The organism is Hymenobacter tibetensis (assembly GCF_022827545.1).
In the GTDB taxonomy this organism is placed as follows: Bacteria; Bacteroidota; Bacteroidia; order Cytophagales; family Hymenobacteraceae; genus Hymenobacter; species Hymenobacter tibetensis.
In genome coordinates, this window is sequence record NZ_CP094669.1 from 710,001 (window position 1) to 767,671 (window position 57,671).

Annotated in this window: 47 protein-coding genes and 2 rRNA genes (2 of these 49 cut by a window edge); 34 read left to right on the plus strand and 15 right to left on the minus strand. The window is 55.9% G+C overall.

What is annotated here, in order from left to right; genetic code table 11:
* Positions 1-1,693 (plus strand): 23S ribosomal RNA (locus MTX78_RS02885); it begins 1,216 nt to the left of the window's first position.
* A gap of 100 nt (positions 1,694-1,793) precedes the next feature.
* Positions 1,794-1,905, plus strand: a 5S ribosomal RNA gene (gene rrf / locus MTX78_RS02890).
* Between the two features lie 264 nt (positions 1,906-2,169).
* Here rrf and MTX78_RS02895 read toward each other — a convergent pair.
* The 5 genes from MTX78_RS02895 to MTX78_RS02915 form a co-directional block, all read right to left on the minus strand.
* On the minus strand, positions 2,170-3,441 hold the full coding sequence (locus MTX78_RS02895) for a M16 family metallopeptidase (protein ID WP_243799742.1): 1,272 nt from the start codon (positions 3,439-3,441) through the stop codon (positions 2,170-2,172).
* A 9-nt stretch (positions 3,442-3,450) separates the two neighbouring features.
* Positions 3,451-4,665, minus strand: a complete 1,215-nt coding sequence (gene porV / locus MTX78_RS02900) for a type IX secretion system outer membrane channel protein PorV (protein WP_243799744.1) — start codon at positions 4,663-4,665, stop codon at positions 3,451-3,453.
* Positions 4,666-4,711: 46 nt separating this feature from the next.
* The gene (porU, locus tag MTX78_RS02905; RefSeq protein ID WP_449555801.1) at positions 4,712-8,626 is read right to left on the minus strand and encodes a type IX secretion system sortase PorU; all 3,915 of its coding nucleotides are present in this window, start codon (positions 8,624-8,626) and stop codon (positions 4,712-4,714) included.
* Positions 8,627-8,763: 137 nt separating this feature from the next.
* The gene (locus tag MTX78_RS02910) at positions 8,764-9,453 is read right to left on the minus strand and encodes a CDP-alcohol phosphatidyltransferase family protein (protein ID WP_243799748.1); all 690 of its coding nucleotides are present in this window, start codon (positions 9,451-9,453) and stop codon (positions 8,764-8,766) included.
* A gap of 104 nt (positions 9,454-9,557) precedes the next feature.
* Positions 9,558-10,193, minus strand: a complete 636-nt coding sequence (locus MTX78_RS02915; RefSeq protein ID WP_243799750.1) for an MBL fold metallo-hydrolase — start codon at positions 10,191-10,193, stop codon at positions 9,558-9,560.
* A 173-nt stretch (positions 10,194-10,366) separates the two neighbouring features.
* Here MTX78_RS02915 and MTX78_RS02920 point away from each other — a divergent pair, with 173 nt between their 5' ends.
* The 9 genes from MTX78_RS02920 to ccsA all read left to right on the plus strand — a co-directional run bounded on the left by MTX78_RS02920 (position 10,367) and on the right by ccsA (position 22,653).
* The gene (locus MTX78_RS02920) at positions 10,367-11,464 is read left to right on the plus strand and encodes an NAD(P)/FAD-dependent oxidoreductase (RefSeq protein ID WP_243799751.1); all 1,098 of its coding nucleotides are present in this window, start codon (positions 10,367-10,369) and stop codon (positions 11,462-11,464) included.
* 59 nt (positions 11,465-11,523) lie between these two features.
* Complete coding sequence (locus MTX78_RS02925) at positions 11,524-14,835, plus strand: hypothetical protein (RefSeq protein WP_243799753.1); 3,312 nt, start codon at positions 11,524-11,526, stop codon at positions 14,833-14,835.
* A gap of 162 nt (positions 14,836-14,997) precedes the next feature.
* On the plus strand, positions 14,998-16,521 hold the full coding sequence (locus tag MTX78_RS02930) for a T9SS type A sorting domain-containing protein (protein WP_243799755.1): 1,524 nt from the start codon (positions 14,998-15,000) through the stop codon (positions 16,519-16,521).
* A gap of 136 nt (positions 16,522-16,657) precedes the next feature.
* Positions 16,658-17,299 (plus strand): heme exporter protein CcmB, encoded by a 642-nt coding sequence (locus MTX78_RS02935; protein ID WP_243799757.1) that lies wholly within the window; start codon positions 16,658-16,660, stop codon positions 17,297-17,299.
* A gap of 159 nt (positions 17,300-17,458) precedes the next feature.
* A complete protein-coding gene (locus tag MTX78_RS02940; RefSeq protein WP_243799759.1) occupies positions 17,459-18,130 on the plus strand; it encodes a cytochrome c biogenesis protein in 672 nt (223 codons plus the stop codon).
* Complete coding sequence (locus MTX78_RS02945; protein WP_243799761.1) at positions 18,111-18,392, plus strand: CcmD family protein; 282 nt, start codon at positions 18,111-18,113, stop codon at positions 18,390-18,392. Before MTX78_RS02940 ends, MTX78_RS02945 begins: the two co-directional genes overlap by 20 nt.
* Before the next feature lie 153 nt (positions 18,393-18,545).
* Complete coding sequence (locus tag MTX78_RS02950) at positions 18,546-18,974, plus strand: cytochrome c maturation protein CcmE domain-containing protein (protein WP_243799763.1); 429 nt, start codon at positions 18,546-18,548, stop codon at positions 18,972-18,974.
* 9 nt (positions 18,975-18,983) lie between these two features.
* A complete protein-coding gene (locus tag MTX78_RS02955) occupies positions 18,984-19,985 on the plus strand; it encodes a hypothetical protein (protein WP_243799765.1) in 1,002 nt (333 codons plus the stop codon).
* A gap of 64 nt (positions 19,986-20,049) precedes the next feature.
* Positions 20,050-22,653, plus strand: coding sequence for a cytochrome c biogenesis protein CcsA (gene ccsA, locus MTX78_RS02960; protein ID WP_243799766.1), 2,604 nt, complete (start codon positions 20,050-20,052; stop codon positions 22,651-22,653).
* Between the two features lie 75 nt (positions 22,654-22,728).
* Here ccsA and MTX78_RS25410 read toward each other — a convergent pair whose 3' ends face one another.
* Positions 22,729-22,806, minus strand: coding sequence for a hypothetical protein (locus MTX78_RS25410; RefSeq protein ID WP_394805612.1), 78 nt, complete (start codon positions 22,804-22,806; stop codon positions 22,729-22,731).
* 249 nt (positions 22,807-23,055) lie between these two features.
* On the opposite strand from MTX78_RS25410, the gene MTX78_RS02965 reads away from it, so the two are divergent.
* The 10 genes from MTX78_RS02965 (at position 23,056) to MTX78_RS03010 (ending at position 32,114) form a co-directional block, all read left to right on the plus strand.
* Positions 23,056-23,880, plus strand: a complete 825-nt coding sequence (locus MTX78_RS02965; RefSeq protein ID WP_243799767.1) for a Rossmann-like and DUF2520 domain-containing protein — start codon at positions 23,056-23,058, stop codon at positions 23,878-23,880.
* A 69-nt stretch (positions 23,881-23,949) separates the two neighbouring features.
* Positions 23,950-24,282 carry a 2Fe-2S iron-sulfur cluster-binding protein gene (locus MTX78_RS02970; RefSeq protein WP_243799769.1) on the plus strand — a complete coding sequence of 111 codons (333 nt, stop codon included), beginning with the start codon at positions 23,950-23,952 and terminating at the stop codon, positions 24,280-24,282.
* A gap of 99 nt (positions 24,283-24,381) precedes the next feature.
* The gene (gene iscX / locus MTX78_RS02975; protein WP_243799771.1) at positions 24,382-24,621 is read left to right on the plus strand and encodes a Fe-S cluster assembly protein IscX; all 240 of its coding nucleotides are present in this window, start codon (positions 24,382-24,384) and stop codon (positions 24,619-24,621) included.
* Between the two features lie 92 nt (positions 24,622-24,713).
* A complete protein-coding gene (locus tag MTX78_RS02980) occupies positions 24,714-25,202 on the plus strand; it encodes a KdsC family phosphatase (protein WP_243799772.1) in 489 nt (162 codons plus the stop codon).
* Between the two features lie 126 nt (positions 25,203-25,328).
* Positions 25,329-25,523: a cold-shock protein gene (locus MTX78_RS02985; RefSeq protein WP_022824432.1), complete on the plus strand. Its 195-nt coding sequence runs from the start codon at positions 25,329-25,331 to the stop codon at positions 25,521-25,523.
* Between the two features lie 144 nt (positions 25,524-25,667).
* The gene (locus tag MTX78_RS02990; protein ID WP_243799774.1) at positions 25,668-26,612 is read left to right on the plus strand and encodes a geranylgeranylglycerol-phosphate geranylgeranyltransferase; all 945 of its coding nucleotides are present in this window, start codon (positions 25,668-25,670) and stop codon (positions 26,610-26,612) included.
* 133 nt (positions 26,613-26,745) lie between these two features.
* The gene (locus MTX78_RS02995) at positions 26,746-27,978 is read left to right on the plus strand and encodes a BamA/TamA family outer membrane protein (protein WP_243799776.1); all 1,233 of its coding nucleotides are present in this window, start codon (positions 26,746-26,748) and stop codon (positions 27,976-27,978) included.
* 157 nt (positions 27,979-28,135) lie between these two features.
* The gene (locus tag MTX78_RS03000; RefSeq protein ID WP_243799777.1) at positions 28,136-29,344 is read left to right on the plus strand and encodes a BamA/TamA family outer membrane protein; all 1,209 of its coding nucleotides are present in this window, start codon (positions 28,136-28,138) and stop codon (positions 29,342-29,344) included.
* A 154-nt stretch (positions 29,345-29,498) separates the two neighbouring features.
* Positions 29,499-30,647 (plus strand): BamA/TamA family outer membrane protein, encoded by a 1,149-nt coding sequence (locus tag MTX78_RS03005; RefSeq protein ID WP_243799779.1) that lies wholly within the window; start codon positions 29,499-29,501, stop codon positions 30,645-30,647.
* Positions 30,648-30,815: 168 nt separating this feature from the next.
* Positions 30,816-32,114, plus strand: a complete 1,299-nt coding sequence (locus MTX78_RS03010) for a glycosyltransferase (protein ID WP_243799780.1) — start codon at positions 30,816-30,818, stop codon at positions 32,112-32,114.
* Here MTX78_RS03010 and MTX78_RS03015 read toward each other — a convergent pair.
* The 4 genes from MTX78_RS03015 to MTX78_RS03030 all read right to left on the minus strand — a co-directional run bounded on the left by MTX78_RS03015 (position 32,061) and on the right by MTX78_RS03030 (position 35,733).
* The gene (locus MTX78_RS03015; RefSeq protein WP_243799782.1) at positions 32,061-32,660 is read right to left on the minus strand and encodes a class I SAM-dependent DNA methyltransferase; all 600 of its coding nucleotides are present in this window, start codon (positions 32,658-32,660) and stop codon (positions 32,061-32,063) included. The genes MTX78_RS03010 and MTX78_RS03015 overlap by 54 nt on opposite strands.
* A 114-nt stretch (positions 32,661-32,774) precedes the next feature.
* Positions 32,775-33,767 carry an L-glyceraldehyde 3-phosphate reductase gene (gene mgrA, locus MTX78_RS03020; RefSeq protein ID WP_243799784.1) on the minus strand — a complete coding sequence of 331 codons (993 nt, stop codon included), beginning with the start codon at positions 33,765-33,767 and terminating at the stop codon, positions 32,775-32,777.
* A gap of 48 nt (positions 33,768-33,815) precedes the next feature.
* Positions 33,816-34,562 carry a PIG-L deacetylase family protein gene (locus MTX78_RS03025; protein WP_243799786.1) on the minus strand — a complete coding sequence of 249 codons (747 nt, stop codon included), beginning with the start codon at positions 34,560-34,562 and terminating at the stop codon, positions 33,816-33,818.
* Positions 34,540-35,733, minus strand: a complete 1,194-nt coding sequence (locus MTX78_RS03030; RefSeq protein WP_243799788.1) for an acyl-CoA dehydrogenase family protein — start codon at positions 35,731-35,733, stop codon at positions 34,540-34,542. Before MTX78_RS03030 ends, MTX78_RS03025 begins: the two co-directional genes overlap by 23 nt.
* 257 nt (positions 35,734-35,990) lie before the next feature.
* Here MTX78_RS03030 and purH point away from each other — a divergent pair, with 257 nt between their 5' ends.
* The 8 genes from purH to MTX78_RS03070 all read left to right on the plus strand — a co-directional run bounded on the left by purH (position 35,991) and on the right by MTX78_RS03070 (position 46,976).
* Positions 35,991-37,550 carry a bifunctional phosphoribosylaminoimidazolecarboxamide formyltransferase/IMP cyclohydrolase gene (gene purH / locus MTX78_RS03035; protein WP_243799790.1) on the plus strand — a complete coding sequence of 520 codons (1,560 nt, stop codon included), beginning with the start codon at positions 35,991-35,993 and terminating at the stop codon, positions 37,548-37,550.
* 205 nt (positions 37,551-37,755) lie between these two features.
* A complete protein-coding gene (locus MTX78_RS03040; RefSeq protein ID WP_243799792.1) occupies positions 37,756-38,781 on the plus strand; it encodes a rod shape-determining protein in 1,026 nt (341 codons plus the stop codon).
* Positions 38,782-38,900: 119 nt separating this feature from the next.
* Positions 38,901-39,830, plus strand: a complete 930-nt coding sequence (gene mreC, locus MTX78_RS03045; RefSeq protein ID WP_243799794.1) for a rod shape-determining protein MreC — start codon at positions 38,901-38,903, stop codon at positions 39,828-39,830.
* Positions 39,827-40,357 (plus strand): hypothetical protein, encoded by a 531-nt coding sequence (locus MTX78_RS03050; RefSeq protein WP_243799796.1) that lies wholly within the window; start codon positions 39,827-39,829, stop codon positions 40,355-40,357. The genes mreC and MTX78_RS03050 overlap by 4 nt, the downstream gene beginning before the upstream one ends.
* A gap of 298 nt (positions 40,358-40,655) precedes the next feature.
* A complete protein-coding gene (locus MTX78_RS03055; protein WP_243799798.1) occupies positions 40,656-41,585 on the plus strand; it encodes a T9SS type A sorting domain-containing protein in 930 nt (309 codons plus the stop codon).
* A 384-nt stretch (positions 41,586-41,969) separates the two neighbouring features.
* On the plus strand, positions 41,970-43,808 hold the full coding sequence (gene mrdA / locus MTX78_RS03060; protein WP_243799800.1) for a penicillin-binding protein 2: 1,839 nt from the start codon (positions 41,970-41,972) through the stop codon (positions 43,806-43,808).
* Between the two features lie 114 nt (positions 43,809-43,922).
* Entirely contained in the window at positions 43,923-45,218 is a 1,296-nt protein-coding gene (gene rodA / locus MTX78_RS03065; protein ID WP_243799802.1) for a rod shape-determining protein RodA, read from the plus strand.
* 222 nt (positions 45,219-45,440) lie between these two features.
* Positions 45,441-46,976 carry a hypothetical protein gene (locus tag MTX78_RS03070; protein ID WP_243799804.1) on the plus strand — a complete coding sequence of 512 codons (1,536 nt, stop codon included), beginning with the start codon at positions 45,441-45,443 and terminating at the stop codon, positions 46,974-46,976.
* Between the two features lie 19 nt (positions 46,977-46,995).
* Here the strand turns inward: MTX78_RS03070 and MTX78_RS03075 are convergent, their stop codons facing one another.
* Entirely contained in the window at positions 46,996-48,075 is a 1,080-nt protein-coding gene (locus MTX78_RS03075) for a hypothetical protein (protein ID WP_243799806.1), read from the minus strand.
* Between the two features lie 56 nt (positions 48,076-48,131).
* On the minus strand, positions 48,132-49,283 hold the full coding sequence (locus MTX78_RS03080) for a hypothetical protein (protein ID WP_243799807.1): 1,152 nt from the start codon (positions 49,281-49,283) through the stop codon (positions 48,132-48,134).
* A gap of 35 nt (positions 49,284-49,318) precedes the next feature.
* On the opposite strand from MTX78_RS03080, the gene MTX78_RS03085 reads away from it, so the two are divergent.
* The 5 genes from MTX78_RS03085 to recO all read left to right on the plus strand — a co-directional run bounded on the left by MTX78_RS03085 (position 49,319) and on the right by recO (position 54,720).
* Complete coding sequence (locus MTX78_RS03085; RefSeq protein WP_243799809.1) at positions 49,319-49,642, plus strand: 2Fe-2S iron-sulfur cluster-binding protein; 324 nt, start codon at positions 49,319-49,321, stop codon at positions 49,640-49,642.
* 176 nt (positions 49,643-49,818) lie between these two features.
* A complete protein-coding gene (locus MTX78_RS03090; RefSeq protein WP_243799810.1) occupies positions 49,819-50,442 on the plus strand; it encodes a thymidine kinase in 624 nt (207 codons plus the stop codon).
* A 137-nt stretch (positions 50,443-50,579) separates the two neighbouring features.
* Positions 50,580-52,922, plus strand: coding sequence for a type IX secretion system anionic LPS delivery protein PorZ (porZ, locus tag MTX78_RS03095; protein ID WP_243799812.1), 2,343 nt, complete (start codon positions 50,580-50,582; stop codon positions 52,920-52,922).
* An 83-nt stretch (positions 52,923-53,005) separates the two neighbouring features.
* Entirely contained in the window at positions 53,006-53,827 is an 822-nt protein-coding gene (locus MTX78_RS03100; RefSeq protein WP_243799814.1) for a class I SAM-dependent methyltransferase, read from the plus strand.
* Positions 53,828-54,003: 176 nt separating this feature from the next.
* Positions 54,004-54,720 (plus strand): DNA repair protein RecO, encoded by a 717-nt coding sequence (gene recO / locus MTX78_RS03105; protein WP_243799816.1) that lies wholly within the window; start codon positions 54,004-54,006, stop codon positions 54,718-54,720.
* A gap of 74 nt (positions 54,721-54,794) precedes the next feature.
* On the opposite strand, the gene MTX78_RS03110 is transcribed toward recO, so the two are convergent.
* The 3 genes from MTX78_RS03110 to MTX78_RS03120 all read right to left on the minus strand — a co-directional run.
* The gene (locus MTX78_RS03110; protein WP_243799818.1) at positions 54,795-55,838 is read right to left on the minus strand and encodes an FKBP-type peptidyl-prolyl cis-trans isomerase; all 1,044 of its coding nucleotides are present in this window, start codon (positions 55,836-55,838) and stop codon (positions 54,795-54,797) included.
* 254 nt (positions 55,839-56,092) lie between these two features.
* Entirely contained in the window at positions 56,093-56,719 is a 627-nt protein-coding gene (locus MTX78_RS03115) for an FKBP-type peptidyl-prolyl cis-trans isomerase (RefSeq protein ID WP_243799820.1), read from the minus strand.
* Positions 56,720-56,777: 58 nt separating this feature from the next.
* Positions 56,778-57,671, minus strand: the 3' portion of a protein-coding gene (locus tag MTX78_RS03120; RefSeq protein WP_243799822.1) for an FKBP-type peptidyl-prolyl cis-trans isomerase. 66 nt of this gene lie beyond the right edge of the window; 894 of the gene's 960 nt are visible here — the last part of the coding sequence; its start codon lies beyond the right edge, outside the window; its stop codon occupies positions 56,778-56,780.

Genomic DNA, 57,671 nt, shown 5'->3' on the forward strand with positions numbered 1-57,671 from the left:
GTGCAAGTGGTAGGGGAGCATTCTCGTCAGCGGTGAAGGTGCCTTGTAAGGGGTGCTGGAGCGGCGAGAAAAGCAAATGTAGGCATGAGTAACGATAAGGCGGGTGAGAAACCCGCCCCCCGATAGACTAAGGTTTCCTGCTCAACGCTAATCGGAGCAGGGTTAGTCGGGACCTAAGGCTACGCCGAGAGGCTACGTCGATGGACAGCTGGTTGATATTCCAGCACCTAGGATTTGGAGTGATGCAGTGACACAGTAGTGAAAGTACCGCGAGCGGACGGAAGTGCTCGTTAAAGGGTGTAGGTATAGAGACGGTAGTTAAGTACGCCGACTTTGCTGAAACCCGATAGTACCCTACGGCCTCGGCCACGGGGATAGTGTACCTAATCAGACTGTCAAGAAAACCTGCTAAGCGTTTACTGAATTCTAGCCCGTACCGCAAACCGACACAGGTAGTCAAGGAGAGTATCCTGAGGGGCTCGAGTGAATCACAGCTAAGGAACTCGGCAAAATGGTCCTGTAACTTCGGGAGAAGGGACGCTTCCTCCTAGCAATAGGAGAAGCCGCAGTGAAAAGGCCCAGGCGACTGTTTAACAAAAACACATGACTTTGCGAACGCGCAAGCGGAAGTATAAGGTCTGACACCTGCCCGGTGCCGGAAGGTTAAGAGGGGAACTTAGTCGCAAGGCGAAGGTTTGAATCGAAGCCCCGGTAAACGGCGGCCGTAACTATAACGGTCCTAAGGTAGCGAAATTCCTTGTCGGGTAAGTTCCGACCTGCACGAATGGTGTAACGATCTGGGCGCTGTCTCAGCTGTGAGCTCGGTGAAATTGTAGTCTCGGTGAAGATGCCGAGTACCCGCCACGGGACGGAAAGACCCCGTGCACCTTTACTATAGGTTGACATTGACGCTGGACAACACATGTGTAGCATAGGTGGGAGACGTTGAGCCCGGGCCGCTAGGTCTGGGGGAGTCGCCGTTGAAATACCACCCTTGTGTTGTTTGGTGCCTAATCTAGAAATGGAAACAGTGTCTGCTGGGTAGTTTGACTGGGGTGGTCGCCTCCAAAAGAGTATCGGAGGCTTTCAAAGGTCCGCTCAGTCCGCTTGGTAACCGGACGTAGAGCGCAATAGCAGAAGCGGGCTTGACTGTGAGGCCTACAAGCCGAGCAGGGTCGAAAGACGGATATAGTGATCCGGTGGTTCCGCATGGAAGGGCCATCGCTCAAAGGATAAAAGGTACGCCGGGGATAACAGGCTGATCTCCCCCAAGAGCTCATATCGACGGGGAGGTTTGGCACCTCGATGTCGGCTCGTCACGTCCTGGGGCTGGAGAAGGTCCCAAGGGTTCGGCTGTTCGCCGATTAAAGTGGCACGCGAGCTGGGTTCAGAACGTCGTGAGACAGTTCGGTCCCTATCTGTGGTGGGCGTAGGAAATTTGACAGGACCTGACTTTAGTACGAGAGGACCGAGTTGGACTAGCCGCTCGTGCACCGGTTGTGGCGCCAGCTGCAGCGCCGGGTAGCGACGCTAGGATGAGATAAGCGCTGAAAGCATCTAAGTGCGAAACTCACCTGAAGATGAGATTTCCGATATAGGAAGAGTCGTGGGAGATGACCACGTTGATAGGCGGGAAGTGTAGAGGCCGAAATGCCACAGCTGACCCGTACTAATGACTCGAACGCTTCGTATATACACCCTTACCTCTTTTCTTTTTCTCGCTCGTCCTTGTGTCAATGATTTTGCGTTGGCTGTTCTTCCCGCAGTGGGGGGCCGCAGCCGACGGCACCAGTAATGGTGGCTTTAGCCCGGGTGTTCACCTCTTCCCATTCCGAACAGAGTCGTTAAGCCCCGGAGCGCCTATGGTACTGCCTTCATCGGTGGGAGAGTCGGTCGCCGCCAACCTTACTGTTATGAGTCCAGCGCCCCTCCGGCTTCGTGCCGTCGAGGGGCGTTGGCCGTTTATCCCTATCCCTTCTGAGCTTTATGTAAGAAATAGCTTCACTGCCATCTGTGCCATCTGTTTTTAGCGAAGTCATTTCTATATGATAAAATACTGACACAAATACGTTTTGGGAATATCATAGATAGGCTGAGCACAGTGAAGCACACAAAGCAAAAAGGGGCACCATATGGTGCCCCTTTTTGCTTTGTGTGCTTCACTGTTCGCTATGGACCAGCAACTACTTCGATCATGTCTTCTGGAGATAAATATTGCTGAGCAAGAGCTAGTAATTGCTTAGAGTCGACACTGTTGACTTCTTCTATAAAATGCGTGTAGTAATTCGATGGCAGATCGAAGAAAATAATTGCCTTGTACTTGTCACACTGCTCAAACACGGTGCTTAACTCGTTGGCAAACTTGCCAGTCATGTAGTTTTTGACAGTTTGCAACTCCTCAATTGAAATAGGAGTGGTTTGTAGCAAGCGAAGCTCATGATGGATTTCATGGATAGCTGCTTTGGCACTTTCAGCGTTTACATCGGTGCCAATAGCGAAGGAGCAGGCGTATTCCCTAGGGCCTACGCTTGCATAGATACCGTAGGTGAAGCCTTTGTCTTCTCGGATATTGCGCATCAAGCGTGATCCAAAATAGCCACCTAGCACCTTAACCAAGACTTGTAGCTTATGGATATCAGGATGGGTAAGCGCAGGCCAAAGGCGACCGATACGCAAAGATGCTTGTAGGCTATCGGCAACCTTCTTATAATCTTGTGGAGATGCGCTTTGGGGGGTGTATTTTGCTACGGAAATAGGAGCCGTTGGTTTGTTGACACGCCCCAAAGAATCAGCTACTGTGTTTTCATCGGTTTGGCTAACGTCTCCACATAAGAAAATCTCGGCTTGTGAGAACTGGTAGGCAGCTTCATAGTATGCCTGTACAGTTTCTTGGGTAGTGGAAGCGAAGACAGATTCGTCGAATACGTTTCCGTACGGATGAGAGGAACCATATAAGTTACGCGAGAAAAGCTCGGCAGCTAGATAGCTGTTCTTTTGACGCTCAATTTTGATGTTCTGGATAGTGCGCGTTTTGAGTGACTCTAGTTCTGTGATTGGGAACGTTGCTTCGGTTAAGACGTCCTGAATGAGGGGTAAGAGGTTTGACAAGTGGCGTGTGAGACAATACAGCGTGAGAGTAGCTCGGTCGAAGCCTTGCTCGCACTCGATAGAAGCGCCGTAGAAGGCCACTTCATCGGCAATCTGACGGGCTGTGCGGCTACGCGTGCCTTCAAGTAACATACGCGCTGTAAGCAACGATAGGCCTGATGAGGGCTCATACCATTTACCGGCGCGGAAGACAACTTGAAGACGTACGACTGGCTGTGCGCTGTTGCGCATCACATGTAAACGGGCCCCATTAGGGAGCATAAACACGTCAGCCGCCGGCAGTGTGACACTGGCCAGCGGCTGAACGGGAGGAGCGACTTTGCGGTCGAGCATTAGAGAAGATTAATTGACAGGTGTGTCGGTTCCATCGCCGAACGCCTGATCTAGTTTGTTGAAGTTGAAGTGAAGAGAAACCCGAATGGTTTGAGCCAGGGGATTGTTTTTGGAATTAGGCACTAAATAAGCACCGTCTACTCCGAAAACTTGATACCGAACGCCTAAACCAAAACTTAGATAGTTACGGTCGCCTTTCACAGGGTTTTCATAAAAGTAGCCTACGCGAGCCATTAACAGGTCATTGTAGACGTATTCAGCTCCAGCTGATATATTGATTTCGCGGAGTTCTTCCTGAAAGCCTCCTGGAGCATCACTAAAAGAGCCAAGAGCACCATTAACAGGTGTCTTGCCTCGGCGGCTTTGATTCTCGTCATCAATACGTTTCCGGCGCGCCTCTCGCTCAACCGGATCCGTAGGAATAGGCCCTTCTTCATAGTACGGGCTAGGTACTAAAAGTTTTGCTACGTCAGCTGTTATAGTAATTTTATTGAAGGCATCTAGCTCACGCGTGAAGGCAGTTCCAAGCTTAAGTGTAGTGGGCAAGAAATCAGCTTGCTCAGGGTTTGTGTACGTTATCTTGTTGCCGATATTGGTGATAGCAGCACCAAAAGCCATGTTGTAATCGGCAGCACCAATAGCTATGTCCTTGTTGTAATACGCACCCAGGTCTACAGCAGCGGCGTTACCGGGCTTGGAATCGAGCCCACTCACTGTGAGGTTAGAACGGATATATCGTGCGGCTACCCCTACACCGAAATTTTCGGATAGTCTCTGGCCATAAGCTACGCTGAAAGCATATTCTTTCGGGTTGACCGTAGGCCCTTCCACGTTGTTCTGATCCCGATATTGAATCTGACCTAAGTCGAAATACATGAGCGAAGCCGAAATAGCCGAACGCTCTCCAATCTTAGCGTAACCAGACAAGTGAGCCAGGCCCATATCGTCTGTGATGGTGCCCAACCATGGGGTGTATGAGGTGGAGACACTGTATTTGTTTGGTGCAAAGCCTAGTTTGCCTGCGTTGTAGTAGGCGGAATTAGCATCAGGCGAAATGGCTACCCCTGCTTCACCGAGCGCGGCCGAGCGAGAGTCGGGGCTGATGGTCAGAATGGGAACCGCAGTGGTGATAGTGTTGGGAGAAGACTGGGCAAATCCGAGCAATGGCAGGCCTAAAAGTCCGGAGAGAAGCGCAGAACGCACGGGCACCTTCGAAAAAGTCATAAAGACAAAGAAAGATTGGAGAAAGTAGGCGAAGAAGCGTGATGAATTAATTTAGGATAACCAGCTTTTCAAACTTGGATGTAGTGGACTGGTCGCTCTTAACACGGACACTGACCCGATAGACATACACACCACGTGCTAGTTGGTCGTTGTATTCGTCGCGGCCGTTCCAAGAGAGAGTATTGTCGTTCAGACTTTGCGGAACGTGGGAGCCACTACTCGGAATATTAGCTTGCAAGGTGCGAACCAAGCGTCCGGCAACCGTAAATATCTGTACTTGCACGTCCAATTCTTCGCCTTGGCGGTTGTGGTCGAAATGAAACGTTGTGTGCTTGGCGAAGGGGTTCGGATAGTTTAACACATGGCTTAATGCCAGCTTGTCGGTTTGTGCTGCAATGAACTCAACGTCTTTGATAGAAGAGTTATTGAAGGTATCCCAGGCTTTTAGGTGGAGCACATGAGGGCCAGTGCTTAGGTCTTTGAACTGATAGCGGATGTTACCAGACTGGAAACTATCGACGTTGGCGGTATAGAAATCGTTGAGGATAGTGAGACGAGCAGGGTCATTGTCGAGAGTCGCCGTGATTTCGTGACCTATGCCAGAACCGGCGGTATTGATACCACTCTCATCAAAAAGACGGGCGAGTAGCGTGGGACTAGTAGCTGTGAGGCCGCCGAAAACAAAGGCGGTATTGTCCATATGAAGCGTGATTTTGGGTGGGATGGTGTCCCGGTTAGCTAGAAGGGCAACGCCACCAACCGGCACATTGCGGTAGCCATGAGCATCCACCACCTGCACGGTGTCTTTCGCATAAAGACTGACCTTTCCGAAACCAAGACTATAGTTGATGTCGCGAGGAACTACGAACTGCAAAGAAAAGCGTCCTGCTCTTACCGTGGCTTGGCCTGAATAAATGATGTTTTCCTGAATCGTGATTGTTTTCTTCACTCCATCAGGACCAGAGCCAAGGGTCGTTACGGTATTCGGTTTCTCGTATACCGTAACTTGGGCTGTACCAGAGAAGCTGGTGTTGACAGGTGCTGTGGATAGGGTGCCGGTCCGTACGGAGCCAGCTAACTGCACTGTGGAAAGCGCCTTGAGCGTATCCGTGACTGGCGTGTTAGGGCCCAATGGTTGACCATTAACGGCATCCAGCGTCATGGTTAGATCGGGGTGCGCTAATTGAGCGGTAGGGTCCCCGAGCAATACATAATTCCGGTTGAGGGGGTCAGTTGCTCCTTGGTTTTTGGAAAAACGCGTGGCCTCCCCAATACGAGCAACCCGACCGCTACGCACTGACAGTATAGAATCGTAGAAGGGCGTGAGCAACGTATTTTGGGCAAACACCAATCGGGTGGTGGTATATAAGCCAATAGCTCCGCCATCTACGTCTGTGAGTGCCATCTCACCAGCCGAATCCTTGGTATAGTCATCATAATAACTGAAATCACAGGTACCTGTGACTAGGAAGGTAAGGCGGTTCTTGTTAAGCAGACGAAGGATGGAAGCTCTACTCAGAATTTTTTCATCAGCCAATGCATCGGGCCCGCCGTGGCCATTGTAGTTGATAATTAAAGAGCCCTTTTCAAATGACTCGTCAACGGCTCGCTCAGCATCCGGTGATTTCTGCCCAGATGCACCATTAATTTGCTGGTACATGTCCAGATACACCTTATGGGTGTTGAACACGGGCTGTTTGGAAGCTATGCTTTGGATCAGTGGCTCCGCTTGGTTCATGTGCAAGCCACCATCTTCGTCATCGGTGACGAACGTAAGGCGGTTGCGCCAGTTGCTCATTGCAACTCTCGAATCATAGGCAATAAGCTTGTTTACCACTCTGGTGGCTTGTGCCATTGTTGCTTGGCCGCTTGGTGTGCGAACCGGTAGGCGGCCCACCGCGACATCCATCGTTTCAGCTATACCCGAATAATTTTCGGCCCATTCGCCTTCGTTTTCGTCTAGCAGAGCATAGTAGTCATCGGAGCAGAAGGTCTGCGGACCGAAGCCGTTGGTGTCGCGGCCGTAAATGGGTGCGAATGACTCCCGTGATTCGTACGTAGGTACAAAATTCTGAGCAGTGGTACCGGGCGCTTTGTAATTGTATGAGGCATCACCAAACAGCAGTAAATACTGTTGCCGGTCTGGCGTGCCACGCTGGTCAAACACCATCTTCATCATGTCTCGAATGGCACTAACATCCTGACCACCCGACCCGAATTCATTGTACACCTGAGTGGTAGTTACCACTTCCACCTTCAGCTTATCGTGTGTGCGGCGGTGGTTTGCTAGCCGCTCCGCTTCCGTCACAAACAGTGGATGCGTAACGATAACCAAATCCACTGGAAGCGTGAGGCGAGCATGCAGGTTCTGATTGGCTACTTTACCGAAGTTGACCGGTTTGTCGAAGGTGCCAGTGGGCAGGAATGCTACAAACTCACGTAGAGAGTCGGTGGGGGCAACGAAAGAGCCCGCGTTAGATGGGTATGATTTGGCTCGCCGGGGGTTGGTAACATCCCAGATAAGAGCGCCCGTGCTGTTGGCAATAGTGAACTGGCTGATACGGCCCGCCTGTACATTCGCAAACGACCGAAACTCCAGTACTGAGCCGGTTAGCTGAAGCGGCTTGATGGCGTTTACTTCCAGATAATCCAGGTAGCCGGTATCTGGTGCGTCGGAACCCGAGTAGGTCAGGCCGACACGCAGGGCTGTTGAAGCTGTAGGAGCCGCAACAGAGAAGGTTTGGATGCTGGTATTTGCATACTCTACATACCCACGGCCTGGGTTAACGCGCGGCAGCACCTGACTACCGAGTTGGTTGTCGTTGAGGGAAAGCTGAAAAGAGTGAGTGCCTTTGGAAGTGCCGGCTAGCGAAGCTGTGATTTGTACCGTGGTACCAGGAGCCAAGTCAGTGATTTTGCTGAAAGAAAAAGACTGAGAAGTGCCGTTGCGTAAGCCTTCGCCTAACCACTGCCGTCCTGATTTTGCTAGGTTTATTAACTCTTTCTCGTAGAACTCGCGCTCAGCATACTGAAAAATAGCAGGTGCATTGGGGGCTCCTACTGCGGGTGCCGCCTGCACCCGCAGTCCTTTGCGGGGAGGTGTGGCTACCGTGACAAAGTAATAAGCCGTATCGGAGTAGATGTTTTGAATGTGGCGGAAGCGCTGCGTTCCGGGTGTCCGCTCCCATGTGTGGGGGCCGCGAGCATAAAATAGAAAGTACTCGTTGCTCTCAAAGGTGGGGTTTTGGTCGCCAGAAAAATAGATGGCATTCTCCACCAAGTCGTCGGGACGCGGAGTGCTGATGGGCTGGGGGAGCAACCCAGTGGCATTGCCGTATACTTGAATACGGCTAGGGTCAATGGTTGCTATGTCTGTGAGGCCAAGCTGGCGCAACCCTTCGTAATCGAGCTTGAAAATACCGCTACGCGGCACCCCAATCTTGTACCAATTACCGGTAGCCAATACAGAGGTGCTAGCATGAAAAATCTGCTGGGTGCGGCGGGCAGTTGGTGCACCAAGTACGTAGCTATAGTCTGCCGATAGTAACTTCTCGTACTGTCCGGTTTGCGTGCTGCGGCGTACTGCGGGCACCGTTATGATACTGATTGGCTGGCCGCGCTCCATAGCTTCGCTTACAGCAAGTGTGGTAGCTACAGGTTGGGAGGGAGCTTTTAATAAGGCCGCATCGGCAGCAGAAAACGGCTCATAAACGGCATTTAGCAACTGACCCTCGGCAACAGAGCCTTGCACGTGCAGGATGTAGTGACCAAACAGTGAGCCGGGTTGGAACTGGGCTTCCGCAAAAGTAGGCACCCTCCGCAGCTTGTAATCTGAACCTGGTATTTCTTGCTGCCCTAACCAACGTAACCGAATAGGTGTGGTGCGCCTGCCATCCTGCGCTTGTGCCGCAAACGACACTAGCAAGCTGCAACTTATCACTAGAAAAGTAAAGAAGCGCATAAGGGTGTGTTCAATAAGCAATTAAGATGAGTAGGCTAACAATGGGCAATGAACAAGCTCGACATAGCCGGGGTTCATAAGTGCCAATTGATTTAACTCATCAGGTATTCAATATATTGTAGGAAGACCCGCAAAAATCAGCTCACAGAAGGCCGCACCATCGACATCAACACATAAAGCAACACTACCAGCGGAATAGCGGTGGCTTGCAGTACTAGCAGGAGCGCTACAGTTAGCAGCAGAAATACAAACTGCACCCCGTTGTCCTGCCAGCGAAGATTTTTGAATTTAAGAGCAAACAGCGGAATTTCCGCAACCAACAGTCCAGAGAGTAGCGCGGTTAAGCCCAGCAGCACCCACGGATTGAGAATGAAGTTGGTGACATGAAACGAGTCGTGGGCTAAGATGAGGGGGAATGAGGCAACTACTAATGTACAAGCCGGCGTAGGCAACCCAATAAACGAAGTTGTTTGGCGGGTATCATTGTTGAACTTGGCGAGCCGCAGTGCCGAAAATATCGTGACCACAAAGCCTGCGTAAGGCAACCAGGCCGGAGTGCCCGCGCCCGCCTGCATAAGCAAATCAAACAGAAAGGCGCCCGGTACCACCCCAAACGAAACCATATCGGCCAACGAATCTAGGTCTTTGCCAATGGGAGAGGAGGCGTGCAGTGCCCGCGCTAACAGGCCATCAGCAAAATCGAAGGCTGCCGCCAAGCCTACGAGGTAAGCTGCTATTTCGAGGTTTCCGGCAAAAATCTGCGTTAGTGCCAGACAACCAGCAAACAGATTGAGACAGGTAACCGCGTTAGGGATATGGTTCTTCATGGAGCTATAGAAATTAAGAACGAGGAAGTAGAAATCGAGAAATGAGCAACCCCGATGCTACACGAATAGGTAGCAGGCGCATTTGCTTCTTCTATTCACTGCTCTTAATTAAGGAACGGGTTCGTGCGGCGCTCGTCGCCGATGGTGGTGGCTGGGCCATGACCGGGATACACGGTCACGTCGTCGGGTAGGGTGAGCAGCTGGGTTTCAATGCTGCGAATAAGCGTAGCATAGTCGCCGCCTGGTAAGTCGGTGCGGCCAATACTGCCCCGAAATAGCACGTCGCCGCCAATAACAGTAGCAGTGGGCGCGTGGTAGAACACTACATGGCCAGGCGCATGACCAGGCGCAAAACGGACTTCCAGTTCGGTGTCGCCGAAATGTACAGGCACGCCGGGCGCTAGAAAGCCAGTAGGTTCAGCGGGAGAGTAAGTCGGGAATCCGTAGCTGCCTGCGTAAGTAGGCACGGACCGTAGCGTAGCCAAATCCTCTTCATGAAGTAGAAAAGGAACCTTGTAAGTATCGACGACAAACTGGTTGCCTAGTACATGGTCGATGTGGCAATGCGTGTTGAGCAACAAAACTACCTGCAACTGTTGGGCCTCTACAAAGCTGCGAAGCGCCTGTTGTTCGGCTCGGTCGTAGCAGCCAGGATCCACGATAACGCACTGGCCAGTGGCATCATGAAGCAGATAGGTGTTCTCGGAAAAGGCGTTGAATGTAAAACCGGAAACGGTCATGCAGAGAGGAAAAAACAAGGCAACGTGGAACCGGGTGGTAAGTTACGAGTCTTATCAGTAGAACGCAGATGCACTAGCTGGTTCGGTGAAGTTAGAGGCTAGAAGAAAGTCCTTCGTCGGCCTATGCGTAGTGGTATGAAGCGGCTGAGTTTGTCTTGTGCTTACTTTACTTTATGAAAGAATACGATTACCTGATTCTCGGGCATGGCATTGCGGGCGCCACCTTAGCGTGGGAGCTGCGCCGGCGGGGCCGGACGGTGCTGGTACTAGACGCAGACCGGCCTGATTCGGCCTCGAAGGTGGCGGCGGGCCTGATGAATCCGGTGGCGGGCAAACGGTTTGCGTTAGCTTGGCGGGCCGACGAGTTGCTTACCGCCGCCAGTACTTTGTACCAGGAAATAGGCCAGCATTTCGGGCAACAGTTCTTCGTTGAGTTACCAATCTGGAAGTTGTTTTCGTCGGTGGCGGAGCAGAACACTATGCTGGCCCGCAGTGCGGATATGCCCTGGCAGGATTTTGTAGAAGATGCGGGATCCGCCTTGCCCGCAACGGCTGGCGTCCGCGACGATTTTGGGGGGCTGCGCATCCGGCGGGGCGGCTACGTGCGGCTGCGCGAATTGCTGGCTGCTCTCACCTCCGAACAACTTGCTAATGGCGGGCTGCAGCATGAAACTTTCACTTGGGAACAACTCGTTATCGGCCCGGCTGGGGTTACCTATGCCGGCCGTGTGCGGGCGCGTCATCTGGTTTGTTGCGAAGGCGCAGGGGCCGTTGCAAACCCGTACTTTCATTGGTTGCCCATCACCCCAAACCAAGGAGAGGTCTTAGACGTTGTATGCTCGGGTCTTACAGAAAATCAGGTGCTTAACAAAGGCGCTTACGTGGTACCTCTCGGCAACGGAAGGTTTCGGGTAGGGGCTACGTACCGCTGGCCCCCGTTTGCCCCGGATACCACACCAGCGGCTCGCCAGGAGCTAAGCGAGCGGCTGGCGGCTACCACCAATCTGCCCTTTGCAGTGCAGGCACAGTGGGCAGGTGTTCGGCCCGCCGTGCGCGACCGGAAACCGCTGCTGGGGCGGCATCCGGAAGTGCCGGATTTGAGTATATTTAATGGCTTCGGCTCGAAGGGTGTAATGCTGGCTCCGCGGCTGGCCATTCTGCTAGCTGACCATCTCGAGAATTCAGCCACAGAATTGTGGCCCGAAGTCAATATTAAGCGTTACCAAGCGTTGTATACTACGGCTCCTGGAGCCGTGCATTTCTCTTCTTGACATACAGCGGCCCACGCCCTGCTTTGGCGCCGCCTTTTTGCCTACTGCATTCGTTGACTATGAAGCATCTATTCTTTTCACGGTGGTTCCGAGGGCTGGGCCACCACACAGTGGCAGGTGCCACCCTCATGCTCCTACTGCTGTTGGTAGGTGGCTCGGTGCGAGGCCAGTCGGCGCAGGAGGAGTTTGGTCGGGTTCGGATTCAGTACAAGAACTTCGACTGGCAGGTACTGAACACCCAGAACTTCAACGTGTACTACTACGGGGGCGGCGACGTGAGTGCCCGCCGCGCCGCCGAATACGCCGAGAAGGAGCTACAGCGCATCACCGCGTTGGTGGGTTACTACCCGTACTCGAAAACCACCATCATGCTCTATAATTCCGTGGGCGACCTACGGCAGAGCAACATCGGGCTCGATTCCGATAAGTACCAAACTGGTGGGGAAACCAACCTGCTGCGCATGAGCAAGGTGCAAATTGCCTTCAGTGGGCAGCAAACCCAGTTCAAGCGTGATCTGAGCTTCCAGATTACCCGGGTGCTGCTCAACGATATGATGTACGGTGGCTCGCTGAAGGAAGTCATCCAGAGCACGTACTTGCTGCAACTACCTGATTGGTTTGTGAGTGGTGCTTCGGCGTACGCCGCCGAGGGCTGGAGCGTGGACATGGACGACTACATGCGCGACATGACCAAGGAGTACGAGGGTAATCGTGCCGCACCGTTCTTCCTGCGCAACCCGCAGTTGGCTGGCCAAAGCCTCTGGAACTACATTGCGGAGCGCTACGGCTACACCACCATCCAGAATATTCTAAACCTGACGCGCATTACCCGCGACGTGGAAGTTGGCATCAGCTCTTCGCTGAATGTGCCCTACAAGGTGTTTCAGAAAGACTGGCTTGCTTATTACCGTCAGTTGAACGCCCAGCCGCAAACTCCTTTTGTGGAAGCTGATCAGGAGCGTGCCGTTACCAATAGCAACCGCAAAAACATTGTGTACTCGCAGTCGGTGCTGAGCCCGAATGGGCAGCAGCTAGCGTATGTGAGCAACGACCGGGGCCGCTACCGGGTGCTAGTAGTGAACCGCGATGGTTCGGGCCGTCGCACTATTCACCGGGCTGGCTACAAAACTCCAGGCCAGCAAGTGGAAACCCGGCTGCCGGTGCTAGCGTGGCGCGGCAACAGCCAAGTAGCCGTAGCTGAAATGACCAAAGGTGCTATGAGTCTGCGACTACGCCCAGCGGACGGCGGCGCGGCTGGCTTGCTGTCAAGAATAGGAGAGGCCTTGCCTTTCATTGGAGAGAAAGGGTCTGCCATCTTCGCGCCGTTTCAGCAGGTAATGGACCTGAGCTATTCGCCTGATGGCAAGGCCCTGGTATTTAGCGGCGTACAAAACGGGCAAAACGACCTGTATGTGCTACGGGCTGGTAGCCGCCGCCCCGAAAAGTTAACCACCGACGTATTCGATGATGTGCAACCTGTATTCCTGCCCAATGGCAGCGGCATCGTGTTCAGCTCCAATCGGTGGCTGGACTCGGCGGGTACCGCGAAAGGCAACTTTGGCGGTGTCGTCAACAACTACGACTTGTTCCTATACCACTTAGATGGTCGGGCGCAGCCGATAGAGTCGTTGGTTAGCACCATTTCCAACGAAGGTCGGCCACGTGCCATTTCCAACGAGGAAATTGTGTATCTAGGTGAAGAAAGCGGCGTTCGGAGCGTGTACCGTTACTCGCTAACCACGCGCCAGCGGACGCCCATAAGCAGCTTCCGCTCCAACCTCAAGGATTTCGACTACAATGCTACCACTGGCACGTTGGGCTTTGTAGCTTCCAACCGGGCCCGGGACTTCGTGTATTTGTACCCGACCTATCCGATGCCGGAGAATCTGACGCTGTCCAAAACGGCTCGTCAAGAAACGCTGGAAGATCGGTCGAAGCCTACTGCATCGGTGGCGCCTAAGCCAGCCCCGGCTCCAACCACCGAGCCGGTGGTTGTGCCAGCGCCAACCGACGACACCACGTCACCCGCCCCGCAGCAGCAGCCCGCCAATACGGCCAACAAGCCCGTTAACACCAATAATTACGAGTTTGACGAAGACCTACCCGCCGACCGGACCACTACCCGCCGGACTGCGCGCGTGCCGTCGCCTACAGTAGCTGCTCCTCAGCCCACCGTGGCACTCGCCACCGAGGTAGCGGCACCTCTCGTCCCGTACCGCTATGACACTCGCTTCAGCGTGGATAATGTAGTGTCGTCGTTGGCCGTTGATCCACTGCTTGGTTTTGGTATCATTGGGCAGGCAGCTATGTCGGATCTGTTTGAAAACCACCGAATCCGAGCTGGTATCTTCGTTCTGACGGATTTGCGCACCAGCAAGATATTCGCAGAATACACCAACCTCGAGCACCGCTACGACTGGAGTATCCGCTACGACAAACAGGCTATCTTCTTCGATAACATTCCGATCAATAGCGTATTAGGTAGAGTGCGCTATGGGCGTCATGAGATTTCGCCTACCATCACGTACCCGCTCACCAATAGCCTGAGTGTACGGGCTGGCCCGCGTTTCGTCAACGTGTCAAGCAACGCATACATAGATCTGTCGGAGAGGAATGATATCAACCGGAATTACCTTGGCTTCAACGGGGAGTTGGTGTTAGATAACTCGGTAACCACCGGCGTAAACATGTTGGAAGGCACCCGCATGAAGGTGGGTATGCTGCAACTCAATGCGTTGAATTCCGGCAAAGACTTCGGCAAGATCTACATTGACTTGCGTCACTACCAGAAAGTACACCGGCAGATTGTGTGGGCAAACCGCGCTAGCTACGGACAGTTTCTGGGCAACTCGCCCCAAACCTTCCGGCTTGGTGGCATGGACAACTGGCTGAACAACGACTTTGAGGGCGACAGACTGTTGACGCCTACCCCCGACCCAGCCGAGATATTCTACCAGCAGTTTGCTACCAACTTGCGGGGTTTCAATTACAGCAAGCGTACTGGCCCACGCTATCTGCTCTTCAATTCCGAGCTACGGGTGCCGATCATCCAGTACCTCTCGCGCAACCCTATTTACTCGGGCTTCTTCCGTAACCTTCAGTTGACCGCCTTCGGCGACGCTGGCACGGCCTACTCAGGCAACAACCCGTTCAACGAAAACAACTCCTACAACACTCAAATTTCGCAGTTGGCCGGTAACTCGTTCTCGGCTACGGTTATCAACTTCCGTAACCCATTCCTAATTGGATACGGATTCGGTGTCCGGTCTACCATCCTAGGTTTCTACGGTAAGTTCGACATTGCTTGGGGCCAGGAAGACTACGTGCAAAAAGATCCTAAGCTCTATTTCACCTTGGGCTACGACTTCTAAGTCCAGATCAGCCACCCAGTACAGCTAGGCTTTGCAGCTTGTTTGTTGAAAAGCCAAGTCCGGAAGCCACCCAGAATATCTGGGTGGCTTTTTTTATGTGGTTTTTATACCTTCTGCGTAGCAAGTGCTTTCCCTTGGCTCCACCCTACTTATCTGAAAAGCATGAAACAGAAGTTACTCTTGCTCATGGCTGCTGTGTACCTGTTGCCAATGTGGCACGCGCACGCGCAATACAGCACCCCCGGTACCGGCCAGCGCTACACCCTCACGCAGCTAGCGGCAGCTTCTGGCGGCTACGTAACCCGTACTGCCGGCGCCTGGCTCATCAACGATACTATTCGGCTGGCCGCCACGGATACCCTGCGGATCAATACCAATGAGCTAATTCGAGCAGCTGACCGAGTGCAGGTACTTATAGATGGGGTGTTGCAGGTCACCCCACCCGACTCGGTGGTGTTCACTGCCCAGAATGCCGGGGCACCGTGGGTCGGTTTGTCGTTGAGCGGTACTAGCACGGGGTCGGTGCTGCGCCACACGGTGGTGGAGCGTAGTGGCGGGCTGCGTGTGCTGGACGCCAATGTGGAGCTAACCGATTGTGTGCTGCGCTACAATGTGTCCACGATTGGAACTCGCTTGATTAACAGCGGGGCGCTGAGTTTGTCGGGAAATCGGGCCCTGATACAGCGGTGCCGGTTTGTGCGCAATGCGCGTGCTGGTATCAACTCTCCTTCCAACCGCCCGACGTCTCCCATCATCGAGGACTGCACCTTTTTGGAGAACGACACCGAAAATGGCAACTATCCGCAAATCAACCTGGGTACTGGCAACCCCACTTTCCCTATCCAAATTGAGGGCTGCACAGTTATCGGCAACCCTGCAACCAACATGGCGGGTGGTATTGGGGTATCCAACCTGCTGGGCGGAACGGCTGTCACAACAGTTATTATTCGCCGCAATACGGTGCGCAACAACCGCTACGGCATTGCCGTCATTGGAGCTAACATCACTTCCTATGTGACGGGCAACGTGGTGGAAAACAACAACACCAATCCTAATGCCCAGACCGGTGGAAGTGGCCTCAACTTTCAAGGCAACCAAACGCAAACTGGGGTGGTGTCGCGGAACGTGTTGCGTGGCAACTTGTGGGGCGTGACGCTGCTCCGCACAGGTACGGCGGGCGGGCCGGTAGTCAGCTTCGGCAACATAAGCAGCCGCGACACCACCGATGTGGGACTGAACCGTCTTGCAGGCAACGGCAACGGTGGGCAGACCTACGATTTCTATAACAACACGCCCGACGCAGTGAAAGCAGAAAACAACGATTGGGGTACGGCAACGGCCAGTCTCATCGAAGCCCACATCTTTCATCAGCCCGACCAAGCTAACCTGGGGCTCGTTGATTTTCAACCTTTCCGCCAGCCTTTGGGCACGCACAACCGCCGTAGTGCCGCGGCGCCCAGTGTGTATCCTAACCCGGCCCACGCGGCTGTCACGTTCAAGCTAATCGGAGCCTCCCCGGCCCGTGTGCTGCTGCATGATGCTGCGGGCCACCTCGTGTTAAATGAGCTCCTGCAGCCCCTTGGTGGGCAGGCAGTGCTCCGCGCGCCGCAGTTGCGTCCAGGCCTGTATTGGTATCAACTCACGCAGGCAGATGTGGTTAGCACTGGTAAATTGATGATAGAATAACGGTAGAGCCGTCTAACAACGGGTGTCTCGGTTTGCTTCTCGATTTCACCTGCTAATCCGGGAGTTGGGTTGTATCTTTGCGGTCCTGTTCACCAGCCGTCTTGCCGTGTTGCTTGTTCGTGAGATTTGGTATTTGATGCTCAAAGACTTCCGTTTGGAATGGCGTCAGCGTGCGGCACTCAACGGGATGCTGCTGTATGTGGGCAGCACGGTGTTCGTATGTTTTCTGAGCTTCTCGTTGAAGGGTGGTTTGCCGCCTGCACCGGCTTGGAACGCACTTTTCTGGATTATCCTGTTGTTTTCGGCGGTGAATGCCGTAGCCAAGGGCTTTCTACAGGAAAGCCGCGGGCGGATGCTCTACTACTATACACTGGTACCCCCACAAGCGGTTATTTTGGCCAAGATTGCCTACAACGCGCTGCTGCTGCTGGGCTTGGCGCTAGCGGGTCTCGGATTGTACATGATTGTGCTGGGCAATCCGGTGCAAGATCCCACGCTGTTTGTTGGTAATGTAGCCTTGGGGGCATTGGGTTTCGCCTCTACGCTCACACTGGTATCGGGCATTGCAGCCAAAGCCACCAACAGCAATACATTAATGGTAGTGCTGGGCTTTCCGCTCATGATTCCGATGCTCCTGCTGCTCATTAAAGTTTCAAAAAACGCGCTGGATGGATTGGAGTTTGAAGCCAGTGAAAGTGCCTTGCTGACCTTGGTAGCCCTCAACCTAATTGTGGGGGCGGTGTCGTATCTGCTGTTTCCTTTTCTATGGCGAAGCTGATTCAACTACAGGAAAGCCAGCGCCACTCTGCCCAGGCTTTAAGAGAAAAAACATTTTCAATCGGTTGAATAACTTATCAGTTGAATTTGTTATTCCATGAAAAGTATAAGAGCAGGCTTTAGCAACGTATCGTTTCTACCTCTCAATTTCTGATTGCTCATGAAAAATAATTGGTGGAAGGGCCTGGCAGCTATCCTGCTGCTTTACACAGCAGTATCAGGCTTTCTGTTGCCAGTGCCGCGGTTGGCCATCCTAAACGAAACAATTCGTAACCTCTACTTCCACGTGCCGATGTGGTTCGGGATGACCTTCATTCTGATAGCCTCCGTGTACTATTCTATCCGCTACCTGCGTACGCCCACTCCCCAACTGGATGTGCTGTCGCACGAAGCGGCCAAAACCGGAATCTTGATGGGTATTGTGGGGCTAGCAACCGGCAGCATCTGGGCTAAATACACGTGGGGAACCTGGTGGACCAACGACCCCAAGCTCAACGGCGCAGCCATTGCCATGCTTATTTACGGCGCTTACCTAGTGCTGCGTTCCTCGTTCACCGACGAGCAGCAGCGGGCCCGAATTTCAGCCATCTACAACATCTTCGCCTTTGCCACGGCCATGCCGTTGTTCTACATTCTGCCGCGCCTCACCGACTCGTTGCACCCTGGCGCGGGTGGCAATCCGGCTTTCGCTAAGTATGACCTCGACGATAACATGCGGTTGGTGTTCTACCCAGCCGTAATTGGCTGGACGCTGCTAGCCTTCTGGTTGGCACAGGTAGCCACCCGCATTTCTTTGCTTAAACTGAAAGTGTATGAAAAACAGCTTGTTTAACCAGAGCAAGAGCCTTGCAAACTCGGGTGCTTTGCAGCTCAGGCTACGCAAAAGTGCTTTGTTGCTGCTCGCTTTGTTGTTGCCAGCGCTTCAGGCGGTTGCCCAAACCACCGACACACCCGAAATGGCCGATGCCTTCCGGAGCGACGGCAAGATATACGTGGTAGTAGCCGTGGTAACGGTGGTACTAGCCGGCCTGTTGGCGTTTTTGGTGTCGCTCGACCGGAAAGTAACTCGCTTGGAGCGGGAGTTGAAAGACTAGCGAAGCAGCTGGACAGGGAAGTTCAAGATTCAACCTAGTTGAATATTTACTTGGATTCTCTGCCACTCAGTTGCCTTCTCGGGACCCTTCTGGGTGTTTTCTTTGTTACAATAATCCCTGGCTCGGGCTGAGCCGTTAGGTTTCTTTTACAACATGAAAAAAGCACACATTCTGGCTATTGCTGTCATTGCTGTGGCCATTGGCATCATCATGAGTGCCGCCGGCGACGCCAGTGTATACGTTTCTTTCAAAGAAGCTCGTGAGCGGGCTACCGAAGGAAACCTAACCAAGGTGCATGTAGTAGGGCGTTTGCCCCGCGACAACCAGAAGAACATTCTGGGTTTGGAGTACAACCCGGTCCTTGACCCTAACTACTTTGCTTTTACGCTGGTAGATACCAATAGGGTTGCCCAGCGCTGCATCTATTTCAACCCCAAGCCCCAAGATTTCGACAAGTCGGAACAGGTGGTGATTACGGGAGCCATGCGCAACGACATTTTCGTGGCCGACAAGATTCTACTGAAGTGTCCTTCTAAGTACGTCGAGAAAGATCTGAAAGGCGCAACAGCAGGCATCAACTAACATAAGACAATGAACAACCAGCAACTGAAAGCCCCGCCACTGAATGCGCATTTGCGCTTCTGGCTGCGCGTTTTCGTTGTTCAGTTGTTCGTTCAGCAGCAGTTGCTGCTGCGTGCCGAAGCCCAAGTCGCCAACGATGACATCAAGCATCGGCAGGTGCTGCGCGCAGAGCAGCCCATCAAGTCTAGCACCACCAACTGCACGGTGCAGTGGAGTGCCGTGGACGAGAAGCTGACTGGTAAGTGCATCGAGTACCACAACGACCAGTGGTTTGAGTTTACGCCGCAGGTTTCGGGGCGGTACTACGTGAACGTTGGCGGTCAGCAGTGCCGCGACACCCGCGGGGTGCAACTGGTAGTGCTGACGGGTACACCGGGCCAACCAGATACCTACAACATTCTTTCCTGCACGTCGCTAGGCAGCCAGGATGATGTGTTTGTGACGTTGGACGGGTTGCGCGCCGGGCAGCCCTATCTGCTCGATGTGGATGGCTACCTCAAGGATTTCTGCGAGTTCAGCTTGGCCGTAAGCCGCAAGCCGCAGGGGCTACCAGCCGTGGCGGCCCCGCTGCTCTCGACGGTGGCCGCTTCCAACAACAAGCTGTTCACGCTGCGCTGGAGCCTGTCCGACACGCTGGCTGCGGTTCAACAGTTTCGGGTGTTGCGGCGGGAAGCAGGTGAATTCCGTGCTTCTGCGCAAGCCACCCTGGAAGTAAGCCGCACCACTTTGGGTGGCAGCAGCACTGAGTACAGCTGGACGGATACTCTTTCAACTCCTGGTCGCTACCTCTATCAAGTGGTGGCTGAAGCGTCCGACAATGCGGCGCCCGTGGTGGTGCAGCAGCAGTGGTACGCGTTCAGCCAACTCCTACCGGAGGCTGGCTACTTTTCTGGTATCGCCAGCCAAGCAGCCCAACGCGCCACCAAAGCGCAGCAAAGCTGGGAAAGACGCAGCCACCGGGCCCGCATGAAACGACTGGCTGGGCTGAAACGGCGACAACCTAAATCTTAAAACAAGTTCTGGTTGACCGGTTATATCCTGGCAGGTCAGCTTCTTCTCTTACAATGCATTCAATATGCTAAACACCTTCATTGGCGACGCTGGACACTTAAGTGTCATCGTGGCTTTCGTGGCAGCCACGGTGGCAGCGTATTCCTACTATATGGCGTCCCGCAACCAGCCCTTGGGGCAGTCGGATGCCAGCTGGCTGCGAATTGGCCGGGGCGCATTCCTCGTGCACGGGGTGGCGGTAGTGGCCGTGATTGCCTGCTTGTTCGGTATCATCCACGGGCACCGCTACGAGTACTACTATGCCTGGAGCCACTCCAGCAACCACTTGCCGGTGTACTACATGATTTCCTGCTTCTGGGAAGGGCAGGAGGGTAGCTTCCTGCTATGGATATTCTGGCACGTTGTGCTAGGCCTCATCATCATGCGCTTCAACAAGATGTGGGAGGCCCCAGTAATGGCCGTATTCGCGGGGGTGCAGTTGTTTTTGACGTCCATGATCTTGGGCATTGTATTGGGTGGCGTGAAGATTGGCTCTTCGCCCTTCATTCTGCTCCGCGACTTCCTGACCGACCTACCCGTGTTCAAGCTGAACCCCAACTTCATTCCAGAAGATGGCACGGGCCTGAACGCGCTATTGCAGAACTACTGGATGGTGATTCACCCACCGACACTATTCCTGGGCTTCGCTCTCACGTTGGTGCCTTTCGCCTTCGCTGTAGCCGCCCTCTGGAAAGGCGAGTTCACGAAGTGGGTGAAACCAGCGCTACGGTGGTCGTTGGTGGGAGGCTTGGTACTGGGGGTAGGCGTTATGATGGGGGCCTACTGGGCCTACGAGACGCTCAACTTTGGCGGCTATTGGAACTGGGACCCGGTGGAAAACGCCGTGTACATTCCGTGGCTGGTGCTGGTAGCCGGTATTCACGCGCTGGTGCTCTGGAACCAGCGCCGGACGGCCCTGCGCACGTCTTTCGTGCTGGTGGTAGCCACCTTCTTGCTTATCCTCTACGCTACGTTCCTAACCCGTAGTGGGGTACTGGGCAACGCCTCTGTGCACTCCTTCACTGACCTTGGGTTATCGGGCCAGCTGATGATCTATCTGGGAGCCTTCGTGGTGCTTGCCATTGTGTTGCTGGCGAAGCGCTGGAAGCAGATTCCGGTTTCCGAAAAAGAACTGACTACGTACAACCCGGAACTGTGGGTGTTTGTGGGAGCCACTGTGTTGTGTTTGGGGGCCTTCCAAGTGCTGGTGACCACCAGTATTCCAGTGTACAATGCCTTCTTAGGCTTCGTGGGTATCAAGTCCAACTTGGCTCTGCCTGCCGACCAGATTGCGCACTACACCAAAATTCAGTTGTGGATGGGTGTGGGAGTAGCCTTGCTCTCAGGCTTAGCGCAGGTGATGTGGTGGCAGCGCAACGACAAAACCACTATTGTTAACTCGCTTACCAACCCTGGCGCCCTGGCACTGTTGGGCTCGGCGCTGGTTATTCTGCTGCTACGCTACAACAAGCTTACGATTTCGCCTACGTACATCGTGCTTCTGACGGCCGCGCTGTTCGGCGTGCTGGCCAACTTAGGCGTGGTGCTGAAAATGTTGCTGCGTCGTGCGCAGCTTTCCGGCGGTGGTGTAGCCCACTTAGGTATTGCGTTGATGCTGCTCGGCATTCTGGGCTCAGCGGGCTATTCCAATATCATTTCCAAGAACATGTCGGGCATGGTGTATTCCAAGGAGTTCGGCGAGGAAATGAACCGCGACAACGTGCTGCTGTGGCGCAACGATACCACCCCCATGGGCGAGTATGATGTAAGCTATACCGGCCAATACTTTGACGTGCCCGGCGTGCCTGAGTACGTGAACAAAGACATTCTCTTCCGCCTCGAAGACGAATACAAGGCCTTGGCTCGCGGTGATATCAAGTTTGGTGATAAGCAGTATTATAAAGCGGGCGATACTGTAGACATCCTGCCCGAAAACACCTACTACCGCGTCGAGTACAAGAACCGGAAGTCTGGCAACGTCTTTACACTGTACCCCCGGGCCCAGGAAAACGAAGAAATGGGTGGCCTCTTGGCTTCGCCGGATATCAAGCGTTTTGCTTCGCACGACATTTATTCCCACATCAACGCCGTGCCGCCGATGAAGGAAAAAGAGTGGAGCGAGCTGAAGGAGTATCAGCTGGCAGTTGGCGACACCATTTTCTTAAATGACTATTTCGCCGTGTTCCGCGCTATCGAGCCAGCACAGCAAACGGCCGGCCTCGGCCTTGGTAAGGACGATTTGGCTATTCAGGCCGACGTTATTGTGTTTGGCGAGAAGCAGCGGGAATATCACGTACACCCCATCTTTGTTGTTCGCAACCGCCTCATCGGGCGTGTGCCCGATGAGATTGAGGACCTGGGCCTGCGCTTGAGCTTGAACGCGGTGGACCCCACTGCCGGCAAGTTCACTTTCGGGGTGAGCACCACACAGAAAGACTACATCATCTTGAAAGCGGTTGAGAAGCCATTTATCAACCTGCTATGGAGCGGCACCTTGCTGATGGCTGTTGGCTTTGGCTTGGCATTGCGGCAAAAGAAAACCAAAAAGGAGCCGGCAGTAGCAACCATACCGACGCCTGCTGTTCGTGTATCCACCAAAAAGCCTCGTCCCGCACAGCGCGTAGCGTAGCAAGCTAAAATCCTCACACACAAAAAGGGCAGCCGAGGAGGCTGCCCTTTTTGCATAGATACAAAGTGAGTGCGCTTACTTAGCGAGCACGAGTTGGCGGGTGGTATACTCGCTGCCAGTCTGCACCTTAAGCAGATAGATGCCGTTGGCCAAAGTCGAAAGGTTGACTTGGTTGATGAAGTTGTCTTGCAGGCTGTGGTGTACATGTTCGTCATGGAGTAAAGGATCGAGAATGAAGAAGGAGTTTAATGGAGTATTTTAAATATTATAATAAAAATAATATATAGCTCAACTATTCGCTCTTGATAAGTTACCTGCTCTTATGCAGGCTTACCTGCACGAAGGCCATAAAAACTGTGTATGGCCTCTTATTCTGATAATGCAACCTGTTTGGTTTTTTCAATGACACCCGATTTCCTCTCCCTGCGTATTGTTCTGCTTGGTGCCGGCCGCGTAGCTAGCCAACTTGGTCCGGCTTTGCAGCAAGCTGGGCATCAGATATCGTACGTCTGGAATCGTAGCCAGGCAGCAGCTCACGCCTTAGCAGCCACGCTGCCCGGTGCCCAGGTGCTGCCTGATCTGAATTTCACCACCTTGCCGGCTGCGGACGTGTATCTGGTGGCTGTGTCTGATACGGCTGTGCCAGCGCTACTGGCACAAGCGCAGTTTCCGGTGGGCGCCGTAGTGGCACACACCTCCGGGGCCGTTCCGCTTTCCGTTTTCAGTGCATATTCGGGTGTTCGGGGGGGCGTATTCTATCCGCTTCAGACATTCAGTGCGGGCCGCCCTGTGAATTGGCAGACGGTGCCTTTCTGCATAGAAGCGGCTGACCCTGCCGCCGAGGCCATGCTCCTGCGCCTAGCGGGTACTCTCAGCAGCAGTGTGCAACGCGTTGCTACCCCTCAGCGGCAGGCCATACATGTAGCAGCAGTGTTTGCCTGCAACTTTACCAACCACCTGTTTGGCATCAGCCACGCCCTTCTGCAAGAGCAGCACTTGCCTCTTTCGCTACTGGCCCCCCTCATCCAGGAAACAGTAGACAAAGCCCTTGCAGCTCCGCCCTTCACGGTTCAAACTGGTCCCGCAGCTCGCCAAGACGAGCCCACGCTGGCCCGCCACCAGGCTGCGCTACGTGCGTATCCGGAGTGGCTTGAGCTATATAAAGCGCTCAGTAACAGTATAAAGCAACAACAAGCAGCACTCAGTGTAAACAACCAACGTGTCTAATAGCTTTGAATCGGGAGCGGGGGTGCGTACCTTCGTGCCCTTGTTTTTGCCTCGTTTGAAGATTCCTTTGTGAAAGCTGTCAATATTACCTTCCAATTTCAGGACGGCCAGCCCGCCCAGACCCATGTAGCCGCCGAAGGCGAGTCGGTGCTGGACGTTGCCCTCAACAACGGTATTCAACTGCAGCACAACTGTGGTGGTGTATGTGGCTGTAGCACTTGCCATGTATACGTGCTGCAAGGGGAAGACCAACTCCCAGAAATCAGCGATAAAGAAGAAGATTTCATTGACCGTGCCGTAAACCCGCGCATCAATTCGCGTTTGGGGTGCCAGTGCGTGGTGCAAGACAGCACGCAGGACTTGATTATTCTTATTCCACCGCAGGAGTTCCTAGGACACTAAGGTCCAAGTTGTAGCAGCCGGCCATTGGTGGTAGCTACGCTGGTGCCGCTGTTTTGTCCGTAAGCATAAGTGCAAACACTCATCTAGTAAACTTCCCTCATGGCCCATTTCGAGCCCCCGATGCACTGGAACGACCACGAAGACGTGGCCATTGCCCTCTACGAAAAGTTTGGCGACGACTTCACGGAAGCAAAAATTTACCGCATCCGCTTCACGGAACTGCTGGAGTGGGTGCTGAGCTTGCCCAACTTCGAGGGTACAAAAGAAGAATCCAACGAAGGACACCTAGAGCAGATTCAAGCCAAGTGGGTGTACGAATGGCGCGACAACCAAAAATAAAATCTCCCTGCCAAGCCTAGCCTGAAGACCAACCTACCACCCTTATGTGTAGGGAAGTTTCCAAGCTAGGCTTTGTCATTTCAATACCCAGTATGCTGCCCGATTTATCAGCTATTAAGGCGTTTATATTCGATGTAGATGGCGTGCTGACGGATGGCACTCTGCTGGCGCTCAATTCAGGTGAGCAAGCCCGCACCTTCCACATCCGCGACGGTTACGCCATTCGGCACGCCCTGAAACAAGGCTACCGTATTGCCATCATTTCGGGCCGGGAGGAAGAAGGGGTGCGCAAGCGCTTGGAGTCGTTGGATGTGCGTGATATTTTTCTGGGGGTAGACGACAAGATGAAGATCTTCAACACCTACATCAACACCTACCGCCTCGACCCAGCCCAAATTGCGTATATGGGCGACGATATGCCCGACGTGGAAGTGATGCGCCGCTGCGGCTTAGCCGCCTGCCCCGCTGATGCCGCTGCCGACGTCCTCGCTGTCAGCAGCTATATAGCCGAAAAACCCGGTGGCTACGGCGCTGTGCGCGAGCTACTGGAAGCAGTGCTCAAGGCCCAGCAAAGCTGGTAACCAGCCCCGAAAAGCAGCGCTACACCATCTTGATTGCGAGCAATAAAGGCCTTTTTGAGCCGGGTTGCGCTTTTCCCAATTACCTCTATCTTTACCCGATCATCTATTCACCATTTTCTTTATTACATGAAAACAGGAACCGTAAAATTCTATAATGAGTCGAAGGGCTACGGCTTCATTACAGATGACGAGACGAAGGAAGACTTCTTCGTGCACGTGACGGGCCTTAACGGGGGCCAAATTCAGCAGAATGACCGGGTGGAGTTTGATACACAGGAAGGTCGTAAGGGTGTAAATGCCGTAAACGTGAAGCGCGTATAGTTTCCGTACCGTTTCGCTTTTCTATTCTAGAAAGCCTCCCCATGTATGGGGAGGCTTTCTTTCTGTTATTCGCGGCACTTTGCGGCACGTTTGCGGTGCTGCTGCGTTATCTTTTTATTTCTTGTGGCTTATCAGTTTGTGGCTATGGCATCTGCCTTCTCCTTTTTCACTGCGGCAGCGGGTGGGCCAGCTGGGACGGGCAGCGACAAAGACGAGTCTGGACTTCGTTTGCGCCCGATTGCCCGACTTATTCGGCTGCCCAACTTGTTGATCATGCTGCTCTGCTTGGTGTTGGTGCGAGCCGGGCTGCTACACCCGGCTACTCCCTTGGCCACCCTGTTGGACTGGCGCTTTGGGGTGCTCGTGCTGGCTACCTTGTGCGTAGGAGCGGCCGGCTATATCATCAACGACTACTACGATGTCAAGATTGACGCCATCAACCGGCCGGGGCGACTAGTGGTGGGGCGCGAAGTGAACCGCCGCCGGGCCATGCTGGCGCACCTGTTGCTGTCGGGGCTGGGTGTAGGCATGGCCGGGATGCTGTCGCCGCTGCTGGGTGTTGTCAACCTGGGGTCGGCGCTGCTGCTGTGGGGGTATTCGGTGCGATTCAAGCGGGTCGCACTGGTTGGCAACGTGAGCATTGCTACGCTCACGGCGGCGCTGGTGCTGCTGCCCGAACTACAACTGCGCACCGGCAACGATAATGTGTGGGTGTATGCATTGGCCGCTTTCCTGCTCACCGTGGTGCGTGAGATAGTGAAAGATGTGGAAGACATGCGGGGTGATGCCCAACACGACTGCCACACGCTGCCCATCGTGTGGGGGGTTGCACGCACAAAATGGGTGGCGGGTTTTTTCTTGGGCTGCCTGGTGGTGCTGGTGGCGGGGGCTGGTGCCGAGGCACTACGCCACGGCCCGGTACTGTTGGGCTTATGGCTGCTGTTGCTCGTGCTGGGCCCTTTGTTTGCGCTGGCTCGTTTATTGTGGCGCGCCGATCAGCGGCGGCATTTTGCAAAACTGAGTAAGTGGTGCAAAGGAATAATGCTGGCCGGCGTACTCTCTATGCTGCTAGTGAACGTAATAGGGTAAAACCGTAGCCGCTACTGCTGCGTTTACAGCAAACAATTGCGTGTTTATCGTGTTGCCGGCTGAAGAGTTTATCTGCACGTGCTGGCTAACTTGAAAATAGCTCACTCCTTATTTTTCCTTTTTCAAAGCCTTTATGCGCTTTCTCTACCTGCCGCTGGCCTTGGCTCTGTGCGGCCTGGCCCATCATGCTGCTGCTCAAGTAGCCCCCGATTCCACTGCCCCGGCCGCTGCCGCAACGCCACCTCCCGCCGCCCCTAAGCCCCGCAAGTTTGCCGACAAATTTGCGGGCAGCGACAAGCCCAGCTTTATTCCGGTGCCGGTGCTGTTTTCTCAGCAAGAAACCGGTTTGGCGGGTGGCTTATCTATCCTGCCGGTATGGCGCTTCGGCACCGATACCACCACCCGCAAGTCCAACGCCCGCTTCGTGGGCTGGATCAGCCAGAAAGGCCAGACTAGCTTACAGGTGACGCACAACATCTTCACGCCGGGCGAGAAGATGTACTTGCTGGGAGAAATCAGCTATTACGACGTAAACTTCTTCTACTACGGCGTCGGCAATAACACCCGCAAAGCCGACGAGTCGGAGGTGGACTACAAGCTCTTCATTTTCAACCAGCGGGTAATGCCGCGGATAGCTCCCAACTTGTTTGCTGGTCTGCAGTACCGTTTCACGGGGCTGCGCGGCGTTGCGTTCGACAAGCCAGGGGAAGAAGGTGGCACCAACAAGTTTCAGCAGGATCTGAACGAAGGCATTCTCTCGCAGCGCGAAGCAACTGGTGGCAACACCTCGGGCTTCGGACCAGCCGTTCTCTATGACGGCCGAGACAACGTACTGTCTACGTACCGCGGTCAGTACCTGCACGTTCACGGGCTGTTCACGGGCAAGTATGCTGGCAGCGACTACACGTTCAGCCGATATCAGATTGATGCGCGGCACTTCCAGCCGTTGTTTGGTAGCAACAATACCATTCTGGCAGTGCAGTACCTTGGCCAGTTCCATTCGGGGGGCCGGGTGCCCTTCCGCGAGCTTAGCGCCTTCGGCGCCGATTTGGGCGGTTCGATCTACAACTACTCTACGCTGATGCGCGGTATCTACGAGGGCCGTTTCCGCGACCGGCAGATGATGACCTTCCAGGCCGAGATTCGCCGGAAGCTGTTCTGGCGTTTTGATGGGGTGGTATTTGGCGCCGTGGGCGAGGTGGCCAGCCAGTTCAACGACTTCTCACTTGGCGGAACCAAGGTGGCTGCTGGTTTCGGCGGCCGTTTCCGCTTCAACCGCCGCGACCGGCTTAACCTCCGTCTCGACTACGGAGTTGGCTCTGGCGGAAACTCCGGAATTTATTTTGCGGTGGGCGAGGCCTTCTAGCAGCCGACTATATCGTTCGAAAACCGCTTCGTGTAGCCCATGAAGCGGTTTTTTGTTTTATACAGTTAGTGCTCTGCTTTACAAACAAATAACCTAATCTCAACAGCCTTGCGTATGAAGGTAGCCTGACACACCCAGACCTAGTGGATTTCATTTTATGCGCTTCTTCTATCTCACCCTGTTGAGCATGGTTTGGCCGCTGCACCTAGCCGCCCAAACCCCCGACAGCGCTACTTCGGTTTCCGCTAGTGTTCCGCCTGCTCCCGGCATCAAAAAAAACTCTCGGTTCGGACCCCGTCCGGGCAGTAAGCCTAGCTTTATGCCGGCCCCGGTGGTCTTTTATCAGCAAGAAACAGGCTTTGCCGCGGGGGTAGCCGTTGTGCCCGTGTGGCGCTTCGGCACCGATACGCTGGTGCGCAAATCCAATGCCCGGCTGATTGCCTGGTACTCGCAGCAAAAGCAAAGCACTGTGCAGCTCATTCACACGGTGTTCACGCCCGGAGAAGAGTTCTTCTTTTCTGGCGAGCTAACCCGCTACAACCAGAAGCTGTTTTACTACGGCGTTGGCAACAACAACTCTTCGAAATCAGAGTCGGAGTTGAGCTATAAGCTGATCATTTTCGATGAAAAAGCGCTGAAGCGAGTAGCCCCCGACTTGTTTGTGGGGTTACGCTACCGCTTCACCAACACCACCAGCATCGAGAGTATGAGTCACGCCAAGGATGAAGGGGCGAACTACTTTCTGCGCGACCCCCGCGTGAGTGCCCGCGAACGGCAAGACACCCGTGTGTCGGGGCTGGGCCCTGCCATCCTCTACGATAGCCGCGACAACGTGCTGGCTACCTACAAGGGCGCTTACGTGGACGCGCACGTACTGTTCAATGACAAAGCCATCGGCTCCGAATACAAGTTTGTTCGGTATCAACTCGATGCGCGCTACTTCCGGCCGCTTACTACCTCCAACAACACCATCCTGGCGCTGCAATACGTGGGGCAGCTGCACACGGGCAGCGTACCGTTTCGGGAGCTAGGCGGGCTGGGTGCAAATTTGGGCGGTGCTCTTTACAACAATGCAAGCTTGATGCGCGGTATCTACGAGGGCCGTTTCCGCGACCGGCAGATGATGACCTTCCAGGCTGAAATCCGTCAGAAGCTGTTTTGGCGGATTGATGGGGTGGTATTTGGCGCCGTAGGTCAGGTTGGCAACAAAGTGAGCGACTACAGCTTCGACCAGACCCGCCTGGCGGGCGGCGGCGGGTTGCGGTTCCGTTTCAACCGCCTCGACCGGCTCAACATCCGCCTGGACTGTGCCGGTGGAACTGATACGGCGCCAAGCGTTTACTTTGCGGTAAGCGAAGCCTTTTAATTACCCGTTCTGCTGGGTTTTAGTTAAAGGAACACGTTCTGTGTTCGGTTTGGAATGCAGCTGCCACCTCGGGCATCCACGGAAGCCCGACTTGGTGTATATTCCGTTCCCGGTGTTGCCATGGTGGCAGTGAGTTGTGGGCCAGGACTCGTCTATGCGTCTGCGCTACGCCTTTGGATTGCTGTTGATCTGCTTGAGTGTGCAAAGCGCCGCGCAAGCCCCCACTGATTCGATTCCTTCGTTGGAAACTGCCCCAAAGCGGCAGAAAATTAGCTTTGTTCCCATTCCGATTATCTTCTCACAGCCCGAAACCGGATTAGGGTACGGGGTAGCTGTTTTGCCGGTGTGGCGTTTCGGTACTGATACGCTGGTGCGCAAGTCCAATGCGCGCCTGCTTGCGTGGCGCACCCAACAGCGGCAAAGCTTAATTCAGCTGACGCACAGCATGTTCACGACCAACGAGCAGTATATTGTGAGCGGTGAGCTAAGCTACTACTACCGGTTTCCTATCAACTATTACGGTACGGGCCCCCGCACTTCGCGCTCCGATGAATCGGTGATTGAGTACAAAGTGTTTATTGGGCAACAGCGGGTACTCCGGCGGCTACGCCCCGACTTGTTTGTGGGGTTGCAAGGGCGTATCACCGATCTGCGCGACCTACAAGTGAAGCGCGACATCGAGCGCGACGGCATGGTAGTAGCGCCCAGCCGCTTTCAGGAGCGCCCGGTGCGTGAGCGACAAGACACGCGCGTGATAGGAGTAGGGCCGGTGCTGCTCTACGACCACCGCGACAACGTGCTGAGCGCCTACCGAGGCTCGTATCTGGAGCTAAGCGCTTTGTTTAACGGCGGCGCCCTGGGTAGCGACTTCCAATTCGGCCGCTACCTGCTCGATGCACGTCGGTACATATCGCTCGACCAAGACCACAAAACTGTGCTGGCTGGACAAGTAGTAGGGCAGTTTCAGGCGGGCGCGGTGCCGTTTCGGGAGCTAGCCAACCTAGGTGGCGACAAGCTGCTGCGCGGCTACTACGATGGTCGGTACCGCGACCGACAACTGGTAGTGGCGCAGGTGGAACTGCGGCGGCAATTGTTCTGGCGCTTCAACGGCGTCTTGTTTGGGGGAGTAGGACAAGTGGGGAACACCCTAGCTGATTTCGATGAAGGCGGGCTCAAGTACACAGGTGGTGCCGGGCTGCGCTTCAAGTTCAACCGCCGCGACCGACTCAACGTCCGCTTTGACTACGGAGTGGGCCGCGACGGCTCCACCGGATTTTATTTCAATTTCGGCGAAGCTTTTTGAAATTAAAATCGAGCTAGAAAAGAAATCTAACGCTCTGTTAGATAAGAAGTACTGTCGGGGTTGGGTAGAGGCCTAAACAGGGGTATAAGCAAAAAAGAAGCTCGACAATAGACAAAGTGCAAGCTCGTCTGTTTATCCTTCTATTCTGAGTCGAATAGAAGATACCTGATGTTTACTGCTGCACGCCCGCTCCTTTCCTCTGAAACCACCTTTTTGCGTACCCAACAGCTTGGAAGTCATGTAGAATGGCCGGCTGCTTCACCAAGCACTCGTTTGCGCATCAGCGTTATCATTCCGGCCAAAGATGAAGCAGAGAATCTGCCCGCAACGTTGGCGGCTTTAGCAGCGCAAACCGACTTGCAAGGACAACCTTTGGACTTCGCTAGCTACGAAGTGCTGGTGCTAGCCAACAACTGCCACGACCAAACGGCTAATGTCGTCCGGGCTTTCGCTCAACGGCATCCACGCCTAGCGTTCTATGTAGCCGAAGTGCAATTGCCCGCCCTCGACGCGCATGTAGGCCAAGCTCGTCGCTTGCTCATGGACGAGGCCTGCCGCCGTTTAGAACGCAGTGCTGGCTCCGCGGGCATTATTGCCAGCACCGATGCGGATACTCGCGTGTCGCCGACTTGGTTGGCGGCCATTCAATCTGAAATACAGGCTGGCAATGATGCGGTGGGGGGGCGTATTTTTCCGGAGCGTACTATTTCCGGAGGCTGCTTGGTACGTCGTACGCATCTGCGCGACGCTACGTACCGGGTACTCCGCGCCCACCTAGAATCCCTGGTCGACCCCGATCCGGCCGACCCGTGGCCTCGCCACCACCAGCACTACGGGGCTAGCTTGGCGCTTACTGTGGCGGCCTACCGGCAGGTAGGAGGGTTGCCAGCGGTGCCTTTTCTGGAAGACGAGGCCCTTTGGCAGGCGCTGCGCCGCCACGACCTGCGGCTTCGCCACAGCCCGGGCGTACAAGTAACCACGTCGGCGCGCTACGCGGGGCGGGTGGCAGTGGGGCTGTCGTGGCAGCTGCGCGAGTGGGCCCAAATGATGCGCCAGCAACGGGAGCCCCTCGTGGAAAGCGGTGCGGCGCTGGTAGCCGATTGGGCTGCGCGCCGGAAGCTGCGCCAGCTTTGGGAAAACAACCGGATGCAAGCGCCGCCACGGCCGCTGCCTTCCTGCATCCGGATGGCGGCCATTCTAAGCGTACCGGCCGGCGCATTGACCAAGCAAATAACCAACGCTGCTACCTTTGGAGCGCTCTGGGAGTGGGTGCAAACGCACCGCGCCAGCTGGCGCCGGGGCCGCCTGACCACGCTGCCCTTGGCCGTGGCCGAACTACGGTTGTTGATTGCCCAGTACCAGCTAGCAGAACTCGATGTGAAAGTGCCGGCTCCGGCACCCACGCGCCGAATGCTAGCGCCGAGCCAGCAAGTCCAGACGATACTGCGCGGCTCGATGGCCGTGTAAGTGCTCTAGCGGGCCAGTAGGTAGTGTTTTGGCCAGGAAAAATTCGTGCACCTCGTCGCCCGTGAGGGGATAGTCGTGGACGGTGGGCGTCCAATGCACTAGCAGCAACTGACCACCGGGCCGCAACGCGGCCAGCAGCAGGTCTGCAACTTTCGCCAGGTCTGGCGCTGCCCAGTAGTAGCCTACTTCCGATAGCACAACCAAGTCGAAGGTGTCATCGGATGGAAACTCTGCCGGCAAGGTCATCTGGCGAAACTCCACTTGCGGCAGGTGGCTGCACCGCTGGCGGGCGCGCACCAAAGGAGCCTCGGCCACGTCCACTGCCAGCAATTGACGGCAACGGGCCGCCAATTGCTCGGTTAGCACGCCCAACGAGCACCCCACTTCAAAGGCCCTGTCGTACTGCTCGTTGGGCAAGGCTGCCACGGTATCCAGGTACTTTGCTTGCTCGTAGGGGCTGGTTTCGAAGCTCCACGGGTCGTTGTTGGCGCGGTACACTTCATCAAAATACGCTGGGGGCAAGGTGTGGGGCTGGTTCGGGTTCATAGCAAAGGTGAAGCGCAGGAGTGGCAAAAAAGGTCCTTCTCAAGGAGCGGGAACGGCAAAATGCGCTTCTGCTCCCCAAGAAGGACGACAAGGCAATGGAACGTGTGTGGATGTTTAGCTACCCAAGATTTGCTCGATAGAGGCGAGTTCCTCGGTGCTGAACTGCAAGTTGTTGAGGCAATGCAATGAATCGGTCAGCTGCTCGGGCTTGCTGGCTCCAATGAGCACCGATGTCACCCGCTCGTCTTTCAGCACCCAGGCCAGGGCCATTTGAGCTAGGCTTTGCTGGCGTGCCTGCGCCAGGTCATTGAGTTGCTTAATTTGGGTGAGCCGCTCAGGGGTTAGCTGGTTTTCAGTTAGAAACCCAACTCCCTTGGCTACTCGCGAATCACTCGGGATGCCGCCTAAATATTTGTTGGTGAGCAGGCCTTGCGCCAGCGGCGAAAACGGAATGCAACCCACTCCTTCCTGCCCAAGCAGGTCCAGCAAGCCGTCTTCCACCCACCGCTCAAACATCGAGTACTTGGGTTGATGAATCAGGCAGGGAGTGCCCAGTTCTCGCAACATCCGAATAGCCTCGGCGGCTTCGGCGGGTTGGTAATTGGAAATGCCCACGTACAAGGCTTTGCCTTGGCGCACCAGCAGGTCGAGGGCCGTCATGGTTTCCTCTAGTGGAGTGTCGGGGTCGGGGCGGTGATGGTAGAAGATATCCACGTACTCCAGGCCCATGCGTTTCAGGCTTTGGTCGAGGCTGGCTACCAAGTACTTTTTCGAGCCCCATTCACCGTACGGGCCTTCCCACATGTTATAGCCTGCTTTCGACGAGATAAGGAGCTCGTCGCGGTAGGTGCTGAAGTCCTCGCGCAGTATGCGCCCGAAATTGATTTCCGCGGAGCCGGGAGGCGGCCCGTAGTTGTTGGCTAAGTCGAAATGGGTAACGCCACTGTCGAAGGCCCGCCGCAGAATAGCGCGTTGGTTGGACAGCAGATCAACGTCGCCGAAGTTGTGCCACAAGCCCAAGGAAACGGCGGGCAACTTCACCCCGCTGCGGCCACAACGGCGGTACGGAATAGCTTGGTAGCGTGTAGGACTAGGAAGGTAGTGCATGAAAGGGTAGGATTAGGGTCCGACGAGCGGCAACATACCAAGGCTTTTCTATTTCACCTCTATGTAAGCCTCATACGGCTGCGCAAAATGAGCGAGCATCTCAGGGGAAAGCAGGAAGCCGCTCGGGTCATCGGGGATGATGCCGGGTGCTAGCTGGGAGCGGTGAGCGGCAATAGCCCGCTGTTTCTGCGCTATCACCGGACCGATATCGAGGCGCCAGCCGGTGGCTTCGCCCGGTTGCGGCAGGTCGGCGGGGGTGGCTCGTTCCCAGGCCCACACCACGTATTCGAGCAGGCGCGGCTGTGCAACGCCCGCGGCCAGTGCCGCCCGCACCAGCTGGCTGGTAGCCCGGTGGTCGGGGTGCGGGTCGCGCCGCCACGGGCACAGGATGCTTGTAGGCACGGCGTCTGCAAACAACTGGCGCAACTGCGCAACTGCTTCCTGAAAACCCGCCTCCCCTTCGCTTGGTACGCGGCTATCGGGCAGGCCCAGACAAACAAGGTTGTCGGGCGCCACGCCCAGTTCGGAGAGGGCCGCCCGTAGCTCTGCTTCGCGCAAGGCTCGGCGGGCAGCGGCCGGATACACCTGCGAATGGGGGTGCGACATCGTACCGTCGCTTATCAGCACCACCTGCACCGGCACAGCCGATTGCCGTAGCAAGGCAAGCAGTCCGCCACAGCCCAACGACTCGTCATCGGGGTGCGGAACAACGATGAGCGTAGGGCCTACTTGGAGGGCGTATTCGGGCGGCCGGGTCGGCAGCGTGCGCAAGTCAAACGGGGGGAGCTTGGTCATGCCAAAGCTGGAAAGCGGGGCCTTTACGATCGAGGGCGAAGCGGCCGACATCGGCTTGAGCAGCATCGGGAGCCGGCTGACGCAAGTAGTGAGTTAAGTCGCGGTGCAAACGCTCGAAGGGTTCTGGTTTCAACAGGCCCCGGGCACCCACGCAGCGCTCAGCCAGTTGCAGGACGCGCAAGCAAATCGTCTCAATGGCTGTGCGCATCATATTGGCATACGCCACGGTGGCTTCGGCACTGGTTTCGGCGGCGAGCCGGCTAGCATTGCGCGCCGCGCCGCTTAGCCACAGGTTGCCGCTTTCAATCAGCAGCGCCATTTCACCTAAGCGCTGGCGCTGATACGGGTCATCGGTGCGGCCCAGCCCTTGCAGAAACTGGCGGGTTTCATCGAACACCGCTTCGGCCCCACCTAGCTGCACGGCGGCAAACCGGATGGCTCCGCCGCTAAACCAGGGCTGCTGATAATAGTCGCCGGGATTCCCCAGTAAATCTTCTGCCCCAATTTCAATGCCCGTAAAGTCGGCCCGGGCACTGGCGGTGGCGCGCATACCGAGGGGCCGCCAGAAGCTGGCATCATACGCGGGCTGCTGCTCGGTGGTAGGTAGAATCAGGAGCTGCCAGCCCCCGTCTGGTAGCGCCGCCGACAGCAGCGGGCGGCTTATGTAGCCTGCACCCGAAGCAAAGGTTTTGCTGCCGTGCAGCCGGAAGCGGCCGTTGGCCAGTGGTTCCAGCTTCACCCCATCGGCGGCTTCGGTGTTCCAGACGCCGAACCAGTGGCCTTCGCGCGCATCGGCGGCCCATCCGGCCACCTGCGCATCGGTGCCTAAGCGTTGCAAAAGCTGCAAGGCATTCATATGGCCTTCGTACAAGCGGCCCACCGCCAAGTTGCCGCGGCCTATGTGTTTGAGCGTGTGTAGCAGGGCCAGTGTCTGGTCTGATTCGGCCAAGCCGGCGCCCCCTAGCCCCACCGCCAGCGGAGCTTGCAGCAGGCCTGCCTCGCGCAGCCAAGCAAGTTCCTGCTCTGGAAAGCCTCCCTCGAAATCTGAGTGCACTGCGTGGGCGAGCAAGCGCGGCGCTAGGTAGGCCGCGGCTACCTCCGGCAACGCAAACTGCGGAGCCAAGCTAGCCGCCGGGGAAGAGAGAGTAGGGAGGGATAAGGCAGCAGGCATTGGCTGGGCAGTGGATAGGGTTGAAATGCTCTGAATAGCCGGTAATGTTGGGCTTATCGATTCTCAACAGCATTTATTGCCTCTTGTTCAGGTTGGAGCCTAACAATATTATGCAAGCTGAACACTAAGCAAACTGCCACCGGATAGCGCTGTACCAAGATGGAGATGCAACAATTCCGGATGGGTAGTTGGCAAGGCCGACCTGATGGGGCTACCTTCGCGGCGTCGTTCGTTTCTTCATCCAACTTCTGCCTGCTATGTCACAGCCCATTCGTTCTGCCCTTGTTTCCGTCTATTACAAAGACCGTTTGGAGCCATTGGTGGCACTGCTGAAAGAGCATGGCGTAACGCTGTATTCCACAGGCGGTACGCAGCAGTTTCTGGAAGAGCAAGGTGCCGAGGTAACCGCCGTGGAAAGTTTGACGGGCTTTCCCGCCGTGTTTGGCGGCCGCGTCAAGACGCTGCACCCTAAAGTGTTCGGTGGCATCCTGCACCGCCGCCACGAAACCGGCGACCTAGCCGAAGCCGAGCGGCACCAGATTCCGCCCATCGACTTGGTGATTGTAGACCTCTACCCGTTCGAGGAAACCGTGGCTTCGGGCGCGCCAGAAGCAGACATTATCGAAAAGATTGACATTGGGGGTATCTCGCTGCTGCGCGCCGCCGCCAAAAACTTTCGCGACGTGCTCGTGGTAAGCAGCCGCGACCAGTACCAGGCCGTAACCGAACTGCTTGGTGCCAAAGGCTGCGCTACCGACCTCGAAGACCGTCGCCAGTACGCTACGGCGGCTTTCGCTGCTACTTCCCACTATGATACCGCCATTCATCAGTATATGGCCGGTGCCGCAGTTGGCAGCAAAGAAGTAGCAAGCAGCAATGCGCCGGCTGGTGCCGGGGCTGAATCAGCCGCTACAACGCCGCTGCGCTACGGCGAAAACCCCCACCAGTCGGGTACTTTCCACGGCGACCTGGCCGCCCTCTTCGACCAGCTTCATGGCAAGCAACTCAGCTACAACAACTTGGTGGATGTAGATGCTGCGGTGCTGCTCATGCAGGAGTTCCAGGCCGATGGTCCGGCGGCCTGCGCCATTCTCAAGCACACCAACGCCTGCGGAGTAGCCCAGGCCGATACGCTGCACACTGCCTACCTAAACGCCCTGGCCTGCGACCCAGTGTCGGCTTTCGGTGGGGTTATCATTGTGAACAAGCCCGTGGACGCCGCTACCGCCGAAGAGCTAAACAAGCTGTTTTTCGAGGTGCTGATTGCGCCGGAGTTCGAGGCCGCGGCCTTACCGATTCTACAAAGCAAGAAAAACCGTATTCTGCTGCGTCAAAAGCCCGTGGAATTGCCCGCCAAGCAAGTGAAGACGTTGCTCAACGGTGTTGTCGAGCAGGATTTCGACCGGGCCATTGAAGGTGCTGCTGACTTCCGCACCGTCACCGAATCGGCACCCACCACAGAGGAAGTAGCTGCCTTGGAGTTTGCGCTCAAAGTGTGCAAGCACACCAAGAGCAACACCATTGTGCTAGCCCGGGCCGGGCAACTGCTGGCTTCCGGAGTAGGGCAAACTTCCCGCGTGGATGCCTTGCGCCAAGCTATTGAAAAGGCCCGCGCCTTCGGCTTCGACCTGCAAGGCTCGGTTATGGCTTCCGATGCCTTCTTCCCCTTCCCCGACTGCGTGGAAATAGCGGGCGAAGCAGGTATCCGGGCCGTGGTGCAGCCCGGCGGCTCCATCAAAGACCAGGACTCAGTGGACGCTTGCAACCGCCTTGGCATGGCCATGGTGCTCACCGGAGTGCGGCACTTCAAGCATTAAGAGGAATGTACTGAGCAGACAAGAAATATGCGGCCTGTGAAACAGGCGAAACAAAGCACTTGCCTACGATTATAGGGGGCAATGCACTTTCGCCCGCACTTCGCTCGTTTCTTATATTCTCCACATTAACTCTGACTTCCGTACTTTTGTCCCCACTTTTTGTGCGGGTGTATCCTCACGCGCACTCATTTTCTGCCGTTAACTAATGGGTTTCTTCAATTTCCTTACCAGCGACATTGCCATCGACCTGGGTACGGCCAATACGCTTATCATTCACAACGACAAAATCGTGGTGGATGAGCCGAGCATTATCGCAAAAGACCGTACTACTAATAAGGTAATCGCCGTGGGTCGGCAAGCGCAGCAGATGCACGAGAAAACCCACGACAACATCAGAACCATCCGTCCGCTCAAAGACGGAGTTATTGCCGATTTCCACGCCGCCGAGGAAATGATCAAAGGCATGATCAAAATGATTGACACGCGGAACCGGTTGTTTCAGCCTTCCCACCGCATGGTCATCTGTATTCCTTCCGGCATCACGGAAGTGGAAAAGCGCGCCGTACGTGACTCCGCCGAACACGCCGGGGCCAAAGAAGTCTGGATGATTCAGGAGCCGATGGCCGCTGCCATTGGTATCGGCATTGACGTGGAGCAGCCCATTGGGTCGATGATTATCGACATCGGGGGTGGTACCACCGAAATTGCGGTTATCGCGCTGTCGGGTATCGTCTGCGACCAGTCTATCAAAACGGCCGGGGACGTATTCAACCAGGATATTCTCGACTATATGCGCCGCCAGCACAACCTGCTGATTGGCGAGCGGAGCGCCGAGCGGATCAAGATAGAAGTAGGAGCTGCTCTCACCGAGCTGGAAATAACCCCGCCCGACTACGAAGTGCGCGGCCGTGACCTGATGACGGGTATTCCGAAGGTAATCAAAGTAACCTCGTCGGAAATTGCTATTGCGCTGGACAAGTCGGTAGCCAAAATCGAAGAAGCCGTGTTGAAGGCGCTGGAAATCAGCCCGCCCGAGTTGTCGGCCGACATTTATGAGAACGGCATTCACCTGACCGGCGGCGGGGCGCTCTTGCGGGGCCTCGACAAGCGCCTGGCGGTTAAGACCAAGTTGCCTATTCATATTGCCGAAGACCCGTTGCGCGCCGTTGTGCGTGGTACCGGCAAGGCCATCAAGGACATTCAGGCTTTCCGAGGCGTACTGTTGACCTAGGGCCAATTAGTAATTGATAGTTAGGAATTAGTAATGGCCTTTTCAGCATCTGGGGTGCTACTCGAAGATTCGGGAAAGGTCAGTTCTTAATTATTAATTCTTAATTACTAATTACTTACATGCGTAACCTGTTCGCTTTCCTGTTTCGCTACCGAGGCTTGCTCGTGTTTGCGCTGCTGGAAGTGGCGAGCTTGTATCTGTTGGTTCGCAACAGCACCTACCAGCGGGCGGCCTTCTTTAATTCGGCCAACACCTATGTAGGGCAGATTCTAGCTACCCGCAACCGCATCTACGACTACTTCCGGCTGGAAAGTATCAACCAGAACTTGGTACAGGAAAACGCCGCCCTGCGCCAGCAGCTCTACAGCAGCGACTTGAGCCACCGAGAATCCGATAGCCTTTCGGTGCCCCAAGACAGCCTGTCGAAAGTCCGACTGGCTCGCCTGAGCCACCCCGATTCCTTGTTGTTGGGTTTGCGCACGCTGCCTACCCGCGACCCGGATTATCCGTTGATTCCGGCGCGAGTGGTGAACAACACCATGAGACGCGTAGATAACTACCTGACCCTCAACGCCGGCACTCGTGATGGGGTACGCCCCGGCATGGGTGTGTTGTCGGCGGCGGGCGTGGTAGGGCGGGTGAAAGTGGTGAGTGAGCAGTTTTCCACTGTCTCCTCGGTGCTTCATTCCAAGACGTTCATTTCCGCTAAAATCAAGCGTGACAACACGTTCGGCAGCATCAAATGGCTCGGCGATGACCCGACGCACGCGCTACTGGATAACATTCCGCGGCAAAACAAGCTGGTGCGCGGCGATACTGTCGTTACGTCTGGCTACAACGCGGTATTCCCCGAGGGGCTCATGATTGGGGTTATCGATTCCTTCGTGAAAGAGCCCGACAAGAACTTCTGGACGGTGCAGGTGCGCTTGGCCGTGAATTTCTCGAACCTGAACTACGTGTACGTGGTAAATCCGCGCTTGAAAGCCGAGCGGGATACCTTGGAACTGCGCGCCGGTATGAAGCCGGAAGGAGGGGAGGAGCGGCCATGAAGGGAGGCATAGGAACTATACTGGTACAGCTGCTGCGCTTCTTGTTCTTTGTGGGCGTGCACATGCTGCTTGTCAGCAAGCTGGTCCTCTTCGAGCTGGGCTGGTGTTTTTTTTATTTGGGCTTCTTGCTGTTCCTGCCTATTGGCACCTCCATCGTGATGCAGTTGGTGCTGGGCTTCGTGACAGGCTTGTTGCTGGATATTTTCTATGATACGGGCGGGGTGCACGCCGCCGCCGCCGTACTGCTGTGCTACCTGCGCCCCTGGGTGCTGCGCCTGCTCACCCCCCGCGACGGCTACGAGGCCTCCGATTCGGTGAATGTGCACCAAATGGGCGGGCAATGGTTTGTGGTGTACATGCTGCTGCTGGTAGGCCTGCACCACCTAGCGTTTTACCTGCTGGAACTGGGTAGTTTCCGGGCGTTCGGCCTGACGCTGGTGAAAGTGATTGTCAGCACGCTCTTTACGGGCATTACGCTGCTCATTATCCAGCTGATTTTCTTTCCTACGCGCCGCCGGGGCCGCTAAAAGGCCAGCACAAAGTGCAGGCTGTTGGGGTAAGGCAGCTCGCAACTGCGCTTCTCCTTGCGTTGTCTAACGCTGCCTCTGCTGCGGTGCTAGATACGAACCCGTGTCCTCGCGCATCCTAAGTTCTGCGCACTGCCCTAACATTCTGGATACCTGTCAGTAGCGCCTCCATTACCCTGTGCTGGGTAGTGGAGGCGCTTTGATATAAGCATAGACGAAAAACTATGTTTTTGTGGCTTCGTTACTTTATATTCAATCACCTTTTAGTGTAGGCGCTCTTATCTCTTACCCCACTCGTATGAAACATTCTTTACTCGCTTTTATTTCTTGTGCTGCTTTGAGCTTGGCGCTGGTAGCATTAAGTGCAAGCTTTGTGCAGGGGCAAACCCCCATTACGGTTACCATTGGGACGGGTACCACTGCCGGCTCCACCAATGTGCTGCTCAGCACCAGCACCACCACCAACAAGTACGCCCGCACCGCTTCCATCTACTCGGCCGAAGAGTTGAGGGCCGCGGGCGCCAGAGCAGGCTCTATTACGCGCATAGCGTGGTTTAAGGGCGGAACCGGAGAATACACCACCGGGGATGCGCAGCTAACCATCTACTTCAAGCGCACCACTGCGGCGTCTTTTTCAGCCAACCCAGTGGTGTGGGACACCGAGGTGATGGGGGCCACTGCGGTATACAGTAACACCATGTTGAGCTTGCCGACGGGTACAGGCTGGAAAGAGTTTGTGCTTACAGCCCCTTTTGTTTGGAACGGCACCGACAACATTGAAGTATTGGTGGACTGGTTCCGCAGCAGCACCCCCACGGCCGATATATCGTGGCAGTACACAGCCGTTATAACGGCAAATGGCACGCATTCCACGCAAGTAAACAGCATGCCCATCCCAACCGTCCGGTGGGCAGCCAACCGGCCTAACGTACGGTTTCAGCTTGCTCCCCTCGTGAGTGCCACCCGCACGCAAGGCCCCACCAACTGGGTACAGGTAAGCCCCAACCCTTTTACGCAGGACCTGACGCTGAAAGTAGGCGCCAGCGGGCAGCACTTGCCAGTGGAGGCCACACTAACAGACGCCCTCGGCCGTACTCACTATCAGCAACAGCTCCCAGCAGGGGCCGAGCGGAAATTACCGCTGCCCGCCACCTTAGCGGCTGGCTTATATTTTCTCACGCTGCGCAACGAGCAGTGGCAGCAAACCCAGCGGCTGGTTCGGGAGTAGTTTTCAGCAAACCACCCAGCCTGCTCAGCTATGCTGCCTTACAATGGAGCCTCAGCCAAGTAGCTGGGGCTTTTTGTTGCGTTCTTAGGTACCATGCAGGGGGCAATGCAATTGGTATGTACGGATAGCGGAATACCTTATCTAAAACGTGTTGCACTCGCTGGGTGCTTGTTCGTGTGGGATGCCGGGGTACGATTTTCAAGGGTTATTATACGCTCCCACTGCAAGGCCGCGTTTGATAAAGAATGTATCGGAGCGGAACAGGTGGCACCGTAAATCTGTACTTCTCTAGTTCGCTAAATCACTGTATCACCACTTGCCCTTTCGTACCTTTGCGAATCCGGCCACGTGGCCGCAAGTGCTTTCTATTCAGAATATACCGCTTTGCAATACCTTGAAGGACGACGGTACGTGGTGATGGCTATCTTCTTGGCTGTTGCTCTTACCTTCGGAGCCCGTCTGTTTTACATTCAGGTGCTGGACGGCAGCTACAAGCTGGCTGCCGACCGCAACACGCTACAGCGCATCGTGCAGGTGCCCTATCGTGGCCTTATTTACGACCGCAACAACCAGTTGCTAGTGCAGAACACGCCGGTGTACGACCTGATGGTGGTGCCGCGCGAGGTGAAGCAGCTAGATACGCTGCGCTTTTGCGAACTGCTGAGCCTGCCCTTGGAAGAAGTGCGGGAAAGCCTGAAAGCGGCGCGCAGCTTCAGCCGCGTGAAAGCGTCGCCGCTGGTTCAGAACCTAAGCACGCCCGAACTGGCCGCCATCCAAGACAACCTCATCGACTTTCCTGGCTTCAGCATCAAGGCCCGGATGGCCCGCTCGTATCGCACCGAAAATATGGCCCACGCCCTCGGCTACGTGGGTGCCATTACGCCGGCGTTCCTAGAAAACGAGCGGTTCTCGAAATACATGCCCGGCGACTTTCTAGGCATTAGTGGTTTGGAGTCGTTCTACGAAAAGCAGCTCATGGGCCGCCGCGGGGTGCAATATCGCATGGTGAATGTGCGCGGGATAGAGAAAGGTGCCTTCCGCAATGGCGAGTTCGATACGCTGTCGATAGCCGGCCAGGACTTGCACACCAGCATTGATATTGAGCTGCAGAAATACGGCGAGATGCTGATGAAGAACAAGCGTGGTTCTATTGTTGCCATCGAGCCCAAAACCGGCGAAATTCTGGCCATGGTGTCGTCGCCGGGTTTCGAGCCGTCGGTGCTGACGGGCAAGGGCATGGGCAACCGCTACATGGCACTGCTCAACGACGAAACCAAGCCGCTCTTCAACCGCCCGCTGATGGCTACCTACCCGCCAGGCTCGGTGTTCAAAGTGGTCAACGAGCTGGTGGCCCTGCAAATGGGGGTCGTGACGCCAGGCACCGCTTTCGACTGCAACTGGAAGCTGGTACGCTGCACCCACCGCCACGAGTATCCGAGCAACGTGGGTATTGCCATCAAGCAGAGCTGCAACCCGTATTTCTACCAAGTGATGCGGGCCGCTGTGCTGCGCGGACGCTCCACCAACCGCTTCGAGGATGCGCGCCTGGGGCTGAGCGAGTGGCGCCGGAAGGTAATGGCTTTCGGGCTGGGCGATAAGCTGGGCGTGGACATCTCGCAGGAAAAGAAGGGGCTGGTGCCGTCGTCGGATTTCTACGACAAGCGCAACGGGTATCACCGCTGGAACTACCGCACCATCTACTCGCTCAGCATAGGGCAGGGGGAGCTGGGAATTACCGGTCTGCAAATGGCCAACATCATGGCCACTATTGCTAACCGTGGCTGGTACTACACGCCCCACTTCGTGCGCGGCATTGGAAACGGCGGGCCGCTTCCGCAGTACACCGTGCGCCATACGGTGGGGGTTGATGCGCAGCACTTCGAGGCCATTATTCCGGGTATGCAGGCGGTAGTGGACGGCCGCGGCGGCACGGGCAGCAATGCGTCGTTGCTGGACGTGGGCATTTCGGTGGCTGGCAAAACCGGTACCGTGCAAAACCGGCATGGCGAAGACCACGCAACTTTTGCCGCGTTTGCTCCGGCCGAGGACCCGAAGATTGCCATTGCTGTGTTCATTGAAAACGCTGGTTTTGGAGGCTCATCTGCTGCCCCCATGGCTTCGCTGATAATAGAAAAACACCTGCGGGGCAAAATAGCGCCGTGGCGCGGCCGTTGGGAAGAATGGCTCCAAAGCCCTGCGGAGCGGTTTATCCGGCGTCATTAACAACGCTACTCTGCAAGCCATATTTCACACTGGCTTTGCCTGTAGCTAGCCACTTGTGGCACTAGCAGCCAAAGAGCAACCTACTACGCTCAATACAACAGAATACCCGCATACATGCCCACTTCTCCGGCCAGATATTCGCGCAGCCTCGATTGGGTTACCATTTGCATTTATATGCTGATGGTAGCGCTAGGATGGCTTAGCGTGTACGCGGCCAGCTACTCGCCCGATGCCCCCGCCGACCCGTTGCGCAGCCTCAGTTTCTCGGAGCTGATGGCTTTCAACTGGTTCAAGCAAATCCTCTGGATTGGTACCGCTATGGTACTCATTGTGATACTGGTGGTGGTTGATTACAAGGCATACGACACCTTTGCCTTTGTGCTCTACGGCAGCATGATTGTGCTGCTGATCGTGACGATGCTAGTGGCACGACCCATTGCGGGGTCGCGCTCTTGGCTGGAACTGGGGCCGGTCCGGCTGCAGCCCGCAGAGTTTGCCAAGTTCACAACGGCGCTGGCGGTGTCGCGCTTCATGGCCAGCATCAACCTGCGCCAGCAAAACTTCCGCGACCAACTGGTACTAGCTGGCCTTACGCTGCTGCCGCCCTTGCTGGTAATGGCTTCCAACGAAACCGGGCAGGCACTGGTATTCGGCGCATTCTTGCTGGCCTATTTCCGGGAAGGCATGTCGCCGCTTATCCTCCTGATTCTGGCGGCGGCGGGCATCATCTTGGTGCTGGCGCTGCTCGTGCCGAAGCTCTGGCTTTTTGTGGCCTTTACGGTAATTCTGGGCATCGTGCTGGTCTTCAACCGGCGGGCGCTTCGCCACCACCTGGTGCTCTCCGTGAGCGTCTGGGCAGTAGTTATTGGAATGGTATTCGGGGTCGATTTCTTCTTCAACAACGTGTTGCAGCCGCACCAGCGCAAGCGTATTGAAGTGCTGATCAACCCCTCTGCCGACCCGCTGGGCGTGGGCTGGAACGTGACGCAGTCCAAGATTGCCATTGGCTCGGGCGGCCTGATAGGCAAGGGCTTTTTGCAGGGCACCCAAACCAAGTTCGATTTTGTGCCCGAGCAAAGCACCGACTTCATTTTTTGCACTGTAGGCGAGGAGTGGGGCTGGCTAGGTACCATGACGGTGGTTGTCTTGTTCATGACGTTGCTGTGGCGCATTCTATACGTGGCGGAGCGTCAGAAATCCGTATTCGGCCGAACCTATGGCTACTGCGTGGCCAGTATCTTTTTCTTTCACTTCGCCATCAACGTGGGCATGACCATTGGGCTAGCTCCGGTAGTGGGCATTCCGCTGCCTTTTTTCAGCTACGGCGGGTCGTCTTTGTGGTCGTTCACTATCCTGCTGTTCAGCTTGCTCGGCATTGATGCCTACCGTAAGCAGGATCTGGAACGATAACAACGGGCGGGAATCGGTGAAATCTGTGTAGCTCCGCTACGGGTTGTGGTGGCTAGGTGGTAGCTTGAAGCCGTGTTGTCAGACGCACTGCTGTAGCTGGTCTCACAGAATGCTCCGGGTAGAGCCGGATGCTGTTTTTAACCCCGTAGCCCTATCAACGTGCCTCTTGCTCGTTTCGCCGCCGCTAGTGAGCCGCCTGCAACCCCCTTGAGAAGCAGACGGATGGAGTGGCTGCTTGTGGGGGTGCTAACTGCCTTGTGCCTGCTGCTGCCCACTCACAATTCCACGCTGGATGCTTGGTATTATGCGGCCTGCGTGCGGCACAGCCATGAACTGCTCTTGCCGCATCACCTGTTGCACAACATAGTGGGCTGGCTCTGGGTACAGGCACTACCCAACTCGGTTGACACGCTCATGGCCCTTAAAGCGTTGAATGCGTTGGCGTTTGGCGCGTGTTTGGTGGTGCTGCGTAGTCTGCTACGCCGGGTGGGAGGCATTGGGGCACCCGTAGCTGGGTGGCTGTTGGTGGTGGGAAGCAGCTTTGGCATGCTGCGCTTTGCCACCGAAAACGAGACGTACATCCTGCCGTTGTTGCTTTCCTTGCTTGCAAGCCGGAGTTGGTGGCAAGCCATTACGGAAGGTGGAAGCAAGCACTGGCTACTGGCTGGTACATGGGCAGTGGGCGCGGTTTTGCTTCATCAGATACATGCGGGGTGGTGGCTGGCTTTGCTGGCTGGTACAGTAGCAGCCAATGGAAGCAGGAAGTGGCAGAAAACACTCTTGTATGCCTTGCCTGCGCTGTTAGTACCCCTCGCGTATGCTGCTGCCCTGCCCAGCTGGAACTTGCCTTTTACTCCTACGGCTTTCTGGCGCTTCGTATTTCATGACCTGTACGCCGGCCAGGCCGGCGCCCCACCTTCGGGCCGTACATTGTTATTGACAGCCGTGAATTTGGTGCGTACGTTCGGGCAGATGCACGGCTCCACGCTGGCACTGCTGCGGCGGTGGCCGATGCTGAGCGGTATCGGGTTGCTGAGCGCCGGCTTGATGGCCCTGGCTGGCCTTAAGCTGTGGCAGGCCCAGCGGCAGGCTGCCCGCCATCGGGCTAGCGCATTGAACCAGGCTGCGCAGTCTGGCAATGGGGTTGCTGCCAAGCGGTTGTTTGGGTGGGTGCATGCGGTGGCGTTGCTGCTGCAAGTGGGGTGCGCGCTCTGGGCCGAAGGCAATGCCGAGTTTATGGTGATGGTACCCGCCCTGTTGGCCTTGCTGCTGGTGAACAGGCCAGCAATGCCGGCCGCGTTGCCTTGGGCCGGCGCATCGTTGCTGCTTTGGAACCTAGCGTTTGGATTGGTGCCAGCTCACTTACTACAACTCACCCACGCGGCCGCATTGCTCACCCGTGTGCAGCAGGACCCTGCGGCATGGTGGTTGCTCGCCGACCCAAACCTCGTGCTGAACCAGCTGCATTACCACACCGGACAACCCGTAGGGCCACCAAATGTGCTGCCAGCACCCGCCCTGCTAGTGAAGCGGCCGGGCCAGTCGCCAGCTCAGTTTCGGGCGTGGCTGGCGGCTCGCCGGGCGGCCGGACAGCGCGTCTACACTGATGCGTTAGACGGTCCTGGCCTACTCGACCGTGCCCGCATCACGCAAGGTGGCCCCGAGGCACACCGGGCGCTACTGGCTGGCTACCACCTTGCCCGCGTCGATTCCTTGCCGTCGTCGTTTGGGCCAGTGTATTTGACGGAAATTCAATGAGGTAAGATGCCAACTCACGTTAAGTGGTGGGTGGTGGGGTTTCCGTTGGGAGCTGTTTTGGCGCTAGTACTTGCGTAACGACCAGTGCGAAGGCCACCGCAAAAACCGGTGCCGCCAAGAAGCCCATCCGGCCCAAGTCGCCGGACAGAAACATGTGCACAACCACTACAGCAACGAAAGCAGCGCCGGCGTTGCCCAACGGGGTTGTCCATGACGCTCGTTGCTTTTTGCGCCACCCCACAAGCAGCGCCAGCCAAAAGAACCCGAAAACACTGAAGATTTCGCCCGCCCCTTTCACGGACAGCAACCGCCGCAACGAATAGGTGATGTTCTCGAAATGGTCGAGGGCATTCTGAACGCTCTCAGCGGCCGGAGCGCCAATGCGGGTATCAATCCAGTGGCGCACGCCAAAAGCCAACACCCCACCAACGGCTAGCCAGGCTACCTGGGCCGGCCAGTTCAACGCCCGCCGTCCAAACAGGAACAGCCACGGCACCAAAAACACAAACGACTCTTTGGCAAGCATACCCAGTAGCAATACCGTAATCAAGGCAGCCTTCGAGCCGCTGCGGGCCGCGTAAAAAGCCAACGCAAAAAGCAAGACATACAGGCTGTCAACGAGAGGCAAGCCACTGATATACACCACCCAGCGGCTGCACAGCACAGCTACTACGGCCAACGCCGCCGCTGCCGGTGAAGCGCCATAGAGGCGGCACGTTTCATAGATAACCACGGCAGCAGCCGCCATCAGCAGCGTATTCACCAGATAAAAAGCCAACCGCAGCGGCCAATCAGTGGTGGCGCGATGGGGCCAGATGCGGGTGTACACCTGTTCGAGAGGCCAGGCCACCGCGGCGGCAACGGTGGGCACCAGCACTCGGTAGCGCCGTGTGATACTCACGCCTTTAAACTCGCCGCGTGCTATTTGCAGGTAGCTGCGCGTGTCCAGCGAGTGCGAGAAGTCGTAGTGGACGTACATGGTGTAAGCGGGACCGGCCAAAACCCCAAGGGCCAGCAGATACACCAGTACTAATTCCCGCCACCGCGAAATACCCATCGTTCCGAACACTACGAGAAGCTTTAGGACTTGAAAAAACACGGTTCTCCTGCGCTACCGCAAGAGAACCGTTCTACAAATTCACCTTGCACCCAAGATCAGGCAAACTTTCGGTCGATAAGCTTCAGCAGCTTGTTTACGTGCTCGTCTTTGCGCGTCCAGTCGTGCTTGCTGGCCAGCTGCTGGCTCACATAGCGTTTCGCTGATTCGGCATCCGGCAGCGTATCGAGGTGCTGAATAGCGGCATGGTATTCCATGTTTTCCCCGTTGAACAGCTCGTTGATGAAGCTAAAGCGCTGATTGATGGAAATAGCTTCGCGCAACGTTTCCACTTTTGGCGCCTGCTCGGCTAATGTGCTAGTGGGCCGTTCAGGGCGCAGCGTTTCACTTAACGGCTGGCCCGCTGGTTGCGTAGCTTTTAGCTTTTGATAAAGCGGCACGGCCGTAGAAGTTTCTTCCACCGGTAGGGCTGGCTTAAAAGCCGGGGCCGTTTGTAACTCGGCTACAGGAGCGGGGCGAGGGGCTACGGCAGGCTCCGGAACCGGTAGCGGAACAGGACGTGCGGGCTCCGGAGCCGCATGAGCTGCAACGGGAGCAGAAGCGGTGGCCGGAGCCGCGGCACCCGCCTGCAAGTCAGCTTCGCTGAGCGGGAGCAGGGCATTGAACTCGGCTACGACCGTAGCCAGGGGCTGTTGGAGCTTGACGTTTGCTTCCTGATGCTGTTTGAACTGCTTGAGCACTGCGTCTCGCTCCAGGGTGCCATCGGCCGCCAGCGTGTCAAGAAAGCCCTGGTACAGCGCTTTGTCGAGGTCGAGGTAGCGCAGAGCGTCGCGGAGTTGGGCGGTAGTGGCGGTGGGCTGGCGGTTAAGCAGCTTGTCGTCAAAAACAGCCACGGGGTCTTGCGCTACGGCCAGCGTGTCAGCAATGGCTCGGGCCAGTAGCGGCTCGAAGGCCGGGCGGCCCAGCTTGATGCGCCGCGAAAGTACGTTCATGAACTGCGTAAGAGCCGTGCGCACATCTTCGGCTTCGAAGTCGAAGTACGGGCTACGCAACTGCGCCATTTCCTGCTTCCACTGCGTTAGCAGTTGCTGCACCACAAACAAATTCACTTGCCGGATAGGCGTAAAGCGAAGCACCGCCGGCCCATCGAGGGTGGCCGTGGGGCGCGCCCCAAAATGTTGGTCGCAGAGGTGGGCGGCCAGCTTGCGGCCGTACTCTTCGCGTGGAGTCATACTATCTTTGTCGTTCATCGGAAAGCCAGATTCAGGCCTGAAAGTTAAGCAAAATGCCTACGCTCACCGTGCAAAACCTGCCTGCTGTCGTGCCCGTGCCGGCTGGCAGCACCCTACTAGCAGCCCTGCAAGCCGCCGGCCACGACTGGATGCATGCCTGTGGCGCGAAAGGCCGGTGCACCACCTGCCGCATCACGCTGGTGAGTGGAGCCGAAGCCCTAACGCCACATACGGCGTCTGAATTGCGCTACCAGGCTGCCGGCCGTTTGCAGCCCAACGAGCGCCTCACCTGCCAGACCCGCCTGCCCGAGGGCCACGCCACCGGCCGCGTCCCCGAAGCCACCAAGCTCCCGCACATGCGCTACGCCGAGGAGTAAGGAGAGTGCCTGAGTACCTGCCTACTAGCGCCTCAAACCCAGAAAACCACCAGAAAATCGTAGTGGCGTCCAGTGGTAAAGTTGTAATTTGGGCTGTCAAACCTGAACACTTTATAGTTGAAATTTCACTGAAAAGCTGGTTCAGTTACCCATCACGCAGTTTACTCTCAACGAAGTTGTTTATAGAACCCCGCGGCGGCCATGGCCGCGACGTACCCCGCCGGGGCTGGATTGAAGTGGTGTGCGGGTCGATGTTCTCGGGCAAAACCGAAGAACTCATTCGTCGGCTCAAACGCGCCAAGATTGCCCGGCAGCGGGTGGAAATCTTCAAGCCCGCTCTTGATACCCGCTACCACGTTCAGGACGTGGTGTCGCACAATGCCAACAGCATCCGCTCCACGCCAGTGCCGCTGGCGCAGGAGATGCTGCTGCTGGCCGGTGGCTCCGACGTAGTCGGCATCGACGAAGCCCAGTTTTTCGATGAAACCCTGGTGGAAGTGTGCGTGCAACTAGCCAACCGGGGCACCCGCGTCATTGTGGCCGGGCTCGACATGGATTTCCAGGGGCGCCCCTTCGGCCCCATGCCCGCCCTCATGGCCGTGGCTGAATTCGTAACCAAAGTACATGCAGTGTGCGTTTGCTGCGGCGAAATTGCCTCCTACTCGTTTCGGGTAGCGGCTTCCGAAGACAAGATTCTGCTCGGTGAAACCGATGCGTATGAGGCGCGTTGCCGGCCTTGTTTTCTGAGTGGCATGCAAGAAAAATCGGGGGCCGATGCGGCGGCCGAGCACAAGCACTAAATCGTAAGCTCCGGCGTTGAACGGTGGTGCCGAAGCGAGAGAACGTGGAGTGGCAACTGTTCAGGTACAAAAATTCCAGTTTCTCCCGCCTCAGTACCACCCTTTTTGCAACCAGTCTATCCTCTTTATCTTCGCTTATGACCCGTCTGCTACGTACGCTACACCGTGCTGCTCTGCTGTTATTGTTGCTGCCAGCTGCTTCCGCTACCCTGCACGCTCAGAGCACAACCGGCTTCGGCGACTGGCAACTGCACCTGCCTAACAACCGCGCCCGGGCCATGGCGGATGCCGGCCAGCGCATCTACGTGGCGGCCGAAGACGTCTTATTCTATTTCGACAAGGAAACCACTACCACGACGCTGCTTTCGCGCCGTGACGGCCTCAACAGTGTAGGGGTGAATACGGTGGCGTACGACTCGGTGAGCCAGCAAGTGTTGGTGGCGTACCGAGATGCCAACCTCGACCTCATCAGCCCGGATGGTAGCCGTATTCGCAACATCAACGATATTCAGCGAAAACAGCTGGCCGGCACCAAAACCATCAACCACATTTCCTTTAACGGCCGCTTCGCTTACCTCTCCTGCGACTTCGGGCTGGTGGTGCTGGACATGACCAAGCTGGAAGTGCGCGACACGTTTTCTAACATCGGCCCCATGGGCGCTCAAGTCAGGGCCTACGCCAGCACGGTTGCCAACGGCTTCCTATTTCTGGCTACCGATAAAGGTATCTTGCGCTCTAGCCTCGCTACCGACCAAGCCAACTTTCGCAACTGGACCCTTGATTTGCCTGATGCCACTGGAAACCTCTTCCGCACCCTCGCTACCTATAATGGGCAGGCGTATGCGGGTCGTAATTTTAGCAACCCCCAACGGTATGTAGTAGGCCGCGGCTGGGAGCCAGTTGCCAGTTTCTATGCCAACGAGTACCAGAATCTTACGCCCTCGCGGGCAGGCTTGCTTGTCACTGCCGACCGGAAAGTATCTATTCTGAGTGGCGCCGCTAATACGGTAAGCGTGCTGGCTGGTACGGGCTCCGTGGTGTTTCCACAGTCGGCCCTCCGTTCCTCTGATGGGGCCTTCTACATTGCCGACTTTCAGCGCGGCCTGCTCAAAACCACGGACCGGCAGAATTACGAAGCTTTCGTAAGTAACGCCCCGGAAGAGGCATTTGCATTCGGTTTGCTGGCTGATGCGCGCACCAACACCGTGAATATGTTTGTGGGCGGGTTCGAAGAAAGCTCGGTGCAGCGTGGATACAGAAAAGGGTTTTCCGAGTTCAGGGATGGACGATGGATCAATTACACCCGGGACAACTACCCGAGCACCACCGAACTGCCCGATATCAACGACCTGGTCCGAGGTGTTCGGTCTTCTGATGGTACTCTCTATATAGCCAGCTATGGCGGCGGTTTGCTGCGCTGGCGCGGACCTAGCGAGTTCAAGCAATATATAGCCGAGATGCCGGGAGTACCGCTGGTAAGTGAGCTTGCAGATAATCCCACTTATACGCGCGTGAAGGATGTTGCTGCTGCTGCTAATGGTGATATTTGGGTGGCTTCCCAACGTACTGCAAGACCGGGTCCTGGCCTGCACGTGCTGACGCCAAGCACCGATACATGGCGCACCATTCCGTACTCTGAATTGAATAATCTGAATCGGCTTGTGCTCGACGACTTTGGGGGAGTATGGGTTTCGCAGGCTCGCAAGGATGGTGCCGGCCTCTTTGCTTACGACGATGTATCGAAGGCCAAGCCGATATACTTCACAGAGGGCAATGGCGGCTTGCCTTCCAACATCATCTGGTCGATGACCAAAGACCGCAAAGGGGCCATCTGGGTAGCCACTGGTAAAGGGGTGGCCTTCCTGGATGATCCGGGGTCAGTGTTCGTGACAGGTAGCACAACTGCTTTCGATACGCCCGTTGTGCGGCTAGGGGAAGGGTCAGGCTTTCCTGCTCTTGAAAACGATGTGGTGAGAGCCATTGCCGTGGATGGGGCTAACCGCAAGTGGTTTGGCACGGAGCGGGGCTTGTGGCTGTTCAGCGAAAACGCCGACGAAGGCTTGCTGCACTTCACCACCGAAAACAGCCCGCTTCCATCCAACACCATAGTGGATTTGGCCGTGAACGACCGCACGGGAGAGGTATTCGTGGCTACGGCAGCCGGCGTGGTATCGTACAAGGGCTCGGCCACCGTGACGGAAGGCGTGCCGAAAGATTGCGCCAAAGTGTCGCCCAACCCGGTCCGAACCAACTTTACGGGGCAAGTAGGCGTAACCGGGCTAGCCAACAACGGTATTGTCAAGATTACGGACGTAACCGGCAAACTGGTGTACCAAACCACTGCCACGGGCGGCGGCGTTATCTGGAACCTGACCGACTACAATGGCCGTAAGGTACAGTCGGGCGTATATCTGGTGTTGTCTTCGGATGCCGACGGCAAAAACGGCTGCGTAAGCAAAATTGCCGTAGTAGAGCGCTAAACCCGAGCGAGCTAACCGCCCCTAATGACGCCTTGAGTGTTCGGACTCGCCGGACTTAGCCCCTGCGGAACTATCTTGCAAACATGAATAAAGGGGATGTAACGACCGTGCTCCGGCGGCTTGGCCTCATGCACCTGGCTGACCGGACGCGCTATTACTGGCTGCGGATCAAGAACCGCCGGCAAAATAATGCGTTTCGGGCGGCGCATCCTACGCTCAGCCTGCCACCCGACTATTTAATGTACGAGGCGTTTCAGTTGAGCTACCACCGCTACTATGAAGGCGGGCGGGAGGCCGCCGAGTGGGTGCGCGACCAACTGGCCGCCCACATGGAGCTGCCTGGCAAGCACATTCTAGATTGGGGTTGCGGCCCTGGTCGTATAATCCGGCATCTGCCGCAGGTAATAGGCGCCGGATGCCAGTTCACCGGCACCGACTACAATCCGCAAACTGTTGACTGGTGTCGGCAGCATATCCCCGGCATTACTTTTCTGCTGAATGGCTTGGAGCCTCCTTTGCCTCTACCTGACCAAGCAGTGGACGCCTTGTATGGCATCTCCATTTTCACTCACTTATCCGAGTCCAGCCACCGGCTCTGGTTTCGGGAATTGCTGCGCGTCACGAAGCCAGGAGGGCTTCTGCTGCTAACCACGCATGGCGCAGCGTTTAAGAGCATCTTAACTGAAGCCGAGAAGAAAGCTTTTGATAGTGGTAGCCTCGTCGTCCGAAGCAATGTCCGCGAAGGTCACCGCGTATTTGCCGCTTTTCAGCCTGCCGAATACCTACGGGCGCTGTTTGCTCCAGAAACCCACGTTGTGCACTATGTTCCTGGTAGCCACACCGGCGGCAGAGCCAGCCAAGACCTTTGGGTACTGCGAAAAGAAAACAAGTTGTCTTATAGGTAAGTAGCGGAAAGGAGTGATTTCGGTGCTCAGTACTTTTGCTAGTAAATAGCCGTGGAACGCCTAAGCCGAAATTCCTCTTATTAATTTACTGCTTCTACTGCTTGGCAGCTAGGCGAGCTTTACGGCAAGTGCAAACAGCAGAAAAAGCAGTTCTCACTTCTTAGTTGTCAGTTTTCATGTTAATCAAAACGCGCGGTATTGTCTTGAGCTTCATCAAGTACCGCGAAACCAGCATTATTGCGCGCGTCTACACCGAGCGGCTGGGCGTGCAGAGCTACGTTGTAAATGGTGTGCGCAAAGCCAAGCCACCAGGACGCATTGCGTTATTTCAGCCACTCACCCTACTAGAACTGGTAGCTTACACCTCACGCACCGGTGGCCTGACGCGTCTCTCCGAATTTCGGTGCGCCGAGTCATACAGCAGCATTCCGTACGATGTGCAGAAGAGCAGCGTGGCCCTGGTACTGTCCGAGATTCTAAACCATGCCCTATTGGAGGAAGAGGAAAACGAACCTCTATTCAATTTTCTCCATGACAGCCTATTGGCCTTCGACCAGCAAACCCGCGGGCACGAAAACTTCGCGCTTTATTTCCTGCTAAACCTCGCTACGTACCTGGGTTTCGGCGTCGAAACAGGGGAGGAGTTGACCACTCAGGTGGCTTTTGCGGCAACGGTGCCCACCGCCCAGGGCGGCGGCCCCATGGTGCTGCGGCTACAGGAGTTCGAGCAGTACTTGGATGAGTTGCTGAAAGACCCGATCCATACAACCATTCCAAACGGCCGCGTGCGGCGAGAACTGCTAGCGGTGCTTATTCGCTACTACCAACTGCACGTTGAGCAGTTGGGAGAGGTTCGCTCTTTGGCTATTCTCTCCGAAGTGTTGGCTGAGTAATGAAACAGGAGCGCAACGGTAGCCATGAGTATGGCCGCTGTTGCGCTCCTGCTTGACGGGATGGTAGCCTCTGCTTACTTCACTTCTACCAGTTCCACATCGAAGCGTAGAATGGCGTTGGCTGGGATGTCGGGGCCGGCACTGCGGGGGCCGTAAGCCAAGCTGGAAGGAATGAGCAGGATAGCCTGGGTGCCTTGGTTGAGGGCAATAAGTCCTTGGTCCCACCCCGGAATTACTTGTCCGGCTCCAATGGGAAAAGAAATGGGCGTGCCGCCTTGTTTCTCTGTCGAGTCAAACACTTTGCCATCGAGCAGCATGCCCGTATACTTCACCGATACGGTTTGGCCACTCTGCGGCTTGGGGCCCGTGCCGGGTTTGGTTATCACGTAATAGGTGCCGCCAGGCGTTTTCTGACCCTTCAGGTTGTTTTTGGTGAGGTAGGCCTGAATTTGGGCATCATCCTTTGCAAGCAAGCGGGCGGCTTCGGCAGCAGCTTTCTTCTCGGCTAGGTCCATCATCTTCTGTTGGTCGAGGGCCGCCTCCTCTTGCGTCATAAGCTTCTGGGCCTTCACCAGCAAGGTCATGGTGTTGCCGGCCTTCTTCATGAACGGCGGCACCGGCTGGCGGAACGACTTCGCGAAGATAGAATCTATGTTGAAGCGGAACACGGCCGAATCACCGGTTTGGAGTAGCGTAACGGCTTCTTCTATGCCGCCACGCGTTTTCAACTCCACTAAGGGCAACTGAGCTGGCATGCCCATTAATTCTTTCCGGGAGTTGAATAAGACAGAGTCTTTCGCGGTCCGGTACTGAAGATGCGCCGCTAGCACCTTGCCCACGCGGCTGGAATATGCAGGGTCCCCAGCCGGGTTTACATCGGTGCGTAGCAGATAGCGGCCGTTGGTGCGGCGGTATATTCTGTATTCTATGCCCGAAGCGGACCGGCTGAAAGTTGATGCGGGGGCTTTCGTTGGGGCTTTCACGGGAGCCTTTGTTGGGGCTTTGGGCTGCGCCTTTACCGGTGCCTTGGCTTGGGCCTGGGCCGATTGTTCGAGCAGCCCAGTTGAAGCCAGTACAACAGCCAAAAACAACAAAGAACGAATTAATGAGGGCTTCATAAGCGCGTATAAACTTTCGAGAAAGCAGGAATTTTCAACAAACCTAAGGCAATTCCAGAGGAGAAGGGTAGGAGAGGTAAGAGCAATTGCGAAGCCACTTCACTAGCAACATACTGCTGCTCTTGTACTGCTAAGTGCCTGAAAAGCGTATCGGCGGTGGTAGAACCTGCTTGGGTCCGTGCCACCGCCGATACAATGTATTCAATACGTGTGGTTAGCCAGCAACTGGTGCAGAAGGCTTACCCAACAAGTTGTTACTTCACGTCAAGTATAGTCATCTCGAAAACCAGCGGCTCGTAGGGAGCAAAGATGCGTGTCCCATTGCTGCCTATACCTGACCCATACGCCAAGTACGAAGGAATCAGGAGTAGCTTCCGGTCGCCTTTCTTCATGAAAAGCAGCCCTTCGCTCCATCCTGGAATAACACCTGCCCCAACCCGGAGCACATTGATACAGCCGCAAGGGATGCCGTTTTCAGTGGAGTTATCGAATATGTCGTCCTCCTTGTTTGTTGAAGCGACCCCGCCTATGTTGGAGCCCCCTACATACCGTCCAACATAGCGCACATCCACCGAATTGCCTTTTACGATGTTCGCGCCAGTGCTTGGGCCATCCGCTAGGTCAACGATGTAAATGCCGTTGTTGGTTTCGCCGCTTAAGCGCCGATACTTGTTGACGCCTGTGCCTTCCGTGATGCCGCGGCGGGTTAAGTACCCCTGGATTAAGGCATCATCTTCGGCTTTGGATTCCTCTAGTAAGGCGGCCGCGGTCTGGGTGCCATCATCTGTGTCGTCCTCGCAGCCAGATAACGCTGGCACGGCCAGCACAAGCAGCAACGCAGCCACGCGGAACAGCGAAAAGCGTTTGAATAGGTGTTTCATGGAGGTAAGCGACAAAAAATGTAAAACGCCGCGCCAAAAGCTTGGCGCGGCGTGCTTTCTACTTCACATCTACCAACTCCACGTCGAAGCGCAGGGGCGCGTCAGCCGGGATGTCGGTACCAGCGCCGCGCTGGCCGTAGGCTAGCGGCGACGGAATCAGGAGGGTAGCTTTGCTGCCTTTGCTGAGCAGCGGAATAGCCCGGTCCCAACCGGGAATCACTTGGCCTACGCCAATGGCAAAATCAATAGGCTTGCCGTTGTTGGGCGCTTTCTCCGACGAATCGAATACTTTGCCATCCAGCAACATGCCTTTATACTTCACCGATACGGTCTGGCCAGTTTTTGGCTTTGGGCCCGTGCCTGGCGTCGTAACCACGTAGTAAACACCTGAGGTGTCTTTCTGTACGTTGAGGTTGTTTTTCTTCACGTACTCCTGCAGAACCGCATCGTCTTTCTTGCTCTGCTCGGCAGCGTGTGCTACCATCTGCTGCTGCTGGGCCACCATTGCCTTCTGCTGGTCGGCCATGGCTTCCTCGCGGCTCTGCACTTTCTGAGCCTTCACGAGCATGGTCATGGTGTTGCCGGCCTTCTTCATGAACGGCGGCACCGGCTGGCGGAACGACTTGGCGAAAATAGTGTCTACGTTGAAGCGGAACACGGCCGAGTCGCCGGGCTGAAGCAGCGCAATGGCTTCTTCTAGGCCGCCTTTGATTTTCACTTCTTGCAGCTCTATGCGCATCGGAATGCCCATCTGCTGCTTGCGGGAGTTGAATAAGATAGAGTCTTTGGCCGTGCGATATTCCACATCCAAAGCCAGAATCTTACCGATGCGGCTCTTGTACGTGGCGTCGCCCTCGGCACCCACCTCGCGGGGAGAATATTTGGCGCCTTCGCTCTTGAATACTTTGTACTCAATGCCGGACTTGGTCTTCGCGAAATCGGCGCCTTTATT

Bases quoted from the DNA above. Each gene is read 5' to 3' on its own strand.
- MTX78_RS03055 (WP_243799798.1), top strand. From the start codon at position 40,656: ATGAAACATTCTTTACTCGCTTTTATTTCTTGTGCTGCTTTGAGCTTG.
- recO (WP_243799816.1), top strand. From the start codon at position 54,004: ATGTTAATCAAAACGCGCGGTATTGTCTTGAGCTTCATCAAGTACCGC.
- MTX78_RS02895 (WP_243799742.1), bottom strand. From the start codon at position 3,441: ATGCTCGACCGCAAAGTCGCTCCTCCCGTTCAGCCGCTGGCCAGTGTC.
- purH (WP_243799790.1), top strand. From the start codon at position 35,991: ATGTCACAGCCCATTCGTTCTGCCCTTGTTTCCGTCTATTACAAAGAC.
- rodA (WP_243799802.1), top strand. From the start codon at position 43,923: ATGCCCACTTCTCCGGCCAGATATTCGCGCAGCCTCGATTGGGTTACC.
- MTX78_RS03005 (WP_243799779.1), top strand. From the start codon at position 29,499: ATGCGTCTGCGCTACGCCTTTGGATTGCTGTTGATCTGCTTGAGTGTG.
- MTX78_RS02930 (WP_243799755.1), top strand. From the start codon at position 14,998: ATGAAACAGAAGTTACTCTTGCTCATGGCTGCTGTGTACCTGTTGCCA.
- MTX78_RS03110 (WP_243799818.1), bottom strand. From the start codon at position 55,838: ATGAAGCCCTCATTAATTCGTTCTTTGTTGTTTTTGGCTGTTGTACTG.
- iscX (WP_243799771.1), top strand. From the start codon at position 24,382: ATGGCCCATTTCGAGCCCCCGATGCACTGGAACGACCACGAAGACGTG.
- porU (WP_449555801.1), bottom strand. From the start codon at position 8,626: ATGCGCTTCTTTACTTTTCTAGTGATAAGTTGCAGCTTGCTAGTGTCG.
- MTX78_RS03085 (WP_243799809.1), top strand. From the start codon at position 49,319: ATGCCTACGCTCACCGTGCAAAACCTGCCTGCTGTCGTGCCCGTGCCG.
- MTX78_RS02920 (WP_243799751.1), top strand. From the start codon at position 10,367: ATGAAAGAATACGATTACCTGATTCTCGGGCATGGCATTGCGGGCGCC.
- MTX78_RS02990 (WP_243799774.1), top strand. From the start codon at position 25,668: ATGGCATCTGCCTTCTCCTTTTTCACTGCGGCAGCGGGTGGGCCAGCT.
- MTX78_RS02995 (WP_243799776.1), top strand. From the start codon at position 26,746: ATGCGCTTTCTCTACCTGCCGCTGGCCTTGGCTCTGTGCGGCCTGGCC.
- MTX78_RS02935 (WP_243799757.1), top strand. From the start codon at position 16,658: ATGCTCAAAGACTTCCGTTTGGAATGGCGTCAGCGTGCGGCACTCAAC.
- MTX78_RS03080 (WP_243799807.1), bottom strand. From the start codon at position 49,283: ATGAACGACAAAGATAGTATGACTCCACGCGAAGAGTACGGCCGCAAG.
- MTX78_RS03025 (WP_243799786.1), bottom strand. From the start codon at position 34,562: ATGACCAAGCTCCCCCCGTTTGACTTGCGCACGCTGCCGACCCGGCCG.
- MTX78_RS03115 (WP_243799820.1), bottom strand. From the start codon at position 56,719: ATGAAACACCTATTCAAACGCTTTTCGCTGTTCCGCGTGGCTGCGTTG.
- MTX78_RS02910 (WP_243799748.1), bottom strand. From the start codon at position 9,453: ATGAAGAACCATATCCCTAACGCGGTTACCTGTCTCAATCTGTTTGCT.
- MTX78_RS03100 (WP_243799814.1), top strand. From the start codon at position 53,006: ATGAATAAAGGGGATGTAACGACCGTGCTCCGGCGGCTTGGCCTCATG.
- MTX78_RS03030 (WP_243799788.1), bottom strand. From the start codon at position 35,733: ATGCCTGCTGCCTTATCCCTCCCTACTCTCTCTTCCCCGGCGGCTAGC.
- MTX78_RS02950 (WP_243799763.1), top strand. From the start codon at position 18,546: ATGAAAAAAGCACACATTCTGGCTATTGCTGTCATTGCTGTGGCCATT.
- MTX78_RS02965 (WP_243799767.1), top strand. From the start codon at position 23,056: ATGACACCCGATTTCCTCTCCCTGCGTATTGTTCTGCTTGGTGCCGGC.
- MTX78_RS02915 (WP_243799750.1), bottom strand. From the start codon at position 10,193: ATGACCGTTTCCGGTTTTACATTCAACGCCTTTTCCGAGAACACCTAT.
- MTX78_RS03015 (WP_243799782.1), bottom strand. From the start codon at position 32,660: ATGAACCCGAACCAGCCCCACACCTTGCCCCCAGCGTATTTTGATGAA.
- MTX78_RS02925 (WP_243799753.1), top strand. From the start codon at position 11,524: ATGAAGCATCTATTCTTTTCACGGTGGTTCCGAGGGCTGGGCCACCAC.
- MTX78_RS02955 (WP_243799765.1), top strand. From the start codon at position 18,984: ATGAACAACCAGCAACTGAAAGCCCCGCCACTGAATGCGCATTTGCGC.
- MTX78_RS03000 (WP_243799777.1), top strand. From the start codon at position 28,136: ATGCGCTTCTTCTATCTCACCCTGTTGAGCATGGTTTGGCCGCTGCAC.
- MTX78_RS03070 (WP_243799804.1), top strand. From the start codon at position 45,441: ATGGAGTGGCTGCTTGTGGGGGTGCTAACTGCCTTGTGCCTGCTGCTG.
- MTX78_RS03050 (WP_243799796.1), top strand. From the start codon at position 39,827: ATGAAGGGAGGCATAGGAACTATACTGGTACAGCTGCTGCGCTTCTTG.
- MTX78_RS03040 (WP_243799792.1), top strand. From the start codon at position 37,756: ATGGGTTTCTTCAATTTCCTTACCAGCGACATTGCCATCGACCTGGGT.
- mreC (WP_243799794.1), top strand. From the start codon at position 38,901: ATGCGTAACCTGTTCGCTTTCCTGTTTCGCTACCGAGGCTTGCTCGTG.
- porV (WP_243799744.1), bottom strand. From the start codon at position 4,665: ATGACTTTTTCGAAGGTGCCCGTGCGTTCTGCGCTTCTCTCCGGACTT.
- MTX78_RS02985 (WP_022824432.1), top strand. From the start codon at position 25,329: ATGAAAACAGGAACCGTAAAATTCTATAATGAGTCGAAGGGCTACGGC.
- ccsA (WP_243799766.1), top strand. From the start codon at position 20,050: ATGCTAAACACCTTCATTGGCGACGCTGGACACTTAAGTGTCATCGTG.
- mgrA (WP_243799784.1), bottom strand. From the start codon at position 33,767: ATGCACTACCTTCCTAGTCCTACACGCTACCAAGCTATTCCGTACCGC.
- MTX78_RS03010 (WP_243799780.1), top strand. From the start codon at position 30,816: ATGTTTACTGCTGCACGCCCGCTCCTTTCCTCTGAAACCACCTTTTTG.
- MTX78_RS02940 (WP_243799759.1), top strand. From the start codon at position 17,459: ATGAAAAATAATTGGTGGAAGGGCCTGGCAGCTATCCTGCTGCTTTAC.
- MTX78_RS02945 (WP_243799761.1), top strand. From the start codon at position 18,111: ATGAAAAACAGCTTGTTTAACCAGAGCAAGAGCCTTGCAAACTCGGGT.
- MTX78_RS02980 (WP_243799772.1), top strand. From the start codon at position 24,714: ATGCTGCCCGATTTATCAGCTATTAAGGCGTTTATATTCGATGTAGAT.
- porZ (WP_243799812.1), top strand. From the start codon at position 50,580: ATGACCCGTCTGCTACGTACGCTACACCGTGCTGCTCTGCTGTTATTG.